Source organism: Blastococcus sp. SYSU D00820, from assembly GCF_054050695.1.
This window is the reverse complement of the sequence record NZ_JBJGZW010000002.1, coordinates 227,028-283,249: the sequence shown is the minus strand read 5'-3', so window position 1 is coordinate 283,249 and position 56,222 is coordinate 227,028. Positions and strand designations below refer to the sequence as shown.

Below are 56,222 nucleotides of genomic sequence, written 5' to 3'. Positions count from 1 at the left end.
CCCGAGGCGACGCCGAGGTCGGCCTCGCGGGCCTCGCCGGGACCGTTGACGACGCAGCCCATGACCGCCACCCGCAGCGGCACCTCCAGCCCGTCGAGCCCGGCGGTCACCTCGTCGGCGAGCTTGTAGACGTCGACCTGGGCCCGCCCGCAGGAAGGGCAGCTGACGATCTCCAGGCCGCGCTGGCGCAGGTTCAGCGACTCCAGGATCTGGGTGCCGACCTTGACCTCCTCCACCGGCGGGGCGGACAGCGAGACGCGGATGGTGTCGCCGATCCCCTTGCTGAGCAGGGCGCCGAAGGCGACGGCGGACTTGATCGTGCCCTGGAAGGCCGGCCCGGCCTCGGTGACGCCCAGGTGCAGCGGGTAGTCGCACTGGGCCGCCAGCAGCTCGTAGGCGCGGACCATGACCACCGGGTCGTTGTGCTTCACCGAGATCTTGATGTCGCGGAAATCGTGCTCCTCGAACAGCGAGCACTCCCACAGCGCGGACTCGACCAGCGCCTCGGGGGTGGCCTTGCCGTACTTGGCCAGCAGCCGCTTGTCGAGGGAGCCGGCGTTGACGCCGATGCGGATGGGGATGCCGGCGTCCTTGGCCGCCCGGGCGATCTCGCCGACCCGGTCGTCGAACTTCTTGATGTTGCCCGGGTTGACCCGGACGGCGGCGCAGCCGGCGTCGATCGCGGCGAAGACGTAGCGCGGCTGGAAGTGGATGTCGGCGATCACCGGGATCTGCGAGTGCCGCGCGATCTCCGGCAGCGCCTCGGCGTCGTCGGTGTCCGGCACCGCGACCCGCACGATCTGGCAGCCGGCCGCGGTGAGCTCGGCGATCTGCTGCAGGGTCGCGTTGACGTCGGCGGTCTTCGTCGTCGTCATCGACTGGACGCTGACGGGGAAGTCGCTGCCGACCCCGACGCCGCCCACGTCGAGCTGGCGGGTCTTGCGGCGGGGGGCGAGCACGGGCGGGGGCGCCGCGGGCATGCCGAGGCTGACGGGGAGCGCCATGCCCCGAGTATCCCCGTCCGCGCAGGCCGTCGCCGCGACGGAGACCGGCGGACTACTGGAGTGTGATCGGGTTGACGATGTCGGCGACCAGCAGCAGGCCCGACAGTGCCAGGAACAACCCGGCGACGACGTAGGCCACCGGCATCAGCCGGGCGATGTCGAACGGGCCGGGGTCGGGCCGGCCGCGCCAGCGGGCCACCGTCGACCGGGCCTTCTCGTACAGCGCCCCGGCCACGTGCCCGCCGTCCAGCGGGTAGATCGGCAGCAGGTTGAACAGGAACAGCACCAGGTTGACGCTGGCCAGCAGGCTCAGGAAGAAGCTGACCTTCTGCGCGGTGCTGAAGTCCTGGATGGCGAAGACCTCACCGGAGATGCGGCCCACGCCGACGACGCCGATCGGCCCGTTCTCGTCGCGCTCCTCGCCGAGGAAGGCCGCGCGGAACAGCTGCGGGATCCGCTCGGGGATCTCCACCAGCCGCTGGACCGAGTTCGAGACGATCATCCCGAAGTAGCCCGGGACGTCGGCGAAGGACTGCCGCGCCAGCTCGGCCGTGGGCGAGACACCCAGGTAGCCCGCGGTCGCGGTCTCGTCGCTGCCGGCCTCCACGTAGACGGTGTTGGCGATCGGCGTGACGGTCACGTCGCGCTGCTCGCCGTCCCGCTCGATGGTCAGCTGCAGCGGCTCCCCGGGGCTGTTGCGGATCGACTCCTGCACCGCCGTCCAGCTGTCGTAGGCGGTGCGGTCCAGCTGCTGCCCGTCGATGGCGACGATGGTGTCGCCGGGGCGCAGCCCGGCCGCCGCGGCCGGGCTCTGCTGGGGCAGCGCGCAGCCCGGCGTCCCCTCCTCGCACAGGGCGCCGGCGGCGGTGATCGGCACCGAGCACGGCTCCTCGGCGGTGGCGCTCTCGGCGCCCGCTGGCAGCACGCACGCGGGGACCTCGCGCACCGTCGTCGTCGCCACGCTGGTGCCGACGGCGGTCAGCACGATGGTGAAGAAGACGACGGCCAGGACCAGGTTGTGGAAGGGGCCGGCGAACATCACGATCACCCGCTGCCACCAGGGCTTGGCGTAGAACACGCGGCCCTCGTCGCCGGGACGGACGTCGTTGAGCGCCTGCCCGCGGACCTCGGCGATGAACTTCCGCATCCGGGTGGCGCGCTTGCTCTCGCCCTCCTCGGCCGGCGGGATCATGCCGACGATGCGGATGTAGCCGCCCATCGGGATGGCCTTGATGCCGTACTCGGTCTCCCCGCGGGTCCGCGACCAGAGCGTGGGGCCGAAGCCGACCATGAACTGCGGCACGCGCATGCCGAAGCGGCGCGCCCAGTAGAAGTGGCCGAACTCGTGGAAGCCGATGGAGAACAGCAGGCCGACCGCGAAGGCGACGATCCCGAGGACGGTCAGGAGGAACCCGCTCAGCTCAGCCTCCGGCGATGGCGGCGCGGGCGTGCTGCCGGGCCCACCGCTCAGCGGCCAGGACGTCGTCCACGCAGGTGGGAGCGCCGAGGTCCGGCGCGTCGTCGAGGGTACGCGCGACGAGGTCGACGATGCCGGGAAACGACAGCCGACCCGCCACGAACGCCGCGACCGCCTCCTCGTTGGCCGCGTTGTACAGCGCCGGCACCACTCCCCCGGCCTCGCCGGCCTGCCGGGCCAGCCGGACGGCGGGGAAGGCCCGGTGGTCCAGCGGCGCGAACTCCCAGGTGCTGGCGGTCGACCAGTCCAGCGCCGGCTGCACGTGCGGCAGCCGGTTCGGCCAGGCCAGGGCCAGGGCGATCGGCAGCCGCATGTCCGGCGGGCTGGCCTGGGCGATCGTCGCGCCGTCGGCGAAGGTGACCATCGAGTGCACGATCGACTGCGGGTGCACCACCACGTCGATGTCGGCGTAGGGGACGCCGAAGAGCAGGTGCGCCTCGATCAGCTCCAGCCCCTTGTTGACCAGCGTCGCGGAGTTGATCGTCACGACCGGGCCCATCGCCCAGGTGGGGTGCGCCAGCGCCTGCTCGACGGTGACACCGGCGAGCTCCTCGGCGCGCCGGCCCCGGAAGGGACCGCCGCTGGCGGTGAGCACCAGGCGGGCCACCTCACCCCGGTCGCCGCCGCGCAGGCACTGGGCCAGCGCCGAGTGCTCGGAGTCGACCGGCACGAGCTGGCCGGGCGCGGCCGCCGCGGTGACCAGGTCGCCGCCGGCCACCAGGGACTCCTTGTTGGCGAGGGCCACCGTGCGCCCGGCCGCCAGCGCGGCGAGCGTGGGGCCCAGCCCGATCGAGCCGGTGATGCCGTTGAGGACGACGTCGGCGGGGCGCGCCGCCAGCTCCTCGGCGGCCCGCGGCCCGGCCAGGATCTCGGGCAGCGCGTACTCCCCGCGCGCCCAGCCGCGCTGGGAGGCCGCGGCGTAGAAGGCGAGCTGGAGGTCCTGGGCGGCGGTCGCGCGGGCCACCGCGACGGTGCGGACGCCGAGCGCGAGCGCCTGCTCGGCCAGCTCGGCGATGTTGCCGCCGCCGGCGGCCAGCCCGGTGATGCGCAGCCGGTCGGGGTTCTGCTCGGCCACCGCGATCGCCTGCCGGCCGATCGAGCCGGTCGAGCCGAGGACGGTCACCTCGCGCGGCTCGCTCACGGAGTCACCGGTTCGCTCCCGCGGCGGGCTCCGCTCCTCGGTCGCCGGCGCTCCCTGCGATGCTCACCCGCCTGTCCGCTCACGGGCACATCCTCCCCGACCCGCCCGGGACTGGTGGGGTGCACCCCGCGCCCGGCTGGCAGGATGGGGGCGTGAGCGACCAGACCCACCGCGAGCGAGTCACCACGCACGACCCGGCGACCGAGCGGGTGAACCAGCCCAACCGCGAGGAGGCCGTGGTCCGGCGGGATGCCCACCCCGTCGACCACGAGCGCCCCGAGGACTGGGGCTGGCACGGGGAGACCGGCCGGCTGGGACGCATCGGCGCGGTCATCGCGATCCTCTGGACGCTGGCCTACCTGGTCGGCAACCACGAGGGCCGGGTCGAGGACCTGTGGATCGTCGGGCTCGTCCTCGTGATGATCCTGATCATGATCGCCGACTGGCGGCGCCGGAAGAACGCCTGGCGCGCGAAGTAGAAGGACCCCGCTGCCCCCCACCGTAGGCCGGGGCGCGAGGCTCGTGCCTACGTGGCGGTGACGCCGATCGCCAGGCCGATGAGGTAGGTCGCCCCGGCCGCCAGCGCGCCGAACAGCAGCTGCCGGCCGGCCGCGTACCACCACGGCCGGGGGGTGAAGCGCGACGAGAGCGCGCCGGCCAGCGCCAGGCCCGCCCCGCCGCACAGCAGCGCGACCCACAGCAGCGAGCCGCCCAGCAGGAACGGCAGCAGCGGCACGACCGCGCCCACCCCGAAGGTCAGGAACGACGAGATCGCCGCCGTCCGCGGCGAGGGCTTGTCCTCCGGGCTGACGCCCATCTCGGCGACCACGTGCAGCCGCAGCGCCGTCTCCGGATCGCGGGACAGCTGCCGGGCCACCTCCTCGGCGAGACCGGGCTCCACGCCGCGCACCCGCAGCATCTCCACCAGCTCGGCCAGCTCGCCCCGCGGGTTGCGCTCCAGCTCCCGCCGCTCCTTGGCGACCTCGAGGTCGAGCTGCTCGTTCTGGGTCTTCACCGACGTGTACTCGCCCAGCGCCATCGAGATGGCGCCGGCGACCAGGCTGGCCACCCCCGAGAGCACGATGGCCCGGGGGCCGGCCCCGCCACCGCCGACACCGGCGACCAGCGCCGTGTTGGTGACCAGCCCGTCCATCGCCCCGAAGACCGCCGCCCGCAGCCAGCCGCCGGAGACGTCGGCGTGGGTGTGCTCGTGGACCTCCGCGGGCGGGACGGCGTCGGTGCCCGCCGTCACTCGTCGGCCTCGGCGCCGAGCGCGACCGGCGGCTCCGCGCACGGGGTCGGCGTGGCGACCGTGGCGGCGAGGACCCCGTCCTGCTCACCCCTCGCAGGCTCGGGGCCAGCCTCGGGACGGGCCCACATGTCGGCCGCCGCCAGCTGGCCGCAGGCGCCGTCGATGTCCTGGCCGCGGGTGTCGCGCACCGTCGTCGGCACGCCCGCGGCGCGCAGCCGCGCGACGAACTCGCGCTGGGCCGGCAGCGGGCTGGCGTCCCACGGGCTGCCCGGCGTGGGGTTGAGCGGGATGAGGTTCACGTGCGCGCGGCGGCGGGCGAGCAGCCGGCCGAGCAGATCGGCCCGTTCCGGCTGGTCGTTGACGTCGCGGATCAGCGCGTACTCGACCGAGTAGCGGCGGCCGGTGCGCTCGGCGTAGGCGTCGGCGGCGGCCACGACCTCGGCCACCTTGTACCGGGTGTTGATCGGCACGAGGGTGTCGCGCAGCTCGTCGTCCGGCGCGTGCAGGCTGACCGCGAGCGTGACCGCCAGCCCCTCCTCGGTGAGCTTCCGGATGCCGGGCACGACACCCACCGTGGACACGGTGATCGACCGCTGGGACAGGCCCAGCCCGTAGGGCGCCGAGCCGGTGAGGGCGGCGAGGGTGGTGCGCACGCGGGCGTAGTTGGCCAGCGGCTCCCCCATGCCCATGAAGACGACGTTGCTCAGCCGGCCCGGACCGCCGGCGATCTCCCCGTTCGCCATGGCCGCGGCCGCGGCCACCGCCTGCCCGATGATCTCGGCGGCGGACAGGTTGCGGGTCAGGCCGCCCTGGCCGGTCGCGCAGAACGGGCAGGCCATGCCGCAGCCGGCCTGGCTGGAGATGCACACGGTGGCCCGCTCCGGGTAGCGCATGAGGACGCTCTCGACCAGCGCGCCGTCGTGCAGCCGCCACAGCGTCTTCCGGGTGCGCCCGCCGTCGGCGGCCTGGTGCCGCACGGGGGTGAGCAGGCCGGGCAGCAGCGCGCCGGACAGCGCCTCGCGGGCGGCGGCCGGGACGTCGGTCATCTGCGCGGGGTCGGTGATCCCGCGGTAGAAGTGCCGGGCCAGCTGGTCGGCGCGGAAGGCCGGCTGCCCGAGCTCGGCGACCGCCGCACGGGCCTCGTCGCGGGTGAGGTCGGCGAGGTGGCGCGGCGGCTTGCCGCGGCGGGGGGCGTCGAAGACCAGGGGCAGGGCAGTCATGGCGTCTCCCATGCTCCCACTAGCGTGCCGCTGGTGACCGACGCCGAGAGGGAACTCACCTCCCCCGAGCCGGTGCTCGACGTCGTCGGGGTCGGCCCGTGGGAGGGGCCGTGGCCGGCCGATCCGCGCTACGACCCCGAGCTGCTGGCCGGCGGCGACCGGCGCAACGTCGTCGACCGGTACCGCTACTGGACCGTCGAGGCGATCGTCGCCGACCTCGACCGGCACCGGCACCCCTTCCACGTCGCCATCGAGAACTGGCGGCACGACCTGAACATCGGCACGGTCGTCCGCACCGCCAACGCGTTCCTCGCCGAGGCGGTGCACGTCGTCGGCCGCCGCCGGTGGAACCGGCGCGGCGCGATGGTCACCGACCGCTACCAGCACGTGCGCCACCACCCCGACGTCGCCGCGCTGGCCGCCTGGGCCCGCGCCGAGGGCCTGCCGCTGCTGGCCGTGGACAACCTGCCCGGCGCCTCCCCGCTGGAGACCGCGGCGCTCCCCCGCGCCTGCGTGCTGCTGTTCGGACAGGAGGGCAGCGGGCTGTCCGAGGAGGCCCGCACCGCCGCCGACGGCGTCCTGTCGATCGCGCAGTACGGCTCCACCCGCTCGATCAACGCCGGTGTCGCCGCGGGGATCGCCATGCACGCGTGGATCCGGCAGCACGCGGGGCCGCCACCCGCCGGGATCGCCGATCCCGGCGGCTCCGGCGGCTGACGGCGCCGGGATCGCCGATCTCGCCAGGAGAACCGGGCGCGGATGCGCCAAGCTGTCCCGTCATGAGCCGGCTCGCCGACGTGGACCTGTCCCTGCGCCTGGGCAAGCGCGAGGCCAAGGAGCAGCTCGCCGACGCGCAGCGCCGGCTGGTGCAGCTACGACTGCGCCTCGGCGGCCAGCTGGGCGGCGAGCTGGGCCCGCCGCTGTGCGTGCTGTTCGAGGGCTGGGACGCCTCCGGCAAGGGCGGTGCGATCAAGCGCCTGGTCGACGAGCTGGACCCCCGCCACGTGCGGGTCGCCCAGTTCGCCGCACCCACGCACGACGAGAAGCGGCACCACTTCCTCTGGCGGTTCTGGCCGGTGCTGCCGGGCTGGGGCGGGATGGCCGTGCTGGACCGCACCTGGTACGGCCGGGTGCTGGTGGAGCGGGTGGAGGGCTTCGCCTCCGAGGCGGCGTGGCAGCGGGCCTACGGGGAGATCGTCGACCTGGAGACGACGCTCGCGGCCGAGGGCACGATCCTGGTGAAGTTCTGGATGCACGTCTCCCCCGAGGAGCAGCTGCGCCGGTTCGAGTCCCGCCGCGACGACCCGCTCCGGGCCTGGAAGCTCACCGACGAGGACTGGCGCAACCGCGACAAGCGCGCGGCCTACGAGGCCGCGGTCGAGGAGATGCTCGACCGCACCGACACCCCGGCCGGCCGGTGGCACGTCGTGGCGGCGGAGGACAAGCGGTGGGCGCGGGTGTTCGTCGTCCGCACGGTGTGCGAGGCGATCGAGGCTGCGCTGGCGGCGCGCGGCATCGACCCGGACCTGCCGCCGGCCCGGGCGTGACGGGCGGGCCCCTGGTCCACCTCGTCGAGCCCGCCGACTGGCGGGCGGCGCTGTCGGCCGGCGAGCTGCGCCCGCCGTCCCTCGCGGCCGCGGGCTTCGTGCACCTGTCCACCCCCGCGCAGGTGCACCTGCCCGCCCAGCGGCTGTACCCGGGGCGGCGGGACCTCGCGCTGCTCGTCGTCGACCCGGCGCGGCTGACCGGTCCGGTGCGCTGGGAGCCCGGCGTGCCCGGCGACCCGGACGGCGAGCGCTTTCCGCACCTGTACGGCCCGCTGCCGACGTCCGCGGTCGTCGCCGTCGTCCCCTGGCGCCCGCCGGTCGAGCCCGTCCTGCCGGCGCCGGGCGACCGGCTCGGCCGCACCCTCGCCGCCCTCTGGTCGCTGCCCGTGCGCCGCGCGCCCGAGGTGCGCGACGTGCCCGGCGGCGTGGCGGTGGTCGACCGCCGGTTCCCGCACTCGCGCGACGACAACCGGCTGCTGCTCACCGCGCCGGTCGGGACGGACGACGCGGCGCGGGCCGAGGTGGTCGCCGCCACGGCCGGCGAGGTGGCCGCCGACGCCGGCTGGGTGGTGCGCGCCGCCGCGCTCTGCTGGCCGGGCGCCGACGCCGTCGCCGCGGAACTGCGCACCCGAGGCTGGCGGGCGGAGGAGCTCCTGCTGATGGCCGGCCCGGCGCGCCCGCTCCCCGGCGGGGAGCCGGCGGAGATCGTCGAGCAGCGCGAGGTGCACCCGCTGTGGGACCGGACGTGGCGGCAGGAGCTGCCCCCGCACCTGCCCGACCTCGACGAGGTCGTCGCCCAGCTGATCGCCCGGGAGCACCGGGCCGACCAGGTGGCGGCGGTGACCGACGTCGCCGTCCGGGAGGCCGGTCAGGTGGTGGCGGCCGGGCAGCTGCGGGTGGACGGCGCGACCGCCACGGTGGAATCGGTGATGACCGATCCGGTGGCGCGCGGGCGCGGTCACGCCCGGGCGGTCCTCGCCCGGCTGGTCACGCTGGCCGCCGAGGCCGGCTGCGACCTGGTGGCGCTGGAGGCCGACGCGCAGGACTGGCCGCGGCACTGGTACGCCCGGCACGGGTTCGCCGTCGTCGGGTCGCTCTGGGACGTCGCCGCCCCCGCCCTGCCTCAGGCGGGTGCGACCCAGGAGAGCAGCAGGTAGGCCGCGACCGCCGAGGGCAGCAGCGAGTCCAGCCGGTCCATGATGCCGCCGTGGCCGGGCAGCAGGGTGCCCATGTCCTTGATGCCGAGGTCGCGCTTGATCAGGGACTCCCCCAGGTCGCCGAGGGTGGAGGTGACCGCGAGGGCCACCCCGAACAGCACGCCGCCCCACCACGGCCCGTCCAGCGCCAGGGTGACCACCGGGGTGGCCACCGCCACGCAGGCCAGGACCGATCCGGCCATGCCCTCCCAGGACTTCTTCGGGCTGACCGAGGGCGCCATCGGGTGCTTCCCGAACAGCACGCCGGCGGTGTAGCCGCCGACGTCGTTGCCGACCACCGTGCCGATGAACAGCAGCACGCGGGTGGCGCCGTCGTCGGGGACGAGAAGGAGCACGCAGAAGCCGGCGAGGAGCGGGACGTAGAGGGCGACGAGGACGCCGGTCGTGGCGTCCCGCAGATAGCCCTCGGGCCCGTCGCCGAGCCGCCACAGCAGCACGGCCAGGACGGTCAGCAGGAAGCCGACCACCAGTCCCGTGGGCCCGCGGGTCCAGGCAAGCGCGAACATCGCCACGGTGCCGACCATGACCGGCACGAGCGGCGGTGCCGCGTCGCCGGCGCGCAGCGCGCGGGTGAGCTCCACGACCCCCAGGAGGATGGCGCCGCCGATCACCAGCAGGAACGCCGGCCGGTAGATCAGCAGCGAGGCGAGCACCAGCGCGCCCAGGGCGAGGCCGACGCCGATGGCGGCGACCAGGTTCCGCCCGGCCCGGCTCCCGCCCGCCTTCGGCGGATCCGCCGGGACCGGCACCGCCTCGGCCGGCGGCACCGCCATCTCGGCGGTCGGCACGGCCATCTCCGCGGTCGCGGGGGCGGTGTCCTGCTCGGCCGCGGGCACGTCGACGGCCGAGCGGTCGGCGGCCGGCGGGGCCGGGGCGCCGACGACCGGCAGCGGGCCGGTGCCGCCGTCGTCCGGGCGGCCGGCCCACGGCTCGGCCAGCCGCGCGGCCGGGCGCCGGGGCCCGGGGCGGTCGGGACCGCGGTCGGGTGTCATGGGCGGGGAGAGCAGGCGGCTCAGACCTCGAGCAGCTCGGTCTCCTTGTTCTTCATCGCCTCGTCGACGTGCGCGACGTGCTGGGCGGTGAGGTCGTCGAGCTCCTTCTCCGCGCGGCGGACGTCGTCCTCGCCGGCCTCGCCGTCCTTGGCGATGCGGTCGAGCTCGTCCTTCGCGCGGCGGCGGATGTTGCGGATGGCGACCTTGGCGTCCTCGCCCTTGGCCCGGGCCACCTTGACCAGGTCGCGCCGGCGCTCCTCGGTGAGCTGCGGGAACACCACGCGGATGATCTGGCCGTCGTTGGTGGGGTTGACCCCCAGGTCGCTGTCGCGGATGGCCTTCTCGATGGCCGACAGCTGGCTGGTGTCGTAGGGCTTGATGACCGCCATGCGCGCCTCGGGCACGGTGATGGAGGCCATCTGGGGCACCGGGGTGGGCGCGCCGTAGTAGTCCACCAGGATCTTGTTGAACATGGACGGCGCGGCACGGCCCGTGCGGACCCCGGCGAGGTCGTCCCGGGCGACCGACAGGGCCTTGTCCATCCGCTCCTCGGCGTCGAGCAGGGTGTCGTCGATCACGGGTCTCTCCTCCTGCGGCGCGGCTGGGCCGTCGCCGTCCTCACGGTTCTCGGGCGCGGTCGGCTCCCGGCGCTCAGGCCGGGTCGCTGATCAGCGTCCCGATCCTCTCACCTGCGACCGCACGTGCGATGTTGCCGTCCTGCAGCAGGTTGAACACCACGATCGGCATGCTGTTGTCCATGCACAGGCTGATGGCGGTGGCGTCGGCGACCTTGAGCTGGTCGGCGAGCACGGTCGCGTAGTCCAGGTCGGTGTACATGGTGGCGGCGGGGTTGGTGCGCGGGTCGTCGTCGTAGACGCCGTCGACGCCGTTCTTGGCCATCAGCAGCACCTGGCAGCCGATCTCCAGCGCGCGCTGGGCGGCCACGGTGTCGGTGGAGAAGTAGGGCATGCCGGCGCCGGCGCCGAAGATGACCAGCCGGCCCTTCTCCAGGTGCCGGACGGCCTTGCGCGGGATGTAGGGCTCGGCGACCTGGCCCATGGTGATCGCCGTCTGCACCCGGGTCTCCAGGCCCACCTGCTCGCAGAAGGCCTGCAGGGCCAGGCAGTTCATGACGGTGCCGAGCATGCCCATGTAGTCGGCGTGCCGGCGGTCCATGCCGGCCTGCGAGAGCTCGGCGCCGCGGAAGAAGTTGCCCCCGCCGACGACGATGGCGACCTGGGTGCCGCCGTGCACCACCTCGGCCAGCTGCTCGGCGATGTTGGAGACGATGCCGGAGTCGACTCCGACCTTGCCGCCGCCGAAGGCCTCACCGGAGAGCTTCAGCAGCACGCGCTTGTAGCCCGCGCCGTCGGCGGGCTCGAAGGCGGTGGGCGCGGACAGGGGCGCTGTGGCCGGCTCGGTGGTCGGCGCGGCGGTGTCGGTCAACGGTCTTCCCTCGCTCGGCGTCGTTCGGTTGATCCTGCCGCACGTCGGCGGCGGCGGGCGCGCGGGAGCGGGCCCGGACACACCACCGGCCCCGTCCCTGCGGGGGACGGGGCCGGTGCTGCGGTGCCTTCGAGCCTGCGGCTCAGGCCTGGCCGACCTCGAAGCGGACGAACCGCTCCACGGTCAGGCCGGCCTCGTCGACGATCTGCTTGACCGTGCGCTTGGGCTCGGTGATCGACGGCTGCTCGAGGAGGACGAAGTCCTTGTAGTAGGCGTTGACCCGACCCTCGACGATCTTGGTGATCGCCTGCTCGGGCTTGCCCTCCTCCTTGGCGGTCTGCTCGGCGACCCGGCGCTCGGTCTCGACGGCCTCGGCCGGGACCTCCTCGCGGGTGAGGTACCGCGGGCGGGCGGCGGCGATGTGCATCGCCAGGCTGCGCGCGGCGTCCTCGCTGCCACCGCTGTACTGCACCGCGACACCGATCGCCGGGGGCAGGTCGGTGGCCCGCTTGTGCAGGTAGGTGGCGGTGGTGCCCTCGAAGACGGCGAAGCGGGACAGCACCAGCTTCTCGCCGATGCGGGCCGACTCGGCCTCGATCAGCGCGGCGACGGTGCGGCCGTCGACCTCGGTGGCCAGCAGCGCGTCGACGTCGGCCGGCCTCTGGGCCAGGACGACGTCGAGCAGCTGCTCGGCGAGCTTGACGAAGTCGGCGTTCTTGGCGACGAAGTCGGTCTCGCAGTCGAGCTCGAGCAGCGCGCCGTCCTTGCTCACCACGATGCCGTTGGTGGTGGAGCGCTCGAGGCGCTTGCCCACGTCCTTGGCGCCCTTGATGCGCAGGAGCTCGACGGCCTTGTCGAAGTCGCCCTCGGCCTCGGTGAGCGCCTTCTTGCAGTCCATCATGCCGGCGCCGGTGGCGTCGCGGAGACGCTTGACGTCGGCGGCGGTGAAGTCAGCCATGTCTCTTCCTCGGGAGTCTCGGTGCGGGGTGGGCGGGACGGCCCCCTCGGCCCCGCCGCGGGTGGCGGGGGGCCGGAGGGGGTCGTTCCTCAGCCGTTCTGGGCGCCCTGGGTGCCGGTCTCGGTGCTGCCGGTGGCGGGCACGCCCTCGACCGGGGCGACCTCCTCGGCGCTGACGGCCGGGGGCGCGACGGGGGTCTCGGGCAGCTCGGTGGCGCCCTGCTGACCGGTGAGCAGCTCGCGCTCCCAGTCGGCCAGGGGCTCGTCGCCACCGATGACCGGCTCGGCGCCGTCCTCGCGGCCGGCGTTGGCCTGCGCGGCCGAGCGGGCCATGAGGCCCTCGGCGACGGCGTCGGCGATCACGCGGGTGAGCACGGTGATGCTGCGGATCGCGTCGTCGTTGCCCGGGATCTTGTAGTCGACCTCGTCGGGGTCGCAGTTGGTGTCGAGGATCGCGACGACCGGGATGTTGAGCTTGCGGGCCTCGCCGACGGCGATGTGCTCCTTCTTGGTGTCCACGATCCAGATGGCGCTGGGCACCTTCTGCATGTCGCGGATACCGCCGAGGCTGCGCTCGAGCTTGGCCTTCTCGCGGGTCAGGCCGAGCTGCTCCTTCTTCGAGAGCGAGACCAGCACGCCGGTCTGCTCCATGTCCTCGAGCTCCTTGAGGCGCTGCAGGCGCTTGTGGACCGTCGAGAAGTTGGTGAGCATGCCGCCCAGCCAGCGCTGGTTGACGTAGGGCATCCCGACGCGCTGCGCCTGCTCGGCGACGACCTCCTGCGCCTGGCGCTTGGTGCCGACGAAGAGGATCGAACCGCCGTGCGCGACCGTCTGCTTGACGAACTCGTAGGCGTTGTCGATGTACCCCAGCGTCTGCTGCAGGTCGATGATGTAGATGCCGTTGCGCTCGGTGAAGATGAAGCGCTTCATCTTCGGGTTCCATCGGCGGGTCTGGTGCCCGAAGTGCACGCCGCTGTCGAGCAGCTGCTTCATGCTGACGACTGCCATGGTCGCAGCCTTCCTGTCTGCGCGCGGCCGCCCGGCGGCCGCGCTCGTCGGTTGACGCGGGCACCGGGTGGTGCGCCGCCCTGGCGTCCGCCGCGCCACCGACCCGGCACGGATGGCCGGGACCGAGGTGGCGACTGCCCCGCGACTGCGGGATGAGGACGCGCGAAGTCGACCCGCCGGAGCGGGTCGCACCGGCCAGCATACGCCAGCCGCGACGGGCCCTTCCCCAGCCGGTCGGGCGTCCACAGATGCCCCGGCACCAGGCCGTTCCCGCCCGCATCCGCGCAGGCTCGGCGCATGCGGTCCCGCCTGCTGCTCGCCGGCCTCCTGCTCGCCTGGGCGACTGCCGGGCCGTCGCCCGCGGCCGCGGCGCCCTCCGCTGCCGCGCCGGTCGCCGCGCTGTGGACCTCGCCGCTGCCCGGCGCCCCCGTCACCCGGCCGTTCGAGGCGCCGCCGTCCCCGTACGCGGCGGGGCACCGCGGCGTGGACCTCGCCGCCTCCCCCGGTGCCCCGGTACGGGCGGCCGGCGCCGGGGTCGTGGCCTTCGCCGGGATGGTGGCCGGGCGGCCGGTGGTCAGCATCGACCACGCCGACGGCCTGCGGACGACGTACGAGCCGGTGACGCCCTCGGTGGGCGCCGGCCGGACGGTGGCGCGCGGCGATCCGATCGGCGTGCTCGCCCGCGGGCACCTGGAGTGCCCCGTCGACGCCTGCCTGCACTGGGGCCTGCGCCGCGGCGAGGTCTACCTGGATCCCCTGGCGCTGCTCCGGCCACCGCGGGTGCGGCTGCTGCCATTTGTTACAGATGATTGACACAAGGGCTCCTCGGCCCCATCGTCTTGTGGCACATCTCTGATACAAGGAGCCGCCCAGTGAGCCTCCTCCTCACAGCTGTGCCGCTGGTACTGGTCGTCGTCGGCGGCCTCGCGCTGACCGCCCGCCGGTCGCCGGCCGGCGCCGCCCGCACCACGCCGCCCCGGTTGCGCGCGGTGGCGCGGACGACGACGGTCTGGCGGCTGGCCGGGCTCGGCGTCGGCCTCGTGGCAGCGGGGCTCGCCCTGGCGACCGGCGCGCTGGGCCGCGGGCTGCTGCTCGCCGCGCCCGCGCTGGCGCTGGGCGTCCTCGCCGGCGTGCTGATCGGCGAGCTGCGGGTGTCCGCGCCGGCGGCGGCCGTGCGCAGCGCGGCGCTGGAGGTCCGGCTGCTGCGGCACTACCTGCCCCGGCGGCTGGGGGTCACGGTCGGCGTCGCCGGCGCGCTGCTCGGCCTCCTGCTGGTGTGGACCACCGCGATGGGCTCCGCCGACGACCTCGGTCGTCCCGGCCGCTGGCTCACCGCCCGGTGCGGCGCGACGGTGGGTGAGGCCCGTGGTCCGTGGCCGGGCTCGTACTACTCCCTGCCGCTGGCGCTGCTCGTGGTCGCCGGCCTGGCCGCGGCGGGCTGGGCGCTGCTGCGGGTGACCCGCCGGCCGCGCCAGGGCGAGGACGACGCGGTGGACGACCTGCTGCGGGCCCGCTCCGCCGAGGCGGTCACCGCCGCGGCGGGCCTGCTGGTGTCGGTGCCGCTGGCCGGCGTCGCCGCGGTGGCGGCGAACGCGCTGGGCGGCATGGCATGCCTGGGGAGCTGGGCCGGGCCCGTGGCCGTCACGCTCGTCGCCGTCTCGCTGGCCGCCCTCAGCCTGGCCGCGACCTGCGCGGTGGCGCTCGCGGTGCCCTCCGGCGAGCGGCGCCGGGTACCCGTCGCGTGAGCGCCGGCCCCGGCGTCCGGGTGGTTGCCGCCGATCCGACACCGCCGTACGAGCAGCTGCGCCGGCAGTTCGCCGAGCTGATCGGCGCGGGCGTGCTCGACACCGGGGAGCGCCTGCCGCCGGTGCGGCAGCTGGCCGCCGACCTCGGGCTGGCGGTGGGGACCGTGGCCCGCACCTATCGCGAGCTCGAGGCCGCCGGCCTGGTGCAGTCGCGCCGGGGCGGCGGGACGCGCGTGGCGCCGACCCTCGGGCGGCGCAGCCGGGCCGAGGTGTCGCGGGCGCTCCTGGAGCACGCGGAGACCTACGTGCAGCAGGCGCGGCTGCTCGGGGCCGACGACGAGTCGCTGCGGGCGGCGGTGGAGACGGCCCTGGGGCGCCGGAGCTGAGTGGCCGACGTCGTCAGGCGAACACTCCGGCCCGACTCCGCGCCGCGGTCCGCTCCTCGCTCGTCCCTCGCTGCGATGCTCCCGCGGCCGTCGTCAGGCGAACACTCCGGCCCGACTCCGCGCCGCGGTCCGCTCCTCGCTCGTCCCTCGCTGCGATGCTCCGCGGCCGTCGTCAGGCGATGTCGGCGAGCTTGGTCCGCAGGTGCAGCACCGCCTTGGTGTGCAGCTGGCAGATCCGGCTCTCGGTCACCCCGAGCACCCGGCCGATGTCGGCCAGGGTCAGACCCTCGAAGTAGTAGAGGCTGACCACGACCTTCTCCCGCTCGGGCAGCTGCTCCACCGCGCGGGCGAGCAGCTGGCGGGCCTCCCCGTGCTCGGCCATCGCCTGCGGGTCCAGCGCGCTGGAGTCCTGCAGCGTGTCCACCAGCCGGGGCGCGCCGCCGTCGTCGTCGGTCAGCAGCTCGTCGAGGGCCACCACGTTGACCAGGGAGAGCTGGCCGAGGAACTTGCGGACGTCCTCGACGTCCATCTCCATCTCGGCGGCCACCTCCTCGTCGGTGGGGCTGCGCTGCAGCCGGCTCTCCAGCGCGGCGACGGTGCGCTCGAACTGGCGGGCACGCATCCGCACCGACCGCGGGATCCAGTCGGTGCTGCGCAGCTCGTCGATGATCGCGCCGCGGATGCGCGACATCGCGTAGCTCTCGAACTTCACCTCGCGCGAGGGCTGGTAGCGGGTGATCGCGTCGATCAGCCCGAACGTGCCGTAGGAGACCAGGTCGGCCTGCTCGACGTGGGCGGGCAGGCCCGACCCGACGCGACCGGCGACGTACTTCACCAGCGGCGCGTAGTGCAGGATCAGCCGGTCGCGCAGCGCGCTGTCCCGGTCGGTGACGTACTGCGCCCAGAGCGCCGCGATCGCCGCGTCGGTGTCCTCGCTCGACTCGTCGAGCCGGTGGATCGTCGCCTCAGGCACGGTCGGTGCTCCCGGATGGTCGTGGGCCTGCAGTGCACGGCCGCTGGGTGCGCTGTCCGGTCGGGCCCGCGGCTGGCCGCTCACGCACGGGGGTGCGCCTGGGCATGTACGGCGCGGAGCCGTTCGACCGTCACGTGGGTGTAGATCTGCGTCGTACCGAGGCTAGCGTGGCCGAGCAGCTCCTGGACGGAGCGCAGGTCGGCACCGCCCTCCAGGACGTGGGTGGCGGCGGAGTGCCGCAGCCCGTGCGGACCGATGTCCGGCGCCCCCGGGGCGGCGGGGATCGCGGCGTGCACGGTGCGCCGCACCTCCCGGGCGTCCAACCGCCCGCCGCGGACGCCGAGCAGCAGCGCCGGGCCCGACGTCGGGGTGGCCAGCGCCGGCCGCCCGCGCGTGAGCCAGGCGTCCAGCGCCCGCTCCGCCGGCGCCCCGTAGGGCACGCTGCGCTCCTTGCGGCCCTTGCCGAGAACCCGCAGCAGCCGCCGGCCGCGGTCGACGTCGTCGACGTCCAGGCCGACCAGCTCGCTCACCCGGATGCCGCTGGCGTACAGCAGCTCCAGGACGACGGCGTCGCGCAGGCCGACCGGCTCCTCGGCGCCGGCCGCGGACTCGACCACCGCCCGCGCCTGGTCCGGGGCCAGCACGTCGGGCAGCGTGCGCCGCGCCTTGGGGCTGACCAGGCGGGCGCCGACGTCGTCCGCGGTCTGGCCGGTGCGCCGCAGCCAGGCGGTGAACGACCGCGCCGAGGCCGCCCGCCGTGCGGTCGTGGCGCGGCTGTCGCCGCGGGTGCGGCCCTGGGCCAGCCAGCTGCGCAGCGCCGCGAGGTCGAGCTCGTCGACGCGGGTGCCGCCGCGGCGCGTCAGGTGGTCGAGCAGCCCGACCACGTCGCCGACGTAGCCCCGCACGGTGTGCTCGGACAGGTCCCGCGTGCCGGTGAGGTGCTCCTCGTAGCCGGCGAGCACCTCGGCCAGCGGCGCGGGCAGCGCGGCGCGGAGCTCGGCGGTGCGGGCGGTCACCGGGGCACCGTCCGATGCCGGCACACCGGGGGTCAAGGCGCCGCGCCGGTCGGTCGTGCACGACCGACCCGCCCGGCCCCTCCCGTCCCGGGCTGATCAGCGATCGCGTCGGTCCTCAGGGGGCGGTGGCAACCGCCAGCCGGTACCGGTCCACTGCACCAGGCCGGCCACCTCGAGCGCCGGGAGCACCTGCATCACCTCCAGGACGCCGCAGCCCGCGATGGCCGCCAGCCGCTCGGGGCTCACGCCGATCCGCACCGGGCAGGCGTCGAGCACCCGGACCGCGACGTCGGGCAGGCCGTCGCGGGGATCGGTGTGCCGGTCCGCCGGTGGCGCGAGGTCGTCCCCGAGCCGGCCGACCTCCTCCACCACGTGCGCGGCGGTGGTGACCAGGCGCGCCTGCAGCTCGGCGTCGCGCAGCAGCTCGTGACAGCCCACCGACAGCGCGGAGGTGACCGGTCCGGGGACGACCATCACCCGCCGGCCCAGCCGCTGCGCCCGGCGGGCGGTGGCCCGGGCTCCCGACCGCGCCGCCGCCTCGACCACCACCGTGCCCCGGGTGAGCCCGGCGATCAGCCGGTTGCGCACCAGGAAGCGGTGCCGGTGGGGTGCCGCCCCGGGTGGCCACTCGCTGACCAGCAGCCCCTCCTCGGCGATCCGCCCGAACAGCGCTCCGTGCGCGGCCGGGTAGACGCGGTCGACACCGCAGGCCAGCACCGCCACCGTGGCCGCCCCCGCGGCGAGCGCGCCCCGGTGGGCGGCGGCGTCGATGCCGTAGGCGCCCCCGGACACCACCGTCCAGCCCCGCTCCCCCAGGCCGTGCGCCAGCTCGGCGGCGACGTGCTCGCCGTAGGCGGTGGAGGCGCGGGCGCCCACCACCGCGACCGACCGGTCGACGACCTCGTCCAGCCGGCCCGGACCGCGTACCCACAGCGCCAGGGGCGGCACCGGCGCGGTCCTCCGCTGGTCCGCGCCCCGCGGGGGCCGCTCCGGCTCGTCGGCCGTGGCGAGGGTCAGCGCGTGCAGGGCCAGTGCGGGCCACTCGTCGTCCTCGGGCGTCACCAGGCGCGCACCGCAGCGCTGCGCCCGCGCCAGGTCGGCGACGCTGCCGTCCTGCTGGACGCGCACGCCGAGCAGCGACCGGATCGACTCCGGCGCACCGCCGGAGCGCAGCAGCCGCACCGCCGCCACGGCCCCGTGGTCCTCGACGAACCGCCAGAGGGCGACGCTGCCGGGCTCGGCCGCCCGCGACAGCCAGGCGCGCGCCCGGCGCACCCCGGGCGCGGCCGGGTCGCCGGTCGCCTGCTCGAGGTCCTCCTCGAGCGACGGGAGGCCGGTCACGCCGCCGCTCGCTGCAGCCGCATGCCCAGCGCCTCGGCGACCTCGGCACCCCCGGGCACCGTGCGGCCGGCGAGATCGGCCAGCGTCCACGCCACCCGCAGCACGCGGTCGAAGCCGCGCACCGAGAGGATGCCGCGCTCCAGGGCCCGCTCGGCCAGCGCGAGGGCCGGCCGGGGCACCGCCCAGCGCTCCCGGAGCAGCCGGCCCGGTACCTGCGCGTTCACCGCGAAGGTGGTACCGGCGAGGCGCTCGGCCGCGACCGCCCGGGCCGCGGCGACCCGTGCGGCGACGGCTGCGGTCGGCTCCGGCACCGCCGTGCCGTCCAGCCACGCGGCCCGGGTGACGGCGGGCAGGTCGACCCGGAGGTCGATGCGGTCCAGCAGTGGTCCGGACAGGCGGGACTGGTAGCGCCGCCGCTCGAGCGCGGTGCAGGTGCACGCGGCGTCGCCGGCCGCGGTGGCGCAGGGGCACGGGTTGGCGGCGAGCACGAGCTGCGCGCGGCACGGGAAGGTCGCCGATCCGCTCGCCCGCGAGATGGTGACCTGGCCGCGCTCCAGCGGCTGGCGCAGCGTGTCGAGCACCGCGCGCGGGAACTCCGGCGCCTCGTCCAGGAAGAGGACCCCGCGGTGGGCGCGGCACAGCGCACCGGGGCGGATCTGGCCCGAGCCGCCGCCGACCAGGGCGGCCATGGTCGCCGAGTGGTGCGGCGCCTCGAACGTCGGCCGGGTGACCAGGGGCGCGCCGGGCGGCAGCGTGCCGGCGACCGAGTGGATGGCGGTGACCTCGAGCGCCGCGTGCTCGTCGAGCGGGGGCAGCAGGCCCGGCAGCCGCTCGGCCAGCATCGTCTTCCCGGCCCCCGGTGGGCCGTTGAGGAACAGGTGGTGACCGCCGGCCGCGGCGACCTCCACCGCGCGGCGGCCGATCGCCTGGCCCACGACGTCGCCCAGGTCGGGCCCCGGCTCCGGTGGGGGCAGCGCCCCGCGGACGTGCGGCGACAGCCGCGACCGGCCCCTCAGGTGGGCGACCAGGTCCGTGAGCGAGGAGGGAGCCAGCACCTCGATGCCGTCGACCAGCGCGGCCTCGTCGGCGTTGCCCTCCGGCACCACGACCTGCCGGTGCCCGGCCCGCGCCGCCGCGAGCACCGCGGGGAGGACACCGCGGATCGCCCGGACCGACCCGTCGAGCCCCAGCTCGCCGAGCAGCACCAGCCCGTCGAGCGGGCCGGCCGGCACGGCGTCGGAGGCGGCCAGCACCCCGGCGGCCAGGGCGAGGTCGAACCCGCTCCCCTGCTTGGGCATCGCGGCCGGGGACAGCCCGATCGTGATGCGACGCAGCGGCCACTTGCCCCCGGCGTTGACCACCGCCGCCCGGACGCGGTCCACCGACTGGCGCACCACGGCGTCGGGCAGCCCGACCAGCACGACACCCGGCACCCCGGCCGACATGTCGACCTCGACCTCGACCATGGCCCCGGAGACGCCGGCCAGCCCGACCGACCAGGTGCGGGCCAGCGTCACGAGAACGCGTCCTTGAGGTGGGTGACCACGGGGACGCCGGACCGCGGGATCAGCACGCCCACGACGTCGAACCGCAGGTCGGTCGCGTGCTCGTCGTGCGCGGCCAGCCAGCGTTGGGCGAGCGTGCGCAGCCGGCGCTGCTTGCTCCAGGTCACCGCCTCGACCGGGTGCCCGTAGCCGGTCGCCCGGCGGGTCTTGACCTCGCAGAAGACCAGGGCGTCGCCGTCCCGGGCCACGATGTCGAGCTCGCCGTCCCGGCAGCGCCAGTTCCGGTCGAGGACCCGCAGTCCGGTGTCGGTCAGGTAGGCGGCGGCGATCCGTTCACCGCGGCCGCCGAGCTCCGTCGTGGTTCGCACCCGGCGACCGTCGTCCCGGAGAGCGGGGTGGGGCCAGTGCCCGGGCGGGTCTGTGGATCGGGCGCCCGCCTGTGGACGACGGCTCCCGGATCGTCGGGGACCCCGGGCACCGTCGTCCGCGTGTGCAGATCAGGTCAGCCGCGGACCGTCGGGCAGCTCGAGGTCGGGCTTGTCCAGCTCCTCGACGTTGACGTCCTTGAAGGTCAGGACGCGCACGTTGCGCACGAAGCGCGCCGGCCGGTACATGTCCCAGACCCAGGCGTCGGAGAGCTTCAGCTCGAAGAAGACCTCACCGCCGGCCTCGCGGACCTGCAGGTCCACCGAGTTGGCCAGGTAGAAGCGCCGCTCGGTCTCCACCACGTAGGTGAACTGCCGGACGATGTCCCGGTACTCGCGATAGAGCTGGAGCTCCATCTCGGTCTCGTACTTCTCCAGGTCCTCGGTGCTCATCGCGGCTCTCCGGACACAGGGCGCATGGACCCATCATCGACCATCGCGGCGGCGCCGGTCGCACGGGATGCCCGCTCGGCGTGTGCGGCCGAGGCACGGGCCACGTTGACGAACCGCATCCGGTGCTCGGGGCAGGGGCCGTGACGCTCCAGGGCGGCGCTGTGCGCCTCGGTGATGTAGCCCTTGTGCACGGCGAAGTCGTACTCGGGGAACCGCTCGTGCAGCTCGAGCATCATGCGGTCGCGGGTCACCTTGGCCAGCACCGACGCCGCGGCGACGCAGGCGGCGACCCGGTCGCCCTTCCACACCGCGAGCGTCGGCCGGGCCAGCCCCGGCACCGGGAAGCCGTCGGTGAGGACGTAGTCGGCGCCGGGATCGAGGGTCCACACCGCGCGCCGCAGCGCCTCGATGTTGGTCACGTGCATGCCCCGGGCGTCGAGGTCGGGCACGGGCATGACGACCACCGACCAGGCCACCGCGCGGTCGACGACCTCCTCGTACACCCGCTCCCGGGCGGCCGCGGTGAGCAGCTTGGAGTCCGCCAGCCCGGGCACCCTCCCCCGCTTGCCCGGGGGCAGCACGCAGGCGGCGGCGACCAGCGGGCCGGCGCAGGCGCCGCGGCCGGCCTCGTCGGCTCCGGCCACGGCGGCGAACCCGCGGCGGCGCAGGGATCGCTCCATGTCCCACAGGGCGTCGGGCCGGTCCACGGGAGCGCTGCGGCGGACGACCCGGCCGGCGGTGGCGCGGGATGTCGTGGTGCTGGGTGCCATCGGGTCCCGACAGTACGACGGCACGGCGGGCCGGGGCAGCCGGTCCCCGGGGGGCGGGAACACCACAGGCCGGTCCCCGGGGTCAGAGGGGACCGGCCTGTGAATCGGGCACCCGCACCGGCGGGCCTGAGGAGGGCGACCGGGCGGTGCGGGTACCGGCCGGGACGGTGGCGGGCGGAGCAGTCGCCCGCCGTCCCGGGGTCGGGATCAGACCTCGGCGGCCTCGGGGGCCGGCGCGGCGACCGCGTGCGCGCCGCAGGTGCAGCCCGGCTGGCGGGAGGAGAGCACGAGGGAGACCGCGTGCGCCCGGTCGCGGGCACCCAGCTTGCGCAGGATGGCCTTGACGTGGCTCTTGACGGTGTCCTCGCTGATGAACAGGTTGCGGCCGATCTGCCGGTTGGACTGGCCCTGGATCAGCTCGTCGAGGACGTCGGACTCGCGGCGGGTCAGCGGCACCTCGGGGGTGAACGGCTTGCCCACCGGGATGTCGCTGGGCTCGACGCGGCGGATCTGGGGGTCCACCACGGTGCGGCCGGCGCGGGCGGCCAGGATGGCCCAGCCGAGCAGGGTCGGCGAGGTGTTGAACATCAGGTACCCACGGACGCCGGCGGCGATGGCCTCGTTGACCACGGCGGGGTCCTCGGAGGTGGCCAGGGCGACGACCGCCACGCGGGGGAAGCGGCGGCGCAGGTCGCGGACGACGCTCAGGGTGGCGGCCCGGCCGGCGCCCAGCTCGACGACGACGGCGTCGGGGCGGGCGGTCTCGGCGAGGGTCAGGGCCCGGCGCAGCTCGCCGGGGGTGCCGACCGACTGCATGCCGGCGGTCTCGTTGATCATGCTGACCAGACCCCGACGCAGGACCGGGGCGTCGGCGAGGAGGAGCACGCGGGTGACGCCGCGGGCGGTGCTCGCCATGGGTGCAGACACTGTCGACTCCGTTTCACACATTCGGTGGCTTACACCTTCTCCATCGGATGGGTGATTCCGGTGCTTGAACACTTTCCTGAACTTTTTTCGCCATTCCTTGCGCCCAGTCGAGTGCCAATGCGCGTCACTCCAGTAACACCGAGTGCGCATTGTCGACATGGGGACCGGAATGCACCGGGTCATCGGATCGCCACCGCGGAACGCGACAGCCCGGCGCGACCGGGGTCGCGCCGGGCTGCGGCGGATGTGCTGCGCGAGTGCGGCGGCTCAGGGAGAACCGCGGCCCATCCGGGAGGCCGACGTCCGTCGCCGGCGGCGCCAGGCGGTCAGCGGCACGGCGCCCACCAGGCCGAGGGCGTAGGGCGCGGCGACCGCGGTCAGGCCGCTGACCGGCGCGCCCGAGGCGGGCGCCCCCGAGGCACTGGCCTGGATGTCGGGCGAGTCGAGGGTGCCGAACCGGTCCAGCGGCCAGACGATCATCGCCGCCTTGCCGATGACGTCGTCCACCGAGATCGGGCCGTGCACGCGGGAGTCGGCCGACATCGACCGGTGGTCGCCCATCACCCACAACTGGCCGTCGGGTACCAGGACCGGTTCGAAGCCCCGGCTCTCGACCGGGTTGTCCTCGTGGATGTAGGGCTCGTCGAGCGGCTGGCCGTCGACGGTCACCCGGCCCTCGGCGTCGCAGCACTGCACCGTCTGCCCGCCGACGGCGATGACCCGCTTGACGAAGTCGTCCTCGCTGGGCGGGGCGACGCCGACGGCACGGCCCAGCCACAGCAGGGCGCCGGAGAACCAGTTGCTGGGCTCGGCGACGTCCACCTCGGGCGCCCAGGTCTCCGGCCCCTCGAAGACGACGATGTCGCCGGGCTCGGGCTCGCCGAACCAGTAGGGCACCTTGTTGACCAGCACCCGGTCACCGGTGCAGCCGGGGCATCCGTGCAGCGTCGTCTCCATCGACCCGGAGGGGATGAAGAAGGCCTGCACGAAGAACGTCTTCACCAGCAACGCCAGGACGAAGGCGATCAGCAGGAGGATCGGCAGCTCGCGCAGCAGCGAGCCTTTCTTGCGTTCCTTCTCCCGGCCGCGCCGCCGGCGACTCCCGGCCGGCGCGCTCTCGGCTCCGGCGGTCTCGTCGGCGGGGTCGCCCTTCGGGTCCTCCCCCTCCGGAACGACGTCGGCGGGCCTCCCGGGCCGGTCGCTGCTCATCGGGAGCCAGCGTACGGCCGCGGGAGACCCGCCGTGGTCAGCCGGCAGGGGCCGGCCGGAGACGTGTCAGCGCGTGACGGTCTCGCGCTTCTCCTTGATCTTGGCAGCCTTGCCGCGCAGCTCGCGGAGGTAGTACAGCTTGGCCCGGCGGACGTCACCGCGGGTCAGCACCTCGATCTTCTCGACGACCGGGGTGTGCACCGGGAAGGTGCGCTCCACGCCGACGCCGAAGCTCACCTTGCGGACGGTGAAGGTCTCGCGGATCCCGCCACCCTGGCGGCGGATGACCACGCCCTGGAAGACCTGGATGCGGGAGCGGTTGCCCTCGACGACGCGCACGTGCACCTTGACGGTGTCCCCGGGGCGGAACTCGGGGATGTCGTCGCGCAGCGAGTCGGCGTCGAGTACGTCCAGGGTGTTCATCGCGGCAGTCCTCGTGTTCTGGCTACGTTCTCAGCAGCATCGTCGTCATCGGTCCGGACAGCGAGAAGCCCCGGCTGTCCGGTCCGGGGAGCTGCGGCCCAGCGTGCGGAGCCCCATCGGCCAGGCCGACGGTCGTGCAGCAGCTCTCTACTGTGCCACATCTTCAGGAGACGAAGCGCGGCGGCCCCCGGAACGGCCCCGCGAGCAGCTCCGGCAGCACGTCGGCGAGCTCCCCCGGTGCGAACTGCTCCTCGCTGGCGGCGATCTCCCCGACGCTCCACCAGCGGTGCGGTTCCTCGCCGAGCAGCTCCAGCTCGGTGCGACCGCGCGGGTCCACCTCGTGCACGACGTCCCGCAGCACGAAGAAGGTCTCCCGGGAGTCGATGTCCACGCCGGCGAACGCGCCGACGTGCCGGCGGAACCACACCGGGCCCTCGAGGGCTGCCGGCTCGACGACCAGCCCGATCTCCTCCTCGAGCTCCCGGACGGCCGCGGCGCGGACGCTCTCGCCGTCCTCCACTCCCCCGCCGGGCGTGTACCAGAACAGCACGCCCCCGGGCGGCACGGCGGGGTCGGTCAGCCGAGCACCGAGCAGCAGCACCCGGCCGGCGGGATCGAGGACGACGACCCGGGCGGTGGGCCGCACCCACGCCCCCTCGCTCACCGGCCCTCGAGGACCGCGCGGTCGGCGTCGCTGAGCGCGCCCTCGGGCAGCGCGGCGAGCAGGTCGGGACGGCGGGCGGCGGTGCGCCGCAGCGACTCCGCGCGCCGCCACCGGGCGATCGCGGCGTGGTCGCCGGAGAGCAGGACCGGCGGCACCTCGTGCCCCCGCCAGGCCGCCGGGCGTGTGTAGGAGGGACCCTCGAGCACGCCGTCGGCGTGCGAGTCGAACTCCACGGACTCGCGGTTGCCCACCACCCCGGGGATCAGCCGGGTCACCGCCTCGACCATGACGAGCACCGCGGACTCGCCACCGGCCAGCACGTAGTCGCCGATCGAGACCTCCGACACCGGGCCGGTGCCGGCGGCCCAGTCGGCCACCCGCTGGTCGATGCCCTCGTACCGGCCGCAGGCGAACACCAGCCCGGGCTCGCCCGCCCACTCCGCCGCCGTGGCCTGGGTGAAGGGGTGCCCGGCGGGCGTGGGCACGACCAGCCGGGTGCCCGGCGCGCGCACCGCCTCCAGGGCGCGCGCCCACGGCTCGGGACGCATCACCATGCCGGGACCGCCGCCGTAGGGCGCGTCGTCGACCGTGCGGTGCACGTCGTCGGTCCACTGCCGCAGGTCGTGCACGCCGACGGCGACCAGGCCGCGCTCGACGGCCTTGCCGAGCAGCGACTGGCGCAGGGGTGCGAGGTACTCCGGGAAGATCGTGACGACGTCGACGCGGAAGGGCGCGGCGCTCACAGGTCCAGCAGCCCCTCGGGCGGATCGACGACGAGGAAGCCGCCGGCGACGTCGACGGTGGGCACGATCGCCGTGACGAACGGGACCAGCAGGTCACCGCGGCCGGTCCGGCGGACGACGAGCAGGTCGGCGCCCTCGTGCCGCACGGCGGTGACCTCGCCGAGGACGGTGCCGTCGGTCAGCCGGGCGGCGAGGCCGACCAGCTGGTGGTCGTAGAAGGACTCGGGGTCCTCGAGCGCGGGCAGCTCGGTGACCGGCACGTGCAGCTCGGTGTTGCGGATCGCCTCGGCCGCCTCGCGGCTGTCGACCGGGCCGGCCGGGCCCTCCAGGACCAGCAGCAGCACCTCGCGGTGCCAGCGGCGGCCGACCACGGTGAGCGGGCCCCGGTCGGCGGGCTCGGTGAGCAGCCGGGCGCCGGGGACGAACCGCTGGTCGGGGTCGTCGGTGCGCACCTCGACGGTGACCTCACCACGGACACCGTGGGGCCGGCCGATGCGGCCGACCACCACGGTGTCGGGGGGCGTTGCAGCGCTCAACGCGCGGAGGCGCTCAGCGCCCGTCGGTGTCGACGACGTCGACCCGCAGGCCGCGTCCGCCGACGCCGGTCATGACCGTGCGCAGCGCCTTGGCGGTGCGCCCGCCGCGGCCGATGACCTTGCCGAGGTCGTCGGGGTGCACCCGGACCTCGAGGGTCTTGCCGCGCCGGCTGTTGAGCAGGTCGACGGTGACGTCGTCGGGGTGGTCGACGATGCCCTTGACCAGGTGCTCGAGCGCCTCTTCGAGCACGTCTTACTCGGCGGGCGTCTCGGCGGCGGCGTCGTCGCCGTCGGCCTTGGGCGCGGCCTTCTTCTTCGGCGTGGTGGCGCCGGCGGCCGGCTCGTCCCCACCGGAGTTGCGGACGGCCTCCTCGTAGAGGGCCTTCTTGTCCGGCTTCGGGGCGGCGACCTTCATCGGCGCGGGGGCCGGCTCGCCCTTGAACTTCTGCCAGTCGCCGGTGACCCGGAGGATGGCGGCGACGGCCTCGGTCGGCTGCGCGCCGACGCCCAGCCAGTACTGCGCCCGCTCGCTGTCGACCTCGATGAAGGAGGGCTCCTCCTTCGGGTGGTACTTGCCGATCGTCTCGATGGCGCGACCGTCCCGCTTGGTGCGGGCGTCGGCGACGACGATGCGGTAGTACGGCGCGCGCATCTTGCCCAGGCGCATGAGCTTGATCTTGGTGGCCACGGTGGGTGGTGTACTCCTCGAACGCGTTTCGGTGCTCGCCGGAGCGACGTGTGGGGGTACGCCGGGGCGGAGCCAGGGACACGGCCGGCGACGGTGAGAGGGCCGCCGCCGACGTGTTCGACCGTTCATTGTGCCAGACGGCGCGCCGCCGCCGCCCGGCCCCTCGGGGGCCGCCTCGCGGTCCCCGTCTGGCGCCGGGCGGGGTCTCCTCGTCGCCGGGCACACGCCCCGCCCGGTCCGCCGGGAAGGCGGACCGGACGGCGGGCTCAGGACCGGACGGCGGCCAGCACGCGCGCGGCGGCCTCGCCCACCGGGACCTCCTCGCGCTCCCCGGTGGCCCGGTCGCGCAGCTCGAGGACGCCGTCGGCCAGCCCGCGGCCGACCGTGACGATCGTCGGCATGCCGAGCAGCTCGGCGTCCTTGAACTTCACGCCGGGGCTGACCTTGGGCCGGTCGTCGTAGAGCACGGTCAGTCCGCCGGCGACGAGCTCGTCGGCCAGCGCCTGGGCGGCCTCGAACACCGCGGCGTCCTTGCCCGTGGCCACGATGTGCACGTCGGCCGGGGCGATCTCGCGCGGCCACACCAGGCCGAGGTCGTCGTGCGTGGACTCGGCGATCGCGGCCACCGCGCGGGAGACGCCGATGCCGTAGGAGCCCATCGTGACCGTGACGAGCTTGCCGTTCTCGTCGAGCACCTGCAGGCCCAGCGCCTCGGCGTACTTGCGGCCCAGCTGGAAGATGTGGCCCATCTCGACGCCGCGGGCCAGCTCCAGCGGGCCCGAGCCGTCCGGCGCCGGGTCGCCGGGCAACACCTCGGCGGCCTCGACCACGCCGTCCCAGGTGAAGTCGCGGCCGGCGACCAGGTCGAACACGTGCCGGCCCGGCTCGTTGGCGCCGGTGATCCACCGGGTGCCGGACACGATCCGCGGGTCGACCAGGTAGCGGATGCCCGAGGGGCTCTCGCTGCCCAGCACCTGCGGTCCGATGTAGCCCTTGACCAGCTCCGGGTGCTTGTCGAAGTCGGTGAACGGCTCCACCTCGGCGGGGGCGACCTGCGCCTCGAGCCGCTTGGCGTCGACCTCGCGGTCGCCGGGGATGCCCACGACCAGCGGCTCGCGGGTGCCGTCGGGGTGCACCAGCGTGACGACGACGTTCTTCAGCGTCGAGGCGGCGGTGTACCCGGCGTCCGGGAACAGCTGCTGGGCCACCGCGACCAGGGTCTCGATGGTCGGGGTGTCGGGGGTGTCCTCGACGTGCGCGTCGGGCAGCCCGTCGAACGGGATCGCGTCGGGGACGACGGTGCTCACCGCCTCGACGTTGGCCGCGTAGCCGCCCGGCGAGCGGACGAAGGTGTCCTCGCCGATCGGCGTGGGGTGCAGGAACTCCTCGCTGCGCGAGCCGCCCATGGCGCCCGACATCGCCGAGACGATGGCGTACTCGAGCCCCAGCCGGTCGAAGATCCTGATGTAGGCGTCGCGGTGCGCCGCGTAGGACTTGTCCAGGCCGGCGTCGTCGACGTCGAACGAGTAGCTGTCCTTCATCACGAACTCGCGGCCGCGCAGCAGCCCCGCCCGGGGCCGCGCCTCGTCCCGGAACTTGGTCTGGATCTGGTACAGCGACACCGGGAGGTCCTTGTACGACGAGTACAGGTCCTTCACCAGGAGCGTGAACATCTCCTCGTGCGTGGGCCCGAGCAGGTGGTCCGCGCCGCGGCGGTCCTTCAGGCGGAAGAGGTTGTCGCCGTACTCGGTCCAGCGGCCGGTGGCCTCGTAGGGCTCGCGGGGCAGCAGCGCCGGGAAGTGCACCTCCTGGGCGCCCATCGCGTCCATCTCCTCGCGGATGACGCGCTCGACGTTGCGCAGCACGCGGTGGCCCAGCGGCAGCCAGGTGAAGCCGCCGGGTGCGGCCCGGCGGATGTAGCCGGCCCGCACCAGCAGCCGGTGGCTCGGCACCTCCGCATCGGCCGGGTCGTCGCGCAGCGTGCGCAGGAACAGCGTGGACATCCGCAACAGCACGGGAGCGATCCTCCCAGGCGTGCCGACGGTGCCGCGCGGGTGTTTCCCGGGCGGTGCGGTCAGGCGTCGGCCGAGAAGGCGTCGAGCAGGTCGGGCAGGGCGTCGAACAGGCCTCCGCCGGACTGGGCGCTGAGCGCCACCACGGCGTTGCCGGTGCGGAAGACCGCGTAGTCGTAGGTCTGCCCGGCGCTGATCTCGCACTCCTCGACGTACTGCAGCACCGGCGCTCCGGCCGCCACCACCGGCGCCGCGCAGCGGGTCAGCACCTCGCCGGTGCCCCGGGAGATGTAGTCGTAGGGCCCCTCGCAGGCCAGGAGCAGGTCCTCGAGACGTGTCAGCTCCCGGCTCGCCGCCTCGGGGCCGGCGAAGACCTGCGCCGACGCGCCGCGCTCGGCGCCGCCGCCGACCGTCGCGACGGCCTCCGGCGAGACGCCGTGCGCCCCCTCTCCCCCGCAGGGGACCTGGACGACGCCCTCCGGTTCGATCGCGGCCCAGTCCTCGGCCTCGTCGTCGGCGTAGGCCTCGAGCGCGGCGGTGATCGACCCGGCGTCCCACACCGGCTCGGAGGTCGGCCCCTCGTCGTCCGGCTCGTCCACCGGGTCCTCGTCCACCGGGTCCTCGTCCACCGGCTCCTCGTCGACGGGGTCCTCGTCGATCGGCTCGGCGCTGGTCGGCGCGGCCGGCGGAGCCGCGGCCGTCGCCCGTCCGTCGACCGTGCTCGTGCACCCGCCGAGCAGCGCGAGCAGCGCTGCCGCCGCCACCAGACCGGCCCGGCCCGTCGTCCCCGTCACCGCGGCAGGATGGCGACCGCACCGCCCGGCGTCAACGACCGGCGGGCAGCCACGCCGTCAACCGACGACGCGGCCGCGCAGCAGCATCAGCCCGGGACGGGCGAGGACGTCGAGATCGGCCCGCGGATCGGCGTCGTAGACGACGACGTCGGCCGGGGCGCCCTCCTCGATGCCGGGCAGACCCAGCCAGCGGCGCGCCGCCCAGGACGCGGCGGCCAGCGCGGCCTCGGCCGGCAGCCCGGCGGCGGCCAGCGCGCGCACCTCGTCGGCGATCCGGCCGTGCTCGATGCCGCCGCCGGCGTCGGTGCCGGCGAACACCGGCACGCCCGCCTCGTACGCCGCACGGACGACGGCGCCCGAGTCGGCGTGCAGCCGCCGCATCGTCGAGGCGTACTGCGGGAAGCGCTTCTCCCCCGCCGCCGCGAACTCGGGGAAGTTCTCGACGTTGACCAGCGTCGGGACGACCGCGGTGCCGCGGGCGGCCATGGCGCCGATGAGCTCCTCGGTCAGCCCGGTGCCGTGCTCGATGCAGTCGATGCCCGCGCCGATCAGGTGCGGCAGCGCGTCGGTGCCGAAGGTGTGCGCGGTGACCCGGGCACCCTCCTCGTGCGCGGCGGCGATCGCCGCGGCGACGACGTCGGCCGGCCACTCCGGGGCGAGGTCGCCGACCGAGCGGTCGATCCAGTCGCCGACGAGCTTGACCCAGCCGTCGCCGCGCCGGGCCTGGGTGCGCACCTCGGCGACGAGGTCCTCGGGCTCGAGCTCGATGCCCAGGCCGGGGATGTACCGGCGGGTGCGGGCCAGGTGCCGGCCGGCCCGGATGATCCGCGGCAGGTCGGGCTCGTCGTCCAGCACGCGGGTGTCCACCGGCGCACCGCAGTCGCGCAGCGCCAGCACCCCCGCGGCCCGCTCGGCCAGCGCCTGCTCGCGCAGCCCCTCGAGGGTCTCCACGTGCCCGCCGCCCCGGGCGATGCCCACGTGGCAGTGCGCGTCGACCAGCCCCGGTACCAGCCAGCCGCCGCGGCTGATCGTCTCGGCCCCGGGCACCGGCTCGGAGGTGAACCGGCCGTCGCGCACCCACAGGTCGCGGTGCTCCCCCTCGGGGAGGACGACGCCGGCGAGGTGCACCGCCGGCGTCACCTGCCGGGCCGCTCGTCCTTGAACTGGCCGAAGTCGAGCTTGGAGAGGTCCGGCAGCGCCTGGCCCGGGGGCAGCCCGGGCACGCCGCCGGGGAACCCGCCGCCGGGCATCCCGCCGGGCATCCCGCCCGGGGGCAGCCCCGGGGCGCCCATGGGCCGGCGGGCGGGGCCGCCCTTGCCCTTCCCCTTGCCCTTCTTGCCCTTGCCGCGGGCGGCCTGCTGCTGCATCGCCCGGCCGCGGGCCTTCTTGGACATGGGGCCCATGCCCGGCAGACCCATGCTGCCGGCCATCTGGCCCATCATCTTCTGGGCCTGGGCGAAGCGCTCCAGCAGCTGGTTGACGTCGGTGACGCTGACGCCGGAGCCGTTGGCGATGCGGACCCGCCGCGACGCGTTGATGATCTTGGAGTTGACCCGCTCCTCGGGCGTCATCGACCGGATGATCGCCGCGGTCCGGTCCAGGTCGCGGTCGTCGATGTTCTTGATCTGGTCCTTGATCTGCCCGGCGCCGGGCAGCATGCCGAGCAGGTTGGCGATCGGCCCCATCTTGCGGATGGCCATCATCTGCTCGAGGAAGTCCTCGAGCGTGAAGCCCTCGCGGCTGGCGAGCTTGCCGGCCATCTTCTCGGCCTGCTCGGCGTCGAACGCCTGCTCGGCCTGCTCGATGAGGGTGAGCACGTCACCCATGCCGAGGATGCGCGAGGCCATGCGCTCGGGGTGGAAGACGTCGAAGTCGGTCAGCTTCTCGCCGGTGGAGGCGAACATGATCGGCTGGCCGGTCACGTAGCGGACCGACAGCGCCGCACCACCGCGGGCGTCGCCGTCGAGCTTGGTGAGCACCACGCCGGTGAAGCCGACCCCGTCGCGGAACGCCTCGGCGGTGGTGACCGCGTCCTGGCCGATCATCGCGTCGACGACGAACAGCGTCTCGTCGGGCTGGACGACGTCGCGGATGCCGGCGGCCTGCGCCATCAGCTCGGCGTCGATGCCCAGCCGGCCGGCGGTGTCGACGACGACGACGTCGTGCATCGTGCGGCGGGCGTGCTCGATGGAGTCCGCGGCGACGCGGATCGGGTCGCCGATGCCGTTGCCCGGCTCCGGCGCGTAGACGTCGACACCGGCCTGGCCCGCGACGATCGACAGCTGGTTGACCGCGTTGGGCCGCTGGAGGTCGGCGGCGACGAGCAGCGGGGTGTGACCCTGGCTCTTCAGCCAGCGGCCCAGCTTGCCGGCCAGCGTGGTCTTACCGGCGCCCTGGAGGCCGGCCAGCATGATCACCGTCGGCGACTGCTTGGCGTAGCGGATGCGGCGGGTCTCGCCGCCGAGGATCTCGATGAGCTCCTCGTTGACGATCTTGATGACCTGCTGCGCCGGGTTGAGCGCCTGGGAGACCTCGGCGCCGCGCGCCCGCTCCTTGACCGAGTTGATGAAGGCACGCACCACCGGCAGCGCGACGTCGGCCTCGAGCAGCGCGATGCGGATCTCGCGCGCGGTGGCGTCGATGTCGGCGTCGGTCAGCCGGCCCTTGCCGCGCAGACCGGTGAAGACCTTGTCCAGGCGGTCGGAGAGGGTCTCGAACACAAGCCGTCCTCAGGAGTCACGGGCGCGGCTTGGCCACACCTCTTGACCCCAGGGTATCGAGGTCGGGCCGGGGCCGGGCCCGCGCGGTTCTAGGCCGCCCGGCGCACCGGCACGACGGCCGCGTGCACGACGCCGCCGCTCACCAGGGCCGTGCCGCAGTCGGCGCACGCCCACTCCGGGCACTCCGCGCCGTCCTCGGTGTGACCGTCGACGCACGGCGGCTGGACGAACACGCGCACCTCGGCGCAGGTGGGGCAGGGCCACTCCCGGGTCTCGGACACGCGGGCTCCTCTCGGGGCAGGTGGGACCGTTCCGTCCCGTCCGCCTCCGACGGTGGCACGCAGTGCCGACAGAACCGGGGAGCTCAGCCCGGCGTGTCCCCCGCCCGGCCGGTGCCCACGGGGTCGGGCACCGCTCCGCGGGTGGCCTCGACCAGCGCCGCCTCCACCCGGGCGCGCCGGGCGACGTCGATCGGGGTCCCGCTGGGATTGGAGACGTAGAAGTAGTCGGCGGCGTCGGCACCGAGGGTCTCGATGCGGGCCGAGGTGACGTCCAGGCCCTCGTCGGCCAGCGCCGCGGTCAGCCGGTAGAGCAGGCCCGCGCGGTCGGCGGCCCGTACCTCGACGATGCCGGTCGCGTCCCCGCTCACCTCGGCGTCGTGCCAGGAGATCCGCGGCGGCGCGGCGCGGACGCCGTCCTGCCGGTAGTCGGCCTCCCGCTGGCGCAGCCGGGCGGCCAGCGGCAGCGTCCCCTCCAGCGCCGCGCGGACCGCGTCGGCCAGGATCGTGGGCACCGGCGCCCGCCCGAACCGCGGCCGGACGGCGAACACCGCGGTGGCGCGGCCGTCGACCACGTTGACCTTGGCCGCGCGCACGTCGAGCTGGTTGAGCGCCATCACCCCGGCCAGGCAGCTGAAGAGTCCCGGCTGGTCCGGCGCCCCCACGGTGATCTGCTGGCCGTCGGCGACGTCCTCGATGCCGATGGTGACCGACTCGGTGACCCCGGGGACGTCCGGCGGCGGCGCGGTCACCTGCGGCTCGGTGGGATGCAGCACCGGGTCGGGGTCGTCGGCCGGCGCGGAGCCCAGGTGGGCCTGCACGCGGGCGACGAGCGCGGCCACGAGGTGGGCCTTCCACGGCGACCAGGCCGAGGTGCTGGTCGCCGCCCCGTCGGCCTGGGCGAGGGCGTGCAGCAGCTGCAGCAGCGCCGGATCGCCGCCGATGGTGGCCGCGACCCGCTCGATGGTGGCCGGGTCGTCGATGTCGCGGCGGGTGGCGGTGTCGGGCAGCAGCAGGTGGTGGCGCACCATCGCCGCGAGCACGTCGACGTCGGCCGGGGTGAAACCCATGCGGGTGCCGATGGCGGCGGCGATCGGCTCCCCGACCACGCTGTGGTCCCCGGGCCAGCCCTTGCCGATGTCGTGCAGCAGGGCGCCGACCAGCAGCAGGTCGGGGCGGTCGACGTCGCGGGTGAGCTCGGCGGCGGCCGCCGCCGCCTCGACCAGGTGCCGGTCGACGGTGAAGCGGTGCCAGGGGTGGCGCTGCGGCAGCGAGCGCACCCGGTCCCACTCGGGCAGCAGCCGGGAGAGCAGCCCCTCCTGGTCCAGCTGCTCCAGCACCGGGACGGCGGAGCGGCCGCTGGCCAGCAGCCGGAGGAACGACCAGCGCACCTCCGCCGGCCACGGCTCGGGCAGCGGCGGGGTGTGCACCGCCAGCACCTTGAGCGTGTACGGCGAGAGCAGGAGGTCGGCGCGGGCGGCGGCCGCCGCGCCGCGCAGGACCAGGCCGGGGTCGGTGGCCGGCCGCGCGTCGCGGGCGAGGACGACCTCGTCGCCCTGCCGCACGACGCCGTCGGCCAGCGGCTCCCGGCGGATCCGCCGGTAGCGGCCGCGCGGCCGGCGGACCAGCCCCGCCTCGACCCGGCGCCAGGTCTCGTCGGCCACGAAGGCCAGCCGCCGGCCGGCCAGGCTGACCTCCCGCAGCAGCGCGTCCTCGTCGGCCATGCCCAGGGCCGCGGCAACCGGCCGCTGCTCCTGGCGGACCAGCACGTCGGTGGCGCGCGCGGAGCGGCGGCGCAGCTCGTCGCGGACGTCGAGCAGGAGCGCGTAGGCCTCCTCGGCCTCCCGGGTGGGCTCGTCGGCCAGCTGGGCCGCGGCGACCGCGCGGAGCACCTGGCCCTCCCGCAGCCCGCCGTAGGCCTCCTTGAGGTCCGGCTCGAGGAGGAAGGCCAGCTCCCCCACCTGGCGGGCCCGGCCGCGGCGGAGGTCGCGCAGCGCCGGGAGCAGCCGGGACGCCGACTGCCGCCAGCTGGCCAGCGTCGCCGAGCGCAGCCCGGCGGCGAGCTCGGCGTCGCCGGCCACCAGCCGGGCGTCGAGCAGGCCGAGGCCGGCCTTGACGTCGGTGGAGGCGACGGAGACCGCCTCGGCGACGGTGCGCACCGAGTGGTCCAGCCGCAGGCCGGCGTCCCACACCGGGTACCAGACCGCGTCGGCGAGCGCGGCGATCTCCGGCCGCCCGTCGTGCACCAGGACCAGGTCCAGGTCGCCGTGCGGCGGGGGCTCGCGGCGGCCCAGGCTGCCGACGGCGACCAGCGCGAGACCGTCGGTGCCGCTGCGCGGCGGCGGCCCGCCGCGCCGCTGCCGGGGTGCCGGCGTGCCGGCGACCGCGTCGGCGAGCAGGCCGGCGAGCCAGGTGTCCAGCGCCTGGACCCGTTCGGCCCGCGTCAGCGCGGGCAGCGAGTCGGTGTCGAGCACGGGCGGGTCCCCCAAGGTCCACGAGTGGTGCGGGAACGCGTCGGCCGGGGTGGCGGGCTGCCCCACCACCCCGGCCGACGACGGTCGTGCGTCCGGGTGCGGTCGTCGACGCCTAGAGGGCGTCGGCCCCGCGCTCGCCGGTCCGGACACGGACGATCTCGTCGATCGTCGTGACCCAGACCTTCCCGTCGCCGATCTGGCCGGTGGAGGCCGACTCGACGACGGCGTCCACCACGCGGGCGGCGTCGGTCTCGCTGACGACGACCTCGATGCGGACCTTCGGGACGAAGTCCACCTGGTACTCCGCACCGCGGTAGACCTCGGTGTGGCCGCGCTGGCGGCCGAAGCCCTGGACCTCGCTGACGGTCAGACCGGCGATGCCGATCAGCTCGAGGGCGTTCTTGACGTCGTCGAGCTTGAACGGCTTGACGATCGCGGTGACGAGCTTCACACCCGGCTCCCTTCCTTGGAGAGGTTGCTGCCGCGGGCCTCGGCGTGTGCCTGGCCGGCGGACGACACGGCGCCGCCACCGCCGCCGAGCGAGGCGAAGTCGTAGCCGGTCTCAGCGTGCACCACGCTGTCGATGCCGGTGACCTCGTCCTCCTCGCGGAGACGGAAGCCCATGGTCTTCTCGATGATCATGCCGATCACGTAGGAGAGGACGAAGGAGAAGACCAGCACGGCCAGCGCGCCGACGACCTGGCGCCACAGCTGGTCGACCCCGCCGCCGTAGAACAGGCCGTCCTGCGGAGCGGCGTTGTCGGTGGTGGCGAAGAAGCCGATGAGGATCGTGCCGACCAGCCCGCCGACCAGGTGGACGCCGACGACGTCGAGCGAGTCGTCGTAGCCGAGCTTGTACTTCAGCCCGACGGCGAGGGCGCACAGGACACCGGCGATGACGCCGATCGCGATGGCGCCCAGCGGCGACACCGCGGCACAGGCCGGGGTGATCGCGACCAGCCCGGCGACCACACCGGAGGCGGCCCCCAGCGAGGTGGCGTGCCCGTCGCGGAACTTCTCGGTGAGCAGCCAGCCCAGCGCGGCGGCGCCCGTGGCGACCAGGGTGTTGACCCACACGGTGGAGGCGATGGCGTCGGCGGCGACCTCGGAGCCGGCGTTGAAGCCGAACCAGCCGAACCACAGCAGGCCGGCGCCGATCATGACCAGCGGCAGGTTGTGCGGCCGCATCGGGTCGCGGCCGAAGCCGCGGCGCTTGCCGAGCACGAGGGCCAGCGCGAGGCCCGCGGCACCGGCGTTGATGTGCACCGCGGTGCCACCGGCGAAGTCGACGGCCAGGAGGCTCGCGGCGATCCAGCCGTTGGCCAGGTCGAAGACCCAGTGGGCGACCGGGAAGTAGACGATCGTCGCCCAGACGCCGGCGAAGACCATCCAGGCGCCGAACTTGGCGCGGTCGGCGATCGCGCCGGAGATCAGGGCGACGGTGATGATCGCGAAGACGGCCTGGAAGCCCACGAAGGCCATGTCCGGCAGGCCGGTCTCGCCGACGCTGCCCATCAGGCCCTCGAGCCCGAAGTAGGTGCCCGGGTTGCCCACGATGCCGTTGCCGATGTCGTCGCCGAACGCGACCGAGTAGCCGTAGAGGACCCACAGCACGCTGACCAGGGCCAGCGCGCCGAAGCTCATCATCATCATGTTCAGGACGCTCTTGGCGCGGACCATGCCGCCGTAGAAGAGCGCCAGGCCGGGGGTCATCAGCAGGACCATCGAGGCGCTGACGAGGACCCAGGCGGTATTGCCGGTGTCGATCTCCACGGCAACCTCCTGACGGGGTGGGGTGGCGGGGCCACAGGACGGACCCGGGCGCGCGGGCGGCGCCGGGAGCGAGCGGGGTGCCGACCGCCCCCGTCCCCGGGGGCGACTGCGGCGTTCACGGTGCCGGGCCGCTGTTTCGACTGGCAGCGCGCCGCTGTTTCCGGGTGGTGAACTCCGCCCCGCGTGTCCGGTCCCCGTGTTGCGACCGTGTTGCCGGCCTCGCGGACGCCGCGCCGGCGGGAGGATCGGATCCTCTTGCAAGGGGTTCGCAACAAGCAGCGCGGTCATCTAGGGTCGCTGCGGGCAGCCACCCGGCCCCTCCCCCGATCCCCGGAGGCACCGTGCACGTCCCCGACGGCTTCCTCGACGCCCCGACGTCGATCGCCACCGGCGTCCTGGCCGCCGGCACCGTGGCCGTGGCGCTGCGGGGCTCGCGCCGGGAGCTCGACGAGCGCACCGCCCCGCTGGCCGGCCTCACCGCCGCCTTCGTCTTCGCCGCGCAGATGATCAACTTCCCGGTCGCCGCGGGCACCAGCGGGCACCTCATCGGCGGAGCGCTCACCGCCGTCCTGGTCGGGCCGTGGACGGCGGTGCTCTGCATGACCGTCGTCCTGCTCGTCCAGGCGGTGCTGTTCGCCGACGGCGGGCTCACCGCGCTCGGCACGAACGTGACCCTGATGGCGCTGGTCGCGGTCGCCGTCGGCTACGGGATCTTCCGGCTGCTGTCGGCCGTGCTCCCGCGCACCCGTACGGGCGTGCTGACCGCCGCCGGTGCCGGGGCCTTCCTGTCCGTGCCGGCCGCGGCCCTGGCCTTCGTCGGCCTCTTCGCGGTCGGCAGTACCGCCGACGTCTCCCTCGGCGCCGTGGCCGCCGCGATGGGCGGGGTGCACCTGCTCATCGGCCTGGGCGAGGCGGCGATCACCGTCGCCGTCCTCGGTGCGGTGCTCTCCGTCCGGCCCGACCTGGTGCACGGTGCGGCCCGGCTGCGCCGCGCCGCCCTCGCCGGTCGCCCGGGGACGGCCGCCGCCACCGACTCCCTGGCCGCCCGGTGAGCGCGCGACGCGGCACCCGCCGCCTCTGGCTGGTCGGCCTGCTGATCGCGCTGCTCGTCGCCGGGGTGGGCAGCTGGTACGCCAGCTCCTCGCCCGACGGGCTCGAGTCGGTCGCCGAGGAGCACGGCTTCGCCGACACGGCCGAGGACAGCGCCGCGGCCGGCTCCCCGCTGGCGGACTACACCGTCGCCGGCGTCGACGGCGAGCGGCTCTCCGGCGGGCTGGCCGGCGTGGCCGGCGTCGCGGTGACCCTCGTGCTGGCCGGAGGCCTGACCCTCGTGCTGCGCCGCCGCAGCGCCGGCCGCGCGGAGGCGCAGCCGGCGACCGCGGCCGACTGAGCGGAGCCGACCGACAGTGGCCGCCGGGCACGCCGGGCTCATCGGCGCGGCGTACGTCCCCGGCACCGGGCCGGTGCACCGGCTGGCGCCGCACGTGAAGCTGGTCGCCGTCCTCGCCTTCGCCTTCGTCGTGGTGGCCACCCCGGTGCACGCGCCGTGGGCCCCGGCCGCCTACGCCGGGCACCTCCTGGTGGTGCTCGCCGCGGCCGCCGCGGCCGGGGTGCGGCCCGGGCGGCTGGCCCGCGGCCTGGTCGTCGAGGTGCCGTTCGTCCTGTTCGCGCTGCTGCTGCCGTTCGTGGCCCGCGGACCGCGGGTCGAGGTGCTCGGCCTGTCGCTGTCGGAGAGCGGGCTGGCCACCGGCGGCGGGGTGCTGGCCAAGGCGACCCTGTCGGTGCTCGCCGCGACCGTCCTGGCCGCCACCACCGAGCCACGGGAGCTGCTGCGCGGCCTGGAGCGGCTGCGGCTGCCCACGGTGCTCGTGCAGATCCTCGGCTTCATGATCCGGTACGCCGACGTCGTCACCGGCGAGATGCGCCGGATGCGGGTGGCCCGGGAGTCCCGCGGCTTCCGGGGCCGGCACCTGGGCGCGCTGCGCGTGCTCGGCCCGGCCGCCGGCTCGCTGTTCGTCCGCTCCTACGAGCGCGGCGAGCGGGTGCACCTGGCGATGCTGTCGCGCGGCTACACCGGCCGGATGCCCGGCGCGGCCACGGTCGCCGCGCCGGCCCGGGACTGGCTGACCGCCCTGACGCTCCCCCTGGCCGCCGGCGTCGTGCTGGCAGCGGGTCTACTCGTCGGGTGAGCTCCGCACCGCCCAGCCTCCTCGTCGAGGACCTCGCCTTCGCCTACCCCGACGGCCACCAGGCGCTGTACGGGGTGGACCTGCGGGTGGAACGCGGTGAGCGGGTGGCCCTGCTCGGGCCCAACGGCGCCGGCAAGACCACCCTGGTGCTGCACCTCAACGGCATCCTCAGCGGCGGCCGCGGCTCGGTGAGCGTCGCGGGCCTGCCCGTCGGCAGGAGCACGCTGCAGGAGGTGCGCCGCCGCGTCGGCGTCGTCTTCCAGGACCCCGACGACCAGCTGTTCATGCCCACGGTCGGGGAGGACGTCGCGTTCGGCCCGCGCAACCTCGGCCTGCCCGAGGCGGAGGTCGCCGCCCGCGTCACCGCGGCGCTGGAGCAGGTGGGCATGGCCGGCGTGGCCGACCGGCCGCCGCACCACCTGTCCTTCGGCCAGCGCCGCCGGGTCGCCGTGGCCACCGTGCTGTCGATGCACCCGGAGATCCTGGTGCTCGACGAGCCGTCGTCCAACCTCGACCCGGCCGGGCGGCGGGAGCTGTCCGAGGTGCTCGACGCGCTGCCGGTGACCATGCTGATGGTCACCCACGACCTGCCCTACGCGCTGCAGCTGTGCCCGCGCTCGGTCGTGCTGGACGGCGGTGTCGTCGTCGCCGACGGCCCCACCCGGGAGCTGCTGGCCGATCCCGCACTGCTCGCCGCGCACCGGCTGGAACTCCCCTACGGGTTCGACCCCAGCCGCGCCTGAGCTCAGGCCGGCCGCAGCCGCCCGGTCAGCCGGTCGGCGCGCCGGCGCAGCAGCAGGTCGGCCCGCTCGTCGTCGGTCGTGATCCAGAAGTCGCCGCGGCCGATGCCGGCGAACAGGATCCCGGCCACCTCGGCCGGGGAGATGCCCCGCGTGCGCAGCAGCTCGGCCATGCGCTCGCGGGCCACGGCCCCGCCGTCCCCGCTGGCCGGCGCGCTGGCGTAGATCCCGGTGTCGACCGGGCCGGGCATCAGGCAGGAGACGCCGATCGGCACGCCGCTGTCGGCGAGCTCGATGGCCAGGCACTCGGTGAGCGCCAGCGCGGCGTGCTTGCTGGCGCAGTACGGCGCCTGCGCCGGGAGCGTGGTGACCGCGCCGATCGAGGCGGTGGTCACCACCCAGGCCGGCGTCCCGGCCTCGACCATCCGCGGCAGGAACGAGCGGATCCCGTGGAAGACGCCGGTCACGTTGACGCCCACCAGCCGGGCGAAGCGGGCCGCGTCGAGCTCCCACAGCCGGCCGGTCGCCTCGATGCCGGCGTTGTTCACCAGCAGCCGCACGTCGCCGAACCGCTCCGCGGTGACGCGGGCGAGGGCGTCGACGGCGGCGGCGTCGCTGACGTCGCAGCGCACCGCCAGCGCCGCCGCGCCCGCGTCGGTCAGCTCGCCGGCGACCCGCTCGGCGCCGTCGGCGTCGGCGTCGGCCAGCACCACCGACATGCCCCGGGCCGCGGCCGCCCGCGCGATCGCGGCGCCGATGCCGGCCGCGGCCCCGGTGACGACGGCGGTGCCGCCGGCGAGGTCGGTGGCGGTCATGCGGTGCATCGGCGCTCCGTCGGTCGGGCAGCGGTGCACGCGGACCGGCACCTGCGGCCGGACGCTAGCCCGCCGGCCGGCGCTCGGCCGGCGCTCCTCCCGGTGCGCGGGAGGGTGTCGGTCGCCCCACCCGCGAACCCCCTCGGCGTCCGCCCCGGTCCGGCGTCAGCCGACGATCGCCTCCGCGAAGGCCTCCGGCTCGAACGGCGCCAGGTCGTCCGCGCCCTCTCCCAGCCCCACCAGCTTGACCGGGATGCCCAGCTCCCGCTGCACCGAGACCACGATGCCGCCCTTGGCCGTGCCGTCGAGCTTGGTCAGCACGACGCCGGTGACGGCGACGGCCTCGGTGAAGACGCGCGCCTGGATGACGCCGTTCTGCCCGGTGGTCGCGTCGAGCACGAGCAGCACCTCGGTCACCGGGCACTGCTTCTCGACGACCCGCTTGATCTTGCCCAGCTCGTCCATGAGGCCGGACTTGGTGTGCAGCCGGCCGGCGGTGTCGACGACGACGGTGTCGACCTCGGCCTCCACGCCGGTGCGCACCGCCTCGAAGGCGACCGACGCGGGGTCGGCGCCCTCCCTGCCGCGCACCGTCAGCACGCCCACGCGCTCGCCCCAGGTCTCCAGCTGGTCGGCGGCCGCGGCGCGGAAGGTGTCGGCGGCACCGAGGACGACGCTGCGCCCGTCGCCGACCAGGACGCGGGCGATCTTGCCGACCGTCGTCGTCTTGCCCGCGCCGTTGACCCCGACGACGAGGACGACGCCCGGGTGTCCTTCCCGCCGCTCGGTGGCCAGGCTGCGGTCGAGGTCGGGACCGAGGACGGCGGTGAGCTCGCGGACCAGCAGCGACCGCAGCTCGGCGCCGGACGCGGTGGCCAGCACCATCGACTGGGTGCGCAGCCGCTCCACGATCTGGGTGGTGGCGGCGACGCCGACGTCGGCGGCGAGGAGGGTCTCCTCGATCTCCTCCCAGTCGTCCTCGGTCAGCCGCTCGCGGGCCAGCACGGTCAGGAGGCCGCGGCCCAGCGCCGACTGGGAGCGGGCCAGCCGGGAGCGCAGCCGCACCAGGCGGCCGGCCGAGGGCAGCGGCGTCTCGAAGACCAGGCCGGGCTCGGGCTCGGCCGGCGGCAGCACGACCGGCGGCGCGGGAGCGGTCTCCGGCGGCGCCCCGAGGCCGGAGGCGGTCGACCCGGACGGCGGCGCGGCGGGCTCGGCCGGCGCCGCGGGCGGGCGGGGACGGGTCAGCGTCGTGCCGGTGACGGCGTCCTCGTCCAGACGGGTGGTCCGGCGGCCGCGGCCGACCAGGAGGCCCACCCCGACCAGCAGGGCCACCACGAGGATCGCGATCGCGATCAGCACGAATTCCATGGCGCCCAGTCTCCCAGCAGCTCAGGAGCCGCACCCAGGCACAACACCCAGGCAGCAACACCCGGGCAGCAACACCCAGGCGATGCCCAGCCGAGTGGGCCAGGCTGTGCCCATGGCCCTGCCCGCCGGAGACCGCCCGGCCCTCCTCCTCGGTCCGCTGCTGCGGCACGTCGACCCCGTCTCGGCCACCGTCTGGGTGGAGACCGACCGGCCGTGCGAGGTGGAGGTGCTCGGCCGGCGGGAGCGCACCTTCCTCGTGGCCGGGCACCACTACGCCCTGGTGGTGGTCGAGGGCCTGGAACCGGGCAGCTCGACGCCCTACGAGGTGCACCTGGACGGCGTCCGCGTCTGGCCGGAGGAGGCCGCGCCGTTCCCCGCCGGCCGGATCCGGACGCCGGGGCACGGCGGCCCGTTCCGCATCGCCTTCGGCTCCTGCCGGTACGCCACCCCGAGCACCGTGCTGCCGGCCGAGGGCATCCCGCCGGACGCCCTCGACGCCTACGCCACCCGGATGATCACGCTGCCCGAGGACGAGTGGCCCGACGCCCTGCTGCTGCTCGGCGACCAGGTCTACGCCGACGAGCTCACCAAGGCCACGCGCACCTGGCTGTCGCTGCGCCGCGGCACGCCGGTGCCCGAGGGGAGCCAGGTCGGGGACTACGAGGAGTACACCCGGCTCTACGCCGAGTCGTGGAGCGATCCGCAGGTGCGCTGGCTGCTGTCCACCGTGCCGTCGTCCATGGTGTTCGACGACCACGAGATGATCGACGACTGGAACACCTCGGCGGCCTGGCGCGCGACGACCACGGCGACCGACTGGTGGAGCGACCGGATCGCCGGCGGACTGGCCAGCTACTGGGTCTACCAGCACCTGGGCAACCTCAGCCCGCAGGAGCTCGCCGACGACGCGCTGTGGCAGCGGGTGCGCCGGTGCACCGACGGGGACGACGCCGAGCCGCTGCTGCGCGAGATGGCGCTGGCCGCCGACCGCGACCCGGCCACCTTCCGCTGGAGCTACGTGCGGCACTGGGGCGAGGCGCGGCTGGTCATGGTCGACAGCCGCGCCGGCCGGGTGCTCGACGAGCACGGCCGCCGGATGCTGGACGACGCCGAGTTCGACTGGGTCGAGGCGGCGATGCGCCGGGCCGTCGAGGAGGGCGCGGAGCACGTCGTCATCGGCACGTCCCTGCCGTGGCTGCTCCCCCACGCCATCCACGAGATCGAGCGGTGGAACGCGACGCTCAACGTGCGCCACCACCGCAAGCTGCGGGGCCGGCTGGCCGAGCAGCTGCGCCAGGCCGCCGACCTCGAGCACTGGGCGGCGTTCGGCCACTCCTTCGAGCGGCTGGGGCGGGCGCTCACCGCGCTGGCCCGCGGCGAGCACGGCCGGGCGCCGGCCACCGCGCTGGTGCTCTCCGGCGACGTCCACCACGCCTACGCCGCCGAGCTGGTCGAGCCCGGCGACCTGACCACCCGGGTGCACCAGCTGACGGTCTCCCCGCTGCACAACCAGGCGCCGCACCCCATCCGGGTCGGCTTCCGCATCGGCTGGAGCCGCTGGGCACGGCGGCTGACCACCCGCATGGCCCGGCTGGCGCGGGTCGAGCCCTCGTCGCTGGACTGGGCCAAGGCGGCCGGGCCGTTCTTCGGCAACCAGATCGGCGAGCTGGTGCTCGACGGCCGGCACGCGACGTTCCGCCTGTTCCTCAGCGAGGCCGGTGGCGGGGAGGGGCTGCGGCAGGTGGCCGACCTGCCGCTGGCCGACCCCGTGCCGGCGGGGATGACAAGCTGACGGGGTGAGCGACCTCTCCGGGACCAAGCCGGCCCCCGGCCCCGACCAGCCGCCCATCCCGGTCCGGCTGGTCACGTTCAACACCCACCACGGGGTCGGGGACGACGACCGCCACGACCTCCCGCGGCTGGCCAAGGTGCTCGCCGCGACCGAGGCCGACGTGATCTGCCTGCAGGAGGTCGACCGCCGGTTCGGCGACCGCAGCGAGGACGTCGACCAGGCGCTGCTGCTCTCCCGCGCGCTGGACATGCAGCTGGCGTGGGCGCCGTCGATCGACGAGCCGCGCGGCGACGGCGACCGCCGCCAGTACGGCAACGCGGTGCTGTCGCGGCTGCCGGTGCTGGTCAGCGACGTGCACCGGCTGCCCGGCGGCGGGGAGCCGCGCAGTGCGCTGCGCACCCTCCTCGAGCTCGACGGCGGCACGCTGTGGGTGACCGCCACCCACCTGACCACCCGGTCGGCGGCCGAGCGGGCCGAGCAGGCGGCGGCGCTGGCCGCGCTGCACACCGACGCGATGGCCGCCGGCGTCGTCGTCGGCGATTTCAACGCCCGTCCCGACGCCGACGAGCTCGCCGCGCTACGAGAGCGCTTCGGCGACGCCTGGGAGCTGGCGCACGACCGCGGCGACCAGGCCGGCTGGCGGTTCTGGCACGCCGGCGACGGGCTGACCCACCCCGCGGGCGCGCCGCACCGGCGCATCGACCAGGTGTGGGTCTCCCCCGGCGTCACCGTCGCCAGCGCGCGGGTGCTCGACGCCGCCGGGGCGTCGGACCACCTGCCGGTCGTCGTCGACCTGCTCGTCCCGTCGGGCGTCTGACCCCGGCATAGGAGGCTTTACGCACGTTCTCCCGCCGGAAACGTGCGCAAAGCCTCCTATGCCTCGCTCCGCGCGCGGGCCTCAGGCCGGTTCGGGCTCCCGCAGCCGCTGGCTGATCACGCCGGTGATCCCGTCCCCGCGCATGCTCACGCCGTAGAGGGCGTCGGCGATCTCCATCGTCCGCTTCTGGTGGGTGATGACGATCAGCTGCGAGGTCGAGCGCAGCTGCTCGACCAGGGTGAGCAGCCGGCCGAGGTTGACGTCGTCCAGCGCCGCCTCGACCTCGTCGAGGACGTAGAACGGCGAGGGCCGGGCCCGGAAGATCGACACGAGCAGGGCGACGGCGGTCAGCGACCGCTCGCCGCCGGACAGCAGCGACAGCCGCTTGACCTTCTTGCCCGGCGGCCGCGCCTCGACCTCCACGCCGGTGGTCAGCATGTCCTCGGGGTCGGTGAGCAGCAGCCGGCCCTGGCCGCCGGGGAAGAGCACGGCGAAGACCTGCTCGAACTCCCGCTGCACGTCGGCGAAGGCCGAGGCGAAGACGTCGTGGATGCGCTCGTCGACCTCGCGGACGACGGTGAGCAGGTCGCGGCGGGTCGCCTTGAGGTCCTCGAGCTGGGTGGCGAGGAAGGTGTGCCGCTCCTCCAGCGCCGCGAACTCCTCCAGCGCGAGCGGGTTGACCTTGCCCAGCGTGGCGAGGTCGCGCTCGGCGCGGGCGGCCCGCCGCTCCTGGGCGGCCCGCTCGTAGGGCACCGGCTCGGGCTCGGGCTCCCCCGCCGCCTGCGCGGCGGCCACCTGCGCGGGGGTCGGCGGCACGGGGGCCGCCGGGCCGTACTCGGCGAGCAGCGTGGCCAGGTCGACCCCGAACTCCTCGGCCGCCCGCGTCTCCAGGCCCTCGATCCGGTAGCGCTGCTCGGCGCGGGCCACCTCGTCGCGGTGCACCTCGTCGGTGAGCCGCTCGAGCTCGGCGGTGGCCGCGCGCACGCGGGTGCGCACCTCAAGCAGCTCGGCCTCGGTCGCCGACCGCACGCGGGCCAGCTCGTCGCGCTCGGCGGCGGCCCGGGCCAGCGAGGTGGCCAGCGCGGTGAGCGCCTCCTCGGCGCCGGCGCGCACCCGGGCGGCGACGGCGGCGCCGCGCTGCCGGGCCAGCCGGGCGGCGGCGGCGCGCTCGCGAGCGGCGCGCTCCTGCCGGGCCTGGCGGCGCAGCGCCTCGGCCCGCCCGGTCAGCGCGCGGGCCCGCTCCTCGGCGGTGCGCACGGCCAGCCGGGCCTCGGTCTCGCCCTGCCGGGCCGCGGCGACCTCCAGCCGCAGCCGGTCCCGCTCGCCCGGGTCGGGCTCCTCCTCGACCGGGGCGGCCTCGGCCTCGGCCAGCCGCTCCTCCAGTCCCGCCAGCCCGGTCACCGCCTGCTCGAGCGCCTGCTCGGCGCGCACCCGCGCGGCGGCGGACCGCTCGGCCTCGGCGGCGGCCGACCGCGCCGCGGCGCCCAGCTCGGCGAGCTCCGCGGCCACCGCGGAGCGGGTGCGGTCGGCGGCCTGGCGGGCGGCGAGCGCGGTCTCCACCGCGGCGGACCGCTCCCGGGCGGCCTCCCGCGCGGCGGCCAGCCGGTCGGCGAGCTCGGCCGCCCGCGCCGCGGCGGTGGCCAGCTCGCGGCCGGCCTCCTCGACGCGGGCGCGCACCTCCAGCCCGGACGGGGCGTTGGCCTGCCCGCCCACCGACCAGTCGGCACCGACCAGGTCGCCGTCGGCGGTGACGGCGCGGATCCGCGGGTGGGTGGTGACCAGCGCGCGGGCGGCGGTGAGGTCGGGCACGACGGCGACCCGGTCCAGCGCGCGGGCCAGCGCCGGCAGCAGGTCGTCGGGCGCCGTGACGAGGTCCAGCGCCCAGCGCAGCCCCTCCGGCAGCACCGGCCAGCCCTCGCGCGGCAGCGGCGGCAGCCCGCCGGTCACCAGCAGCCCGGCCCGCCCGCCGCCGGTCTCCTTGAGGTGGGCCAGCGCCGCGGCGGCCTCGGCGACGCCGCCGACGACGACCGCGTCGGCCATCCCGGCCAGCGCGGCGGCGACCGGTACCTCGGCGCCGGGGTGCACGGTCACCTGGTCGGCGAGCGGGCCCAGCACACCGGGCAGGTCGGCGGCGAGCACCGCGGCGGCACCGTCGGCGGGCGCGAGCCCCAGCGCGAGCGCGTCGCGGCGGGCCTGAGCCCCGGCCCGGTCGCGCTCGGCGGCGCGCTCGGCGGCGACCAGCTCGGTCACCGCGCGGGCGGCGGCGGCGTGGGCGGCGACGGCGTCCTGGTGGGCGGTGACGAGGACGACGTCCTCGTCCTCCTGCTCGGCCACCTGGCCGTGCCGGTCGGCCAGCCGCTCGGCGGCGGTCTCGGCACGGTCGGCGGCCTCGGCCGCGGCGGCGGCCAGCCGCTCGATCTCGGCCTCCCCGGCGGCGGCGCGCGAGCGGGCGGCGGCGACCTGGCCGGACAGCCGGGCCAGCCCCTCCCGCCGGTCGGCCAGCGCCCGGGCCGCGGCGACCCACGCCCGCTCCGCCTCGGCCAGCGCCTTCTCCAGCTCCGTGCGGGTGGCGACGGCGGCGGCCAGCCGGCCGCGCTCGGCCTCGAGTCCCTCGGCGAGCTCGGCCTCGGTGGCGGCGATCCGGTCGGCCTCGGCCTCGAGCTGGTCGGGGTCCCGGCCGCCCGGGGCGGCCGCGGCCGGCGCGGAGAGGTGGCGGTGCCGCTCGCCGGCCAGCGAGGCGATGCCGCGGAACCGCTCGGTGAGCGCGGACAGCCGGTACCAGGTGTCCTGGGCGCCGCCCAGCAGCGGGGCGTTCGCGGCCAGCGCCGCCTCCAGCTCCGCCTCGCGGCGTGCGGTCCGGCCGAGCTCGGCCTCGACGACGGCGCGGCGCTCGCGGGCGGCGGTCTCGTCGGCGACGTCCTTGGCCAGGGCGTCGCGGAGCTGGACCAGGTCGTCGGCGAGCAGCCGCAACCGCGCGTCGCGCAGGTCGGCCTGGACGCCGGCCGCGCGGCGGGCCACCTCTGCCTGCCGGCCCAGCGGCTTGAGCTGGCGGCGCAGCTCCGCGGTGAGGTCGGCCAGCCGGTCGAGGTTGGCCTGCATCGCGTCGAGCTTGCGGAGCGCCTTCTCCTTGCGCTTGCGGTGCTTGAGGACGCCGGCGGCCTCCTCGACGAACGCGCGGCGGTCCTCCGGGCGGCCGGAGAGGACGGCGTCGAGCTGCCCCTGGCCGACGATGACGTGCATCTCGCGGCCGATGCCGGAGTCGCTGAGCAGCTCCTGGACGTCGAGCAGGCGCACCTTGTCGCCGTTGATCTCGTACTCGCTCTCCCCGGAGCGGTACATGCGGCGGGTGATCGACACCTCGGTGTAGTCGATCGGCAGGGCGCCGTCGGCGTTGTCGATGGTCAGGGTCACCTCGGCCCGGCCGAGCGCCGGGCGGCCGGCGGTGCCGGCGAAGATGACGTCCTCCATCTTGCCGCCGCGCAGGCTCTTGGCCCCCTGCTCGCCCAGCACCCAGGCGATGGCGTCGACGACGTTGGACTTGCCCGAGCCGTTGGGGCCGACGACGGCGGTGATCCCCGGCTCCAGGCGCAGCGTCGTCGGCGACGCGAAGGACTTGAAGCCCTTCAGCGTCAGGCTCGACAGGTGCACGGGAAGGGGAGCCTAGTCCGGCCCGGGCCCCGCGGCGGGGCCCGCGGGGCGGGTGTTACCGGTGGTGCGGGACGCTCAGGCCAGCGCCGGCTCGGCGCTGTCGCCGGCCATGCTGAGCAGCTCGTGGGCGATGGCGGCGTCGCGCTGGGCGCGCAGCTCCTCGAGCTCCTGCTCCAGCCGCCGCACCTTGGCCCGCAGTGCGGCGTTCTCCTCGTGTACTCGGAGCTCAGCGCGCGACACGACGGAACCGAACAGGGCCTTGGCCATGGCTGTGACGGCCTTTCCAGACATCGGGAGGGTGTGCCCGGCGCCCCGGGAAGCGGTCGGCGCGGGCTCTGTACCACAAGGGTGACAGGCGCGGACACGCAGGTCAACGGCAGGAGGGGGCTCCCCCGTGTCGGGCGGATGTCGCGTTGGTCACGCCGTGGTGAAGCCCTGCATCCCCTGCACCGGCTCCTCGCGGACGTCGACCGCCGTCACCGCGCCCGGCGCGGCGGCGCCGGACAGCTCGGCCACGAGCGCGCGGACGGCGTCCGCCTCGCCCTCGACGACCACCTCGACCCGTCCGTCGGGCAGATTCGCCGCCCGCCCGGCCAGCCCGGCCCGCTGCGCGGCGCGCCACACGAAGGCCCGGTAGCCGACGCCCTGCACGGTGCCGTCGACGAGGGCGACCACCCGGACGGCGCTCACCGGGCGCGCCGGGCCCGCGGCCGCGGCTGGCAGCGCGGGCAGCTGTAGCTGGAGCGGTTCATGAACGGCTCGCGGACGATCGCCGTCCCGCAGCGCGGGCAGGGCCGGTCGGCCTGCCCGTACACGGCGAGGAACCGGGAGAAGTAGCCGCTCTGCCCGTTGACGTCGACGTAGAGGGAGTCGAAGGAGGTGCCGCCCTGGGCCAGCGCCTCGTCGAGCACGTCGCGCACGCCCTGCAGCAGGGCCCCGACCTGCGGCCGGGTGAGCGACCCGGTGGGCCGGGTGCCGTGCAGCCGGGCCCGCCACAGCGACTCGTCGGCGTAGATGTTGCCCACGCCGCCGATCAGCGTCTGGTCCAGCAGCGCGCGCTTGACCTGGGTGTCGCGCCGGCGCAGCGCGGCGCTGAACGCGCTCTCGTCGAACGCGGGGTCCAGCGGGTCGATGGCGATGTGCGCCACGCGCGGGGGCAGCGCGTTGCCGGGGGCGTCCTCGACGGCCAGCCCGCCGAAGGTGCGCTGGTCGACGAAGCGCAGCTCGCGGCCGCCGTCGGTGAAGGTGAACCGGGCGCGCAGGTGCGTCTCGTCCGGCGCGGAGGGCTTCTCGACCAGGAGCTGGCCGCTCATGCCCAGGTGCGCGACGAGCGCGCGCTCGGCCGGCGTGCCGTCGGCCTCGGCCAGGGGCAGCCACAGGTACTTGCCGCGGCGGTGCGCCGCGCTGATCGTGCGGCCGGTGACCGAGGCGATGAAGTGGTCGGTGCCCTCGAGGTGCCGGCGGACGGCGCGCGGGTGGTGCACCTCCACGGTGGCGACGGTGCGCCCGGCGACCCACTGCTGCAGCCCGCGCCGGACCACCTCGACCTCGGGCAGTTCGGGCACGTGGGCTCAGCTCCCGTCGTCGGCGGCCGGATCCGCCGACAGCGCCCGCCAGGCCGCCTCGGCGGCCTCCTGCTCGGCGGCCTTCTTGGTGCGTCCGGCACCGGCGCCGTAGACCTGGCCGGAGAGCAGCACCTCGGCGGTGAAGGTCTTGGCGTGGTCGGGCCCGGTGTCGCGGACGACGTACGTGGGCGCACCCAGGCCACGGGCGGCGCCGAGCTCCTGGAGGCTGGTCTTCCAGTCCAGGCCGGCCCCGCGGGTCGCCGACTCGGCCAGCAGCGGGTCGAACAGCCGGTGCACCAGCGCGCTCGCGACGTCCAGGCCCAGGCCCAGGTGCACGGCGCCGATCAGCGCCTCCATGGCGTCGGCGAGGATCGAGTCCTTCTCGCGGCCGCCGGTGGTCTCCTCGCCGCGGCCCAGCAGCAGGTGCGGGCCGATGCCGCCGTCGCCGAGCCGCCGCGCGACCCGGGCCAGCGAGGTCATGTTCACCACCGACGCGCGCAGCTTGGCCAGCTGCCCCTCGGGCAGGTCGGGCTGGCTGCGGTAGAGCTCGTCGGTGACGACCAGGCCGAGCACGGAGTCCCCGAGGAACTCCAGCCGCTCGTTGGTGGGCAGCCCGCCGTTCTCGTAGGCGTACGAGCGGTGGGTCAGCGCCAACGCCAGCAGGCCGCCGGGCAGCTCGATGCCCAGGGCGTCGAGCAGCCAGGCGGCCGCACGGTCGGCGTGGTCGTCCCCGGCCGGCGACCGGCCGGCGGTGCCGGCCGGCGCGGCCGCAGCCGGGTTCCCCACGACGTCAGGTCAGACCGAGAGGACCTGACGGCCCTCGTACTGCCCGCAGTTCGGGCAGGCCTGGTGCGGCGGCTTGAGCTCGCCGCAGGCCCGGTTCGGGCAGGGCGAGAGCGTCGGGGCGCTCGCCTTCCACTGCGAACGGCGCGCGCGGGTGTTCGCGCGGGACATCTTCCGCTTCGGGACGGCCACGTCAGTTCTCCTCTGGTTCGTCCTCGCCGGGGGTGCCCGGTGAGGAAGTGAATCGGCCGGCGAGCCCGGCCCAGCGGGGGTCGACCACCTCGTGCGAGTGGTCGGGCGGGAGGTCGTCGATGCGCTGGCCGCAGTCGACGCACAGCCCGCCGCAGTCCTCGGTGCAGGTCGGCGACAGCGGCAGCGCGAGGACGACGGCGTCCCGGAGCATCGGCTCCAGGTCCAGCAGGTCGCCCTCGACCCGGCGGACCTCGTCCTCCTCGCTGGTCGCCTCGGTCGTGCTGCCTTCGTAGGCGAACAGCTCCTGGACGTCGAGCCGGAGGGTGTCCTCGACCGGCTCCAGGCAGCGCGCGCACGAGCCCTCGACCGGCGCCTCGACCTCGCCGGAGACGAGCACGCCCTCCATCACCGACTCCAGCCGCAGCCGCAGGTGCACCGGCGCCCCCTCGGGGACGCCGATCAGCTCCACCCGCCACTCCGCCGGCGCCGGGATGGTGCGGTCCAGCTCGTGCATCGACCCGGCCCGGCGACCCAGCTCGCGCAGGTCGACGCGCCAGGGGTTGGCGGACGGGCGCCGGGCGTCGGAGGACGCGGCGCCGGAGCGGTTCGGTGCGGCAGGCATGTCGGTACTCGCGGTCGGGAGCGGGGAGGGAGGTCGTCCGAGGCGGGCAACCGCGGCGGTCGGACCAGACGACGAGACTACCCGATCGCCGGAGGGCGCCGTCCGGGAGCGCGGGGAGGCGCCCCTCACGCGGCGGTCGGGGCCGGCCCGCACATGATCAGGGTCCCTGATCCCGTGGGGTCCTCCCCGGGCGCGGGACGTCGGGGAGGACGCCGGACGACCAGGGACCCTGATCATCTGGAACGGGCGCCAGGCGGCGTCACGGTTCGCGCAGCGTGCTCCGCGCCTTCTCCACCGACCGCAGCATCCGCTCCAGCGTGGTGCCGAAGTCGGCCAGCCGGGTGTCGACGTACTCGTCGACCTCGGCGCGCATGCGGCTGACCTCCGCGACGGTCTGCGCGCCCATCTCGTCGGCGCGGCTGACCGCGCCGCGGTAGACCTCGGTCTCGGTGATCAGCCGCTCGTGCTCCTCGCGCGCCGCGGCCAGCAGCTCGGCCTGCTGGGCCTGGGCGTCGGCGATGAGCGCCTCGCGGTGCCGGTGCGCCTCCTCCACCAGCCGGTCGGCCTCGGCCTCGGCCTGGGTGAGCAGGTCGTCGGCGTCGGCCTGCGCCTGGGCCAGGAGCTCGTCGCGCTGCCGCCGGGCGGTGCCGAGGATCTCCTCGCGCTGGCGCCGGGCCTGCCCGATCAGCTGCTCGCTCTCGCTGCGGGTGCGGCCGGTGAGCCGCTCGGCCTCGGCCTGGGCCTGCTCGAGGATCTCGGTGCGCTGCTCGACGATCGCGCCGGCCTGCTGCACCTCCTCGGGCAGCGACTCGCGGAGGTCGTCGAGCAGGTCGAGCAGCAGGTCGCGGGGCACCATGCAGGAGCCCGACATCGGCACGCTGCGGGCGTTCTCGATGACCCGGCTCAGCTCGTCGACGACGTCGTAGAGCCGGTAGACGACCTCGGTCACGGTGTTCCCCCGGGAGCCCGGCCGTCCGGCCCCTGCTGCCCCTGGGCGAGCAGCCGGTCCAGGACGGCCTTCGGGACCAGCCGGGAGACGTCACCGCCGAAGGTGGCGATCTGCTTCACCAGGCTGGAGGACAGGTGCCCGACCTGCGGCGCGGTCGGGACGAACAGCGTCTCGATGCCCGCCAGCTCGCGGTTCATCTGCGCCATCTGCAGCTCGTACTCGAAGTCCCCGACCGCGCGCAGGCCCTTGACCACCACCGGGATGTCGGAGCGGCGGCAGTAGTCGACCAGCAGGCCCTGGAAGCTGTCGACGACGACGTTCGGCAGGTCGGTGACCGCCTCGCGCAGCATGGCCATGCGCTCGTCGACGGGGAACATCCCGGCCTTGCCGGGGTTGACCAGGACGGCGACCACCAGCTCGTCGTAGAGCGCGGCAGCGCGGCTGATGACGTCGACGTGGCCGTTGGTGACCGGGTCGAAGGAACCGGGGCAGACGGCACGCCTCACGGCAAGCGACCGTACCGGAGCACTGCCTCTCCGTAGCGGCGATCGCGGATCCCCTCGAGGGGTGTCGGCCACTCCCAAGCCTCCTCGCGGCTGGACCGCTCGACCACGACGACGGCGTCGTCGGCCAGCCACCCGCCGCCGGCCAGCGCCGACAGCACCTCCCGCACCTGCTCGGCGGGGACGGCGTAGGGCGGGTCGGCGAGCACGAGGTCGAACCGCGCCGGCGGCGCCCCGGCGACGACTCCCGGGACCGATCCGGCGATCACCCGCCCGCCGGGCAGCCCCACCGCGGCCAGGTTGGCCTTGAGCACCGGCAGCACCCGCGGCCCGTTCTCCACGAACACCACCTGCGCCGCCCCGCGCGACAGCGCCTCCAGGCCGAGCGCGCCGGAGCCGGCGTACAGGTCCAGCACCGCCGCGCCCTCGAGGTCCAGCAGCGTGCCGAGGGTGTTGAACAGCCCCTCGCGGGCGCGGTCGCCGGTGGGGCGCACGCCGGACGGCGGCACCTTCAGCGGCCGCCCCCGGGCAGCGCCGGAGATCAGCCGCGTCATGCCTTCTCCAGGTACTCCGCCCGCTCGTCGGTGGCGAGGGCGGCCACCTCCGACGCCAGGCCGGGGTGGTCGGCCAGCCCGCGCTCGGTGGCCAGCAGGGCGGTGGCCTCGGTGCGTGCGGTGGCGATCAGCTCCTCGTCCTCCAGCAGCGACAGCAGCCGGATGCCCGAGCGGCGGCCGGACTGGGCGGCACCCAGCACGTCGCCCTCCCGCCGGGTCTCGAGGTCCAGCCGGGCCAGCTGGAAGCCGTCGGAGGTGCTGGCGACGGCGGCCAGCCGCTGGCCGGTGGCCGAGCCGCTGGGCGCCTCGGAGACCAGCAGGCAGAGGCCGGCGTGCGCGCCGCGGGCCACCCGGCCGCGCAGCTGGTGCAGCTGGCTGACGCCGAAGCGGTCGGCGTCCATGACGACCATCACCGTCGCGTTGGGCACGTCGACGCCGACCTCCACGACGGTGGTGGCGACCAGCACGTCGACCTCGGCGGCGGCGAAGGCCCGCATCCGGGCCTCCTTCTCCTCGGGAGTCAGCCGGCCGTGCAGGACCTCCAGCCGCAGCCCGGCCAGCGGCCCGGCCCGCAGCGCCTCGGCCACGTCCAGCACCGCCAGCGGCGGACGGCGGTCGCTGCCCTTCTCGTCGGGCGGGGCGCCGTCGGCGTCGTCGGGCTCCTCCTCGGCGCCGGCCTCCTCGCCGATCCGCGGGCAGACGACGTAGGCCTGCCGGCCGGCGGCGACCTCCTCGCGCAGCCGCTCCCACGCGCGGTCCAGCCAGGAGGGCTTCTCGCGGACCGGCACCACCGAGCTGGCCACCCCGCCCCGGCCGCTGGGCAGCTGGCGCAGCGTGGAGGTCTCCAGGTCGCCGTAGACGGTCATGGCGACGGTGCGCGGGATCGGCGTGGCGGTCATGACCAGCACGTGCGGCGGGCGGTTGCCCTTGGCGCGCAGCGCGTCGCGCTGCTCCACGCCGAACCGGTGCTGCTCGTCGACGACGACCAGCCCCAGGTCGGCGAAGTCGACGCCCTCCTGCAGCAGGGCGTGGGTGCCCACCACGATGCCGGCGCTGCCGTCGGCGACCGCGGCCCGCGCCTCGCGGCGGGCGGCGGCCTTGAGCGAGCCGGTCAGCAGCACGACGTTCGTGCCGGCCGGGTCGCCGTCGATCTCCCCGGCCCGGCCGAGCGGGCCGAGCAGCGCGCGGATGCCGCGGGCGTGCTGCGCGGCGAGCACCTCGGTGGGTGCCAGCAGCGCGGCCTGGCCGCCGGCGTCGACCACCTGCGCCATGGCGCGCAGCGCCACCACGGTCTTGCCCGAGCCGACCTCGCCCTGCAGCAGCCGGTGCATCGGCTGGTCGCGGTCGAGCTCGGTGGCCAGTTCCTCCCCCACCTCGCGCTGGCCCTCGGTCAGCGCGAACGGCAGCGCGGCGTCGACGGCGTCGAGCAGCCCGCCGGCGCGGCGCGGGCGGGCGATGCCCGGCTCCAGCGCGGCGGCCCGGCGGCGGGCGGCGAGGGTCAGCTGGAGCACCAGCGCCTCGTCCCACTTGAGCCGGTGCTGGGCCTGCTCGACGTCGTCGTCGCTGGTCGGCCGGTGGATGTCGAGCAGCGCGGCGGCCAGGCTCGGGAGGCCGTGCCGCGCGCGCATCTCGTCGGGGAGGGGGTCCTCGACGAACCCGAACCCGCCGCCGGCGTCGAGCAGCAGCTTCACCGACTTCTGGATCATCCAGCTGGAGACGTCCTTGCTGGCCGGGTAGATCGGGATGAGCGCGCGCATCCACTCGCCGTCGTCGTCGCCGGTGAGCAGGTGGCAGTCGGGGTGGGCGAACTGCGGCTTGCCCTGCCAGCTGCCGACCGTGCCGGCGAACAGGCCCCACGCCCCGGCCTCGAGCCTGGCGTGCTTGGAGTTGAAGAAGACCAGCTTCATCGAGCCCTCGAGGTCGCCGACGACGACCTCGGTGATCATGCCCCGCCGCTGCTTCATCGGCCGGGTGCTCACGCTGCGGACCTGGGCGAGGACGGTCACCCGGTCGCCGATCTGCAGGTCGTCGAGGCGGGTCATCTCCCCGCGGCGGGCGTAGCGCCGCGGGTAGTGGCGCAGCAGGTCGCGCACCGTGTGCAGGCCCAGCTGCTCGGCCATCGCCTTCGCCGTCTTCGGCCCGAGCACCCGGCCGAGGTCGGTGGCCATGGTCACCGGCACGTCACTCCACCCCGATCTGCAGCGGGACGCCGGCCGCGCCGCCGTCGTACCGCGTCACCTCCACGGTCGGATGGGCCGAGGCGAGGTGCGCGCAGACGGCGTCCCCCAGGGCGGCGTCGGGACCGACGACGAGGGTGGCCAGCTCCCCGCCGGCCGACAGGAGCCGGTCGAGCAGGTCGCAGGCCGTGGCGGCGAGGTCGGCGCCGATGACCACGACGTCGCCCTCGGCGGCGCCGAGCACGTCGCCCGGGGCGCAGCGCCCGGCGCTGGTCAGCGCCTCCTGGTCGGCGACGACGACCTCGGCCCAGCGGGTGGCCGCGGCCGCCTCGGCCATCGTGATGACGTCGTCGCCGAAGCGGCGCGACGGATCGGCGACGGCGATCGCGGCCAGGCCCTGGACCGGCGACCGGGTGGGGACGACGGCGACGTCGCGGCCGGCCTCGCGGGCG

At 75.4% G+C, this 56,222-nt stretch carries 60 protein-coding genes (2 of these 60 cut by a window edge); 13 read left to right on the top strand and 47 right to left on the bottom strand.

The features are described 5' to 3' along the window. The 3 genes in view from ispG to dxr are tightly spaced (at most 52 nt apart) and all read right to left on the bottom strand, a layout consistent with a single transcriptional unit that may run on beyond the window. Positions 1-1,004 carry the 5' portion of a flavodoxin-dependent (E)-4-hydroxy-3-methylbut-2-enyl-diphosphate synthase gene (gene ispG, locus ACI79R_RS05325; RefSeq protein WP_456572535.1) on the bottom strand. Its footprint begins 172 nt before the window's first position, so the window shows 1,004 of its 1,176 coding nt (coding positions 1-1,004); its start codon is at positions 1,002-1,004; its stop codon lies beyond the left edge, outside the window. Between the two features lie 52 nt (positions 1,005-1,056). Next, on the bottom strand, positions 1,057-2,394 hold the full coding sequence (locus ACI79R_RS05320; protein WP_456572560.1) for a M50 family metallopeptidase: 1,338 nt from the start codon (positions 2,392-2,394) through the stop codon (positions 1,057-1,059). A 31-nt stretch (positions 2,395-2,425) separates the two neighbouring features. Beyond that, the gene (gene dxr, locus ACI79R_RS05315) at positions 2,426-3,622 is read right to left on the bottom strand and encodes a 1-deoxy-D-xylulose-5-phosphate reductoisomerase (protein WP_456572534.1); all 1,197 of its coding nucleotides are present in this window, start codon (positions 3,620-3,622) and stop codon (positions 2,426-2,428) included. A 152-nt stretch (positions 3,623-3,774) separates the two neighbouring features. Here dxr and ACI79R_RS05310 point away from each other — a divergent pair, with 152 nt between their 5' ends. After that, complete coding sequence (locus tag ACI79R_RS05310) at positions 3,775-4,101, top strand: DUF2631 domain-containing protein (protein ID WP_456572533.1); 327 nt, start codon at positions 3,775-3,777, stop codon at positions 4,099-4,101. A 47-nt stretch (positions 4,102-4,148) separates the two neighbouring features. On the opposite strand, the gene ACI79R_RS05305 is transcribed toward ACI79R_RS05310, so the two are convergent. Both ACI79R_RS05305 and rlmN read right to left on the bottom strand, forming a co-directional pair. Next, on the bottom strand, positions 4,149-4,874 hold the full coding sequence (locus tag ACI79R_RS05305; protein ID WP_456572532.1) for a VIT1/CCC1 transporter family protein: 726 nt from the start codon (positions 4,872-4,874) through the stop codon (positions 4,149-4,151). Further along, positions 4,871-6,094: a 23S rRNA (adenine(2503)-C(2))-methyltransferase RlmN gene (gene rlmN / locus ACI79R_RS05300; protein ID WP_456572531.1), complete on the bottom strand. Its 1,224-nt coding sequence runs from the start codon at positions 6,092-6,094 to the stop codon at positions 4,871-4,873. Before rlmN ends, ACI79R_RS05305 begins: the two co-directional genes overlap by 4 nt. A 33-nt stretch (positions 6,095-6,127) precedes the next feature. Here rlmN and ACI79R_RS05295 point away from each other — a divergent pair, with 33 nt between their 5' ends. From ACI79R_RS05295 to ACI79R_RS05285, 3 genes are all read left to right on the top strand, one after another. Next, a complete protein-coding gene (locus ACI79R_RS05295; protein ID WP_456572530.1) occupies positions 6,128-6,811 on the top strand; it encodes a TrmH family RNA methyltransferase in 684 nt (227 codons plus the stop codon). Positions 6,812-6,873: 62 nt separating this feature from the next. Beyond that, the gene (locus ACI79R_RS05290) at positions 6,874-7,641 is read left to right on the top strand and encodes a polyphosphate kinase 2 family protein (protein ID WP_456572529.1); all 768 of its coding nucleotides are present in this window, start codon (positions 6,874-6,876) and stop codon (positions 7,639-7,641) included. Next, positions 7,638-8,798 (top strand): GNAT family N-acetyltransferase, encoded by a 1,161-nt coding sequence (locus ACI79R_RS05285; RefSeq protein WP_456572528.1) that lies wholly within the window; start codon positions 7,638-7,640, stop codon positions 8,796-8,798. The genes ACI79R_RS05290 and ACI79R_RS05285 overlap by 4 nt, the downstream gene beginning before the upstream one ends. Here the strand turns inward: ACI79R_RS05285 and ACI79R_RS05280 are convergent. The 5 genes from ACI79R_RS05280 to rpsB all read right to left on the bottom strand — a co-directional run bounded on the left by ACI79R_RS05280 (position 8,765) and on the right by rpsB (position 13,261). Then, on the bottom strand, positions 8,765-9,850 hold the full coding sequence (locus ACI79R_RS05280) for a phosphatidate cytidylyltransferase (RefSeq protein WP_456572527.1): 1,086 nt from the start codon (positions 9,848-9,850) through the stop codon (positions 8,765-8,767). The genes ACI79R_RS05285 and ACI79R_RS05280 overlap by 34 nt on opposite strands. 20 nt (positions 9,851-9,870) lie before the next feature. Next, positions 9,871-10,428, bottom strand: coding sequence for a ribosome recycling factor (frr, locus tag ACI79R_RS05275; protein WP_456572526.1), 558 nt, complete (start codon positions 10,426-10,428; stop codon positions 9,871-9,873). Positions 10,429-10,501: 73 nt separating this feature from the next. Then, the gene (pyrH, locus tag ACI79R_RS05270) at positions 10,502-11,296 is read right to left on the bottom strand and encodes a UMP kinase (RefSeq protein WP_456572525.1); all 795 of its coding nucleotides are present in this window, start codon (positions 11,294-11,296) and stop codon (positions 10,502-10,504) included. A gap of 142 nt (positions 11,297-11,438) precedes the next feature. Next, the gene (gene tsf, locus ACI79R_RS05265; protein WP_456572524.1) at positions 11,439-12,254 is read right to left on the bottom strand and encodes a translation elongation factor Ts; all 816 of its coding nucleotides are present in this window, start codon (positions 12,252-12,254) and stop codon (positions 11,439-11,441) included. An 89-nt stretch (positions 12,255-12,343) separates the two neighbouring features. Beyond that, a complete protein-coding gene (gene rpsB, locus ACI79R_RS05260; RefSeq protein ID WP_456572523.1) occupies positions 12,344-13,261 on the bottom strand; it encodes a 30S ribosomal protein S2 in 918 nt (305 codons plus the stop codon). Positions 13,262-13,558: 297 nt separating this feature from the next. Between rpsB and ACI79R_RS05255 the strand changes: the two genes are divergently transcribed. From ACI79R_RS05255 to ACI79R_RS05245, 3 genes are read left to right on the top strand one after another with little or no spacing between them, the layout of a single operon-like run. After that, positions 13,559-14,074, top strand: a complete 516-nt coding sequence (locus tag ACI79R_RS05255) for a M23 family metallopeptidase (protein WP_456572522.1) — start codon at positions 13,559-13,561, stop codon at positions 14,072-14,074. A 59-nt stretch (positions 14,075-14,133) separates the two neighbouring features. Further along, the gene (locus ACI79R_RS05250) at positions 14,134-15,006 is read left to right on the top strand and encodes a hypothetical protein (protein ID WP_456572521.1); all 873 of its coding nucleotides are present in this window, start codon (positions 14,134-14,136) and stop codon (positions 15,004-15,006) included. Continuing rightward, a complete protein-coding gene (locus ACI79R_RS05245) occupies positions 15,003-15,392 on the top strand; it encodes a GntR family transcriptional regulator (protein ID WP_456572520.1) in 390 nt (129 codons plus the stop codon). Before ACI79R_RS05250 ends, ACI79R_RS05245 begins: the two co-directional genes overlap by 4 nt. 172 nt (positions 15,393-15,564) lie before the next feature. On the opposite strand, the gene whiG is transcribed toward ACI79R_RS05245, so the two are convergent. The 23 genes from whiG to ACI79R_RS05130 all read right to left on the bottom strand — a co-directional run bounded on the left by whiG (position 15,565) and on the right by ACI79R_RS05130 (position 37,056). Then, positions 15,565-16,365, bottom strand: a complete 801-nt coding sequence (whiG, locus tag ACI79R_RS05240; protein WP_456572519.1) for an RNA polymerase sigma factor WhiG — start codon at positions 16,363-16,365, stop codon at positions 15,565-15,567. 80 nt (positions 16,366-16,445) lie between these two features. Then, on the bottom strand, positions 16,446-17,381 hold the full coding sequence (locus ACI79R_RS05235) for a tyrosine recombinase XerC (RefSeq protein ID WP_456572518.1): 936 nt from the start codon (positions 17,379-17,381) through the stop codon (positions 16,446-16,448). A 96-nt stretch (positions 17,382-17,477) separates the two neighbouring features. Beyond that, positions 17,478-18,722, bottom strand: a complete 1,245-nt coding sequence (gene dprA / locus ACI79R_RS05230) for a DNA-processing protein DprA (RefSeq protein WP_456572517.1) — start codon at positions 18,720-18,722, stop codon at positions 17,478-17,480. Then, positions 18,719-20,239, bottom strand: a complete 1,521-nt coding sequence (locus ACI79R_RS05225) for a YifB family Mg chelatase-like AAA ATPase (RefSeq protein WP_456572516.1) — start codon at positions 20,237-20,239, stop codon at positions 18,719-18,721. The genes dprA and ACI79R_RS05225 overlap by 4 nt, the downstream gene beginning before the upstream one ends. Next, positions 20,236-20,595 carry a YraN family protein gene (locus ACI79R_RS05220; RefSeq protein ID WP_456572515.1) on the bottom strand — a complete coding sequence of 120 codons (360 nt, stop codon included), beginning with the start codon at positions 20,593-20,595 and terminating at the stop codon, positions 20,236-20,238. The genes ACI79R_RS05225 and ACI79R_RS05220 overlap by 4 nt, the downstream gene beginning before the upstream one ends. A 129-nt stretch (positions 20,596-20,724) precedes the next feature. Further along, a complete protein-coding gene (locus tag ACI79R_RS05215) occupies positions 20,725-21,045 on the bottom strand; it encodes a DUF2469 domain-containing protein (RefSeq protein ID WP_446756854.1) in 321 nt (106 codons plus the stop codon). Beyond that, positions 21,042-21,815, bottom strand: a complete 774-nt coding sequence (locus ACI79R_RS05210) for a ribonuclease HII (RefSeq protein WP_456572514.1) — start codon at positions 21,813-21,815, stop codon at positions 21,042-21,044. The genes ACI79R_RS05215 and ACI79R_RS05210 overlap by 4 nt, the downstream gene beginning before the upstream one ends. A 207-nt stretch (positions 21,816-22,022) precedes the next feature. Then, entirely contained in the window at positions 22,023-22,730 is a 708-nt protein-coding gene (locus ACI79R_RS05205; RefSeq protein ID WP_456572513.1) for a LuxR C-terminal-related transcriptional regulator, read from the bottom strand. A 279-nt stretch (positions 22,731-23,009) separates the two neighbouring features. Then, positions 23,010-23,951: a signal peptidase I gene (gene lepB, locus ACI79R_RS05200; RefSeq protein ID WP_456572512.1), complete on the bottom strand. Its 942-nt coding sequence runs from the start codon at positions 23,949-23,951 to the stop codon at positions 23,010-23,012. A gap of 66 nt (positions 23,952-24,017) precedes the next feature. Beyond that, positions 24,018-24,374, bottom strand: coding sequence for a 50S ribosomal protein L19 (rplS, locus tag ACI79R_RS05195; protein ID WP_075014270.1), 357 nt, complete (start codon positions 24,372-24,374; stop codon positions 24,018-24,020). Positions 24,375-24,537: 163 nt separating this feature from the next. Beyond that, complete coding sequence (locus ACI79R_RS05190) at positions 24,538-25,038, bottom strand: NUDIX hydrolase (RefSeq protein ID WP_456572511.1); 501 nt, start codon at positions 25,036-25,038, stop codon at positions 24,538-24,540. Beyond that, positions 25,035-25,781: a tRNA (guanosine(37)-N1)-methyltransferase TrmD gene (gene trmD / locus ACI79R_RS05185; protein ID WP_456572510.1), complete on the bottom strand. Its 747-nt coding sequence runs from the start codon at positions 25,779-25,781 to the stop codon at positions 25,035-25,037. Before trmD ends, ACI79R_RS05190 begins: the two co-directional genes overlap by 4 nt. Continuing rightward, complete coding sequence (rimM, locus tag ACI79R_RS05180; RefSeq protein ID WP_456572509.1) at positions 25,778-26,317, bottom strand: ribosome maturation factor RimM; 540 nt, start codon at positions 26,315-26,317, stop codon at positions 25,778-25,780. The genes trmD and rimM overlap by 4 nt, the downstream gene beginning before the upstream one ends. Before the next feature lie 13 nt (positions 26,318-26,330). Then, complete coding sequence (locus tag ACI79R_RS05175) at positions 26,331-26,567, bottom strand: RNA-binding protein (RefSeq protein ID WP_456572508.1); 237 nt, start codon at positions 26,565-26,567, stop codon at positions 26,331-26,333. Between the two features lie 3 nt (positions 26,568-26,570). Continuing rightward, entirely contained in the window at positions 26,571-27,005 is a 435-nt protein-coding gene (rpsP, locus tag ACI79R_RS05170) for a 30S ribosomal protein S16 (RefSeq protein ID WP_456572507.1), read from the bottom strand. 266 nt (positions 27,006-27,271) lie between these two features. After that, entirely contained in the window at positions 27,272-29,020 is a 1,749-nt protein-coding gene (locus tag ACI79R_RS05165) for a proline--tRNA ligase (protein WP_456572506.1), read from the bottom strand. 59 nt (positions 29,021-29,079) lie between these two features. Then, a complete protein-coding gene (locus ACI79R_RS05160) occupies positions 29,080-29,811 on the bottom strand; it encodes a hypothetical protein (protein ID WP_456572505.1) in 732 nt (243 codons plus the stop codon). Positions 29,812-29,868: 57 nt separating this feature from the next. Further along, positions 29,869-30,951, bottom strand: coding sequence for an amidohydrolase family protein (locus ACI79R_RS05155; RefSeq protein ID WP_456572504.1), 1,083 nt, complete (start codon positions 30,949-30,951; stop codon positions 29,869-29,871). Beyond that, on the bottom strand, positions 30,948-32,531 hold the full coding sequence (ffh, locus tag ACI79R_RS05150; RefSeq protein WP_456572503.1) for a signal recognition particle protein: 1,584 nt from the start codon (positions 32,529-32,531) through the stop codon (positions 30,948-30,950). The genes ACI79R_RS05155 and ffh overlap by 4 nt, the downstream gene beginning before the upstream one ends. A gap of 89 nt (positions 32,532-32,620) precedes the next feature. After that, entirely contained in the window at positions 32,621-32,812 is a 192-nt protein-coding gene (locus ACI79R_RS05145) for a hypothetical protein (RefSeq protein ID WP_456572502.1), read from the bottom strand. Between the two features lie 83 nt (positions 32,813-32,895). Then, positions 32,896-35,283 (bottom strand): [protein-PII] uridylyltransferase, encoded by a 2,388-nt coding sequence (locus tag ACI79R_RS05140; RefSeq protein ID WP_456572501.1) that lies wholly within the window; start codon positions 35,281-35,283, stop codon positions 32,896-32,898. A 112-nt stretch (positions 35,284-35,395) separates the two neighbouring features. After that, the gene (locus tag ACI79R_RS05135; RefSeq protein WP_056288122.1) at positions 35,396-35,734 is read right to left on the bottom strand and encodes a P-II family nitrogen regulator; all 339 of its coding nucleotides are present in this window, start codon (positions 35,732-35,734) and stop codon (positions 35,396-35,398) included. Then, on the bottom strand, positions 35,731-37,056 hold the full coding sequence (locus ACI79R_RS05130; protein WP_456572500.1) for an ammonium transporter: 1,326 nt from the start codon (positions 37,054-37,056) through the stop codon (positions 35,731-35,733). The genes ACI79R_RS05135 and ACI79R_RS05130 overlap by 4 nt, the downstream gene beginning before the upstream one ends. A gap of 341 nt (positions 37,057-37,397) precedes the next feature. On the opposite strand from ACI79R_RS05130, the gene ACI79R_RS05125 reads away from it, so the two are divergent. Genes ACI79R_RS05125 through ACI79R_RS05110 form a run of 4 tightly spaced genes read left to right on the top strand, consistent with a single transcriptional unit; the run spans position 37,398 to position 39,988 of the window. Continuing rightward, on the top strand, positions 37,398-38,108 hold the full coding sequence (locus ACI79R_RS05125) for an energy-coupling factor ABC transporter permease (protein ID WP_456572499.1): 711 nt from the start codon (positions 37,398-37,400) through the stop codon (positions 38,106-38,108). After that, entirely contained in the window at positions 38,105-38,446 is a 342-nt protein-coding gene (locus ACI79R_RS05120) for a PDGLE domain-containing protein (protein WP_456572498.1), read from the top strand. Before ACI79R_RS05125 ends, ACI79R_RS05120 begins: the two co-directional genes overlap by 4 nt. Positions 38,447-38,462: 16 nt before the next feature. Continuing rightward, positions 38,463-39,245 (top strand): cobalt ECF transporter T component CbiQ, encoded by a 783-nt coding sequence (gene cbiQ, locus ACI79R_RS05115; RefSeq protein WP_456572497.1) that lies wholly within the window; start codon positions 38,463-38,465, stop codon positions 39,243-39,245. Beyond that, on the top strand, positions 39,242-39,988 hold the full coding sequence (locus ACI79R_RS05110; RefSeq protein WP_456572496.1) for an energy-coupling factor ABC transporter ATP-binding protein: 747 nt from the start codon (positions 39,242-39,244) through the stop codon (positions 39,986-39,988). Before cbiQ ends, ACI79R_RS05110 begins: the two co-directional genes overlap by 4 nt. 2 nt (positions 39,989-39,990) lie before the next feature. Here ACI79R_RS05110 and ACI79R_RS05105 read toward each other — a convergent pair whose 3' ends face one another. Both ACI79R_RS05105 and ftsY read right to left on the bottom strand, forming a co-directional pair. Then, positions 39,991-40,809 (bottom strand): SDR family NAD(P)-dependent oxidoreductase, encoded by an 819-nt coding sequence (locus ACI79R_RS05105; RefSeq protein WP_456572495.1) that lies wholly within the window; start codon positions 40,807-40,809, stop codon positions 39,991-39,993. A 156-nt stretch (positions 40,810-40,965) separates the two neighbouring features. Beyond that, positions 40,966-42,168 carry a signal recognition particle-docking protein FtsY gene (gene ftsY / locus ACI79R_RS05100; RefSeq protein ID WP_456572494.1) on the bottom strand — a complete coding sequence of 401 codons (1,203 nt, stop codon included), beginning with the start codon at positions 42,166-42,168 and terminating at the stop codon, positions 40,966-40,968. Between the two features lie 112 nt (positions 42,169-42,280). Here ftsY and ACI79R_RS05095 point away from each other — a divergent pair, with 112 nt between their 5' ends. Together ACI79R_RS05095 and ACI79R_RS05090 are read left to right on the top strand one after the other, a co-directional pair. Beyond that, the gene (locus ACI79R_RS05095; RefSeq protein ID WP_456572493.1) at positions 42,281-43,960 is read left to right on the top strand and encodes an alkaline phosphatase D family protein; all 1,680 of its coding nucleotides are present in this window, start codon (positions 42,281-42,283) and stop codon (positions 43,958-43,960) included. A gap of 4 nt (positions 43,961-43,964) precedes the next feature. Further along, positions 43,965-44,777 (top strand): endonuclease/exonuclease/phosphatase family protein, encoded by an 813-nt coding sequence (locus tag ACI79R_RS05090; RefSeq protein WP_456572492.1) that lies wholly within the window; start codon positions 43,965-43,967, stop codon positions 44,775-44,777. Positions 44,778-44,858: 81 nt separating this feature from the next. On the opposite strand, the gene smc is transcribed toward ACI79R_RS05090, so the two are convergent. The 12 genes from smc to ACI79R_RS05030 form a co-directional block, all read right to left on the bottom strand. Then, positions 44,859-48,425 (bottom strand): chromosome segregation protein SMC, encoded by a 3,567-nt coding sequence (gene smc, locus ACI79R_RS05085; protein ID WP_456572491.1) that lies wholly within the window; start codon positions 48,423-48,425, stop codon positions 44,859-44,861. A 75-nt stretch (positions 48,426-48,500) separates the two neighbouring features. Continuing rightward, complete coding sequence (locus ACI79R_RS05080) at positions 48,501-48,665, bottom strand: hypothetical protein (protein WP_456572490.1); 165 nt, start codon at positions 48,663-48,665, stop codon at positions 48,501-48,503. Positions 48,666-48,842: 177 nt separating this feature from the next. Then, complete coding sequence (locus tag ACI79R_RS05075) at positions 48,843-49,115, bottom strand: acylphosphatase (RefSeq protein ID WP_456572489.1); 273 nt, start codon at positions 49,113-49,115, stop codon at positions 48,843-48,845. Further along, positions 49,112-49,990: a bifunctional DNA-formamidopyrimidine glycosylase/DNA-(apurinic or apyrimidinic site) lyase gene (gene mutM, locus ACI79R_RS05070; RefSeq protein ID WP_456572488.1), complete on the bottom strand. Its 879-nt coding sequence runs from the start codon at positions 49,988-49,990 to the stop codon at positions 49,112-49,114. Before mutM ends, ACI79R_RS05075 begins: the two co-directional genes overlap by 4 nt. Before the next feature lie 6 nt (positions 49,991-49,996). Beyond that, positions 49,997-50,776 carry a ribonuclease III gene (gene rnc / locus ACI79R_RS05065; protein WP_456572487.1) on the bottom strand — a complete coding sequence of 260 codons (780 nt, stop codon included), beginning with the start codon at positions 50,774-50,776 and terminating at the stop codon, positions 49,997-49,999. Between the two features lie 9 nt (positions 50,777-50,785). Next, positions 50,786-50,965, bottom strand: a complete 180-nt coding sequence (gene rpmF / locus ACI79R_RS05060; protein WP_456572486.1) for a 50S ribosomal protein L32 — start codon at positions 50,963-50,965, stop codon at positions 50,786-50,788. A 1-nt stretch (position 50,966) separates the two neighbouring features. Continuing rightward, positions 50,967-51,587, bottom strand: coding sequence for a YceD family protein (locus tag ACI79R_RS05055; protein ID WP_456572485.1), 621 nt, complete (start codon positions 51,585-51,587; stop codon positions 50,967-50,969). A gap of 259 nt (positions 51,588-51,846) precedes the next feature. Beyond that, positions 51,847-52,536, bottom strand: a complete 690-nt coding sequence (locus ACI79R_RS05050; RefSeq protein WP_456572484.1) for a hypothetical protein — start codon at positions 52,534-52,536, stop codon at positions 51,847-51,849. After that, complete coding sequence (gene coaD / locus ACI79R_RS05045) at positions 52,533-53,042, bottom strand: pantetheine-phosphate adenylyltransferase (protein WP_456572483.1); 510 nt, start codon at positions 53,040-53,042, stop codon at positions 52,533-52,535. The genes ACI79R_RS05050 and coaD overlap by 4 nt, the downstream gene beginning before the upstream one ends. Continuing rightward, on the bottom strand, positions 53,039-53,593 hold the full coding sequence (rsmD, locus tag ACI79R_RS05040) for a 16S rRNA (guanine(966)-N(2))-methyltransferase RsmD (protein ID WP_456572482.1): 555 nt from the start codon (positions 53,591-53,593) through the stop codon (positions 53,039-53,041). Before rsmD ends, coaD begins: the two co-directional genes overlap by 4 nt. Next, entirely contained in the window at positions 53,590-55,773 is a 2,184-nt protein-coding gene (recG, locus tag ACI79R_RS05035; RefSeq protein ID WP_456572481.1) for an ATP-dependent DNA helicase RecG, read from the bottom strand. The genes rsmD and recG overlap by 4 nt, the downstream gene beginning before the upstream one ends. Position 55,774: 1 nt before the next feature. Beyond that, a protein-coding gene (locus ACI79R_RS05030; protein WP_456572480.1) for a DAK2 domain-containing protein crosses the window boundary here: on the bottom strand, positions 55,775-56,222 show its end. It continues 1,166 nt past the right edge of the window; the window shows 448 of its 1,614 coding nt (coding positions 1,167-1,614); its start codon lies off the right edge, out of view — the gene reads right to left on this strand; it ends in the stop codon at positions 55,775-55,777.

Excerpts from the sequence above, each read along its gene's own strand:
- rlmN (WP_456572531.1), bottom strand. The coding sequence starts at position 6,094 with ATGACTGCCCTGCCCCTGGTCTTCGACGCCCCCCGCCGCGGCAAGCCG.
- ACI79R_RS05290 (WP_456572529.1), top strand. The coding sequence starts at position 6,874 with ATGAGCCGGCTCGCCGACGTGGACCTGTCCCTGCGCCTGGGCAAGCGC.
- ACI79R_RS05280 (WP_456572527.1), bottom strand. The coding sequence starts at position 9,850 with ATGACACCCGACCGCGGTCCCGACCGCCCCGGGCCCCGGCGCCCGGCC.
- tsf (WP_456572524.1), bottom strand. The coding sequence starts at position 12,254 with ATGGCTGACTTCACCGCCGCCGACGTCAAGCGTCTCCGCGACGCCACC.
- rpsB (WP_456572523.1), bottom strand. The coding sequence starts at position 13,261 with ATGGCAGTCGTCAGCATGAAGCAGCTGCTCGACAGCGGCGTGCACTTC.
- ACI79R_RS05255 (WP_456572522.1), top strand. The coding sequence starts at position 13,559 with ATGCGGTCCCGCCTGCTGCTCGCCGGCCTCCTGCTCGCCTGGGCGACT.
- ACI79R_RS05215 (WP_446756854.1), bottom strand. The coding sequence starts at position 21,045 with ATGAGCACCGAGGACCTGGAGAAGTACGAGACCGAGATGGAGCTCCAG.
- ACI79R_RS05210 (WP_456572514.1), bottom strand. The coding sequence starts at position 21,815 with ATGGCACCCAGCACCACGACATCCCGCGCCACCGCCGGCCGGGTCGTC.
- ACI79R_RS05205 (WP_456572513.1), bottom strand. The coding sequence starts at position 22,730 with ATGGCGAGCACCGCCCGCGGCGTCACCCGCGTGCTCCTCCTCGCCGAC.
- lepB (WP_456572512.1), bottom strand. The coding sequence starts at position 23,951 with ATGAGCAGCGACCGGCCCGGGAGGCCCGCCGACGTCGTTCCGGAGGGG.
- rplS (WP_075014270.1), bottom strand. The coding sequence starts at position 24,374 with ATGAACACCCTGGACGTACTCGACGCCGACTCGCTGCGCGACGACATC.
- ACI79R_RS05105 (WP_456572495.1), bottom strand. The coding sequence starts at position 40,809 with ATGCACCGCATGACCGCCACCGACCTCGCCGGCGGCACCGCCGTCGTC.
- ftsY (WP_456572494.1), bottom strand. The coding sequence starts at position 42,168 with ATGGAATTCGTGCTGATCGCGATCGCGATCCTCGTGGTGGCCCTGCTG.
- ACI79R_RS05095 (WP_456572493.1), top strand. The coding sequence starts at position 42,281 with ATGGCCCTGCCCGCCGGAGACCGCCCGGCCCTCCTCCTCGGTCCGCTG.
- ACI79R_RS05055 (WP_456572485.1), bottom strand. The coding sequence starts at position 51,587 with ATGCCTGCCGCACCGAACCGCTCCGGCGCCGCGTCCTCCGACGCCCGG.
- rsmD (WP_456572482.1), bottom strand. The coding sequence starts at position 53,593 with ATGACGCGGCTGATCTCCGGCGCTGCCCGGGGGCGGCCGCTGAAGGTG.